This is a genomic window from Stenotrophomonas sp. NPDC077461, from assembly GCF_049545475.1.
GTDB classification, from domain to species: domain Bacteria; phylum Pseudomonadota; class Gammaproteobacteria; order Xanthomonadales; family Xanthomonadaceae; genus Stenotrophomonas; species Stenotrophomonas nematodicola.
On sequence record NZ_JBMWDO010000003.1, the window covers coordinates 209,353 to 267,023 of the forward strand.

Consider the following 57,671-nt stretch of genomic DNA (forward strand, 5'->3'; position numbering starts at 1 on the left):
TCGTAGAGCCGACTTCCAGTCGGCTGCTTTCCGTGCGGCCACCGACCCCCCGCGCTGCGCGCGTCAGCCGGCTGGAAGCCGGCTCTACAAGGGCCCCGCGCGTTGCATCCCGTAGAGCCGACTTCCAGTCGGCTGCTTTCCGTGCGGCCACCGACCCCCTCGCGCTGCGCGCGTCAGCCGGCTGGAAGCCGGCTCTACAAAGGCCCTGCGCGTCGCATCCTCGTAGAGCCGACTTCCAGTCGGCTGCTTTCCGTGCGGCCACCGACCCCCCGCGCTGCGCGCGTCAGCCGGCTGGAAGCCGGCTCTACAAGGGCCCCGCGTCGCATCCTCGTAGAGCCGACTTCCAGTCGGCTGCTTTCCGTGCGGCCACCGCCCCCCCGCGCTGCGCGCGTCAGCCGGCTGGAAGCCGGCTCTACAAGGGCCCGCGCGTCGCATCCTCGTAGAGCCGACTTCCAGTCGGCTGCTTTCCGTGCGGCCACCGAACCCCCGCGCTGCGCGCGTCAGCCGGCTGGAAGCCGGCTCTACAAGGGCCCCGCGCGTCGCATCCTCGTAGAGCCGACTTCCAGTCGGCTGCTTTCCGTGCGGCCACCGCCCCCCCGCGCTGCGCGCGACAGCCGGCTCCACGTGACCAGCCAACCGGCCCCCCCGTTCCGGACCCTGCTAATGTCCGCCTCATGGACACCCCCATGACCGTGGATCGTGATGTGGCCCACCACACGGCGCTCGACGCGCAGCTGGTGGAGGCCGTGGCCGGCATCAAGCTGCTTGGCCTGACCAGTTGGCCGGCGGCGTTGCAGGCGCCGTTCCTGGCCAGCGTGGCACGTGGGCAGCCGGTGCTGCCGCAGGTGGACTACCCCCGCCTGGATTTCGGCGACACTCGACGCGCGCTCGCCGCGATCAGCGCCCAGTGCGATCCCAGCCACCCCATCGGTCTGTACGTGCAGCGCTCGGCGCACAGCTGGGACCAGGCCGCCGGTCTGCTCGAGTCACTGGGTACCGCAGGCGTCGACCGCTACTCCGTCGAACTGTTCGGCGCGCCCGAGCAGCCGCTGCCCGGTCACGGCCCCAGCACCCGCGAGGCAGCCCGCCACTTCATCCAGATCGCCCAGGAACTGGACCACGAACTGCTCGCCCCGGAAGAACAGGTGCCGGTCTCGGCCACCGCGCTGCAACTGCAGCTGCAGAGCGACCTGGATGCCTTCTTCGAATCGCGCATCATCACCGTGCAGCTCGATCCGGAGCTGATTTCCAAGGCGGCCGCCGGCCCCACCCGCATCCGCCTGCGCACCAGTGCGCGCTTCAGCGCCTACGACCGCGCACAGCTGTTCCACCACGAAGCCCTGGTGCACTCGCTCACCGCGCTCAACGGCCGCGAACAGCCGCACCTGCCCAGTCTGGCGCTGTCGTCGCCGCGCGTCACCGCCACCCAGGAAGGCCTGGCCACGTTCGCCGAGCAGATCACCGGCAGCATCGACATCGAACGGCTCAAACGCATCAGCCTGCGCACCGAGGCGATCGCGATGGCGCGCGAGGGCGCCGATTTCATCCAGGTATTCCGCTACTTCTGCGACGCCGGGCAGAACAGCGAAGAGAGCTTCGCCTCGGCCCAGCGCGTGTTCCGCGGCGTGCCGCCCAGCGGCGGTGCGGCGTTCACCAAGGACACCGTGTACCTGCGCGGGCTGGTGTCGGTGCATACCTTCTTCCGCCACATGCTGGCCGAAGACCGCCTGCAGGTGTGCCGCTGGCTGTTCGCCGGCAAGATGTCGCTCACCGACGCCATCGCGTTCGCGCCGTTGTTCGAAGAGGGCATCCTGCGCCCGCCGCGCTGGCTGCCGCACTGGGTCAGCCGCGCCAACGGACTGGCGGGCATGCTGGCTTTCTCGCTGTTCGCCAACCGCATCCGCATGGATCAATTGGCAACCGAATAGCGCGTGCCACGATTTCCCGGATTTCGTCGCACGTCGTCAACCGAGGTGCGCCGCGTAAGAATGCTTTCATCTTCCGCTCGCATGATGGTCGCGCACCTGCACTGCGCAGGTCACCATCCCACATGCTACGGATCACCATGCTTACCCGACCCCTGACGATCGCGGTTGCGATCGCGCTGTGCGCTGCCAATGCCCACGCCGCCGATGTAGACGCCAACACCGACGCCAACGTTGCGCTCAGCGCGCAGACCCTCGACACCGTGTCGGTGATCGGCCAGGGCGAAACCCGCCAGGTGCAGCGCATCACCGCCGTCGACAAGGAAGTGCTGCCGCCGGGCACCAGCGGCCAGAAGATCCTCGACCGCCTGCCCGGCGTATCCGTGCAGTCCAACGATGCCTTCGGCGCCAACGAAGAATCGCAGACGATCAGCCTGCGCGGCTTCGACAAGAGCCGCCTGGGCTACACGCTGGATGGCATTCCGCTGGGCGACAACAGCTACGGCAACTACAACGGCCTGAGCATCGCCCGTGCGCTCATTGCCGAGAACCTGGCCGGCGCCGAGCTGTCGCAGGGCATCGGCTCGCTGGGCGTGGCCTCCACCAGCAACCTGGGCGGCACCATCCAGTACTTCTCGCAGGACCCGTCCACCGAATTCGGCGGCCGCGCCAGCGTGACGGTCGGCGACGACAACCAGCGACGCGGCTACCTGCGCGTGGATACCGGCGACATCAACGGCTTCTCCGCCTACGTGTCCGGCGTCCACCAGGATGCGGACATGTGGGCCGAGCCGAACCAGAACCAGACCACCCGCCAGTTCAATGCCAAGGCGGTGTGGAATGTCGGCGACAACCGCTTCGGCGCCTTCGTCGCCACGTCGCGGGCGAGCCAGGCCAACTACGCCTACCTGTCCAAAAGCATGCTCGCGCGCGGCCTGGGCTGGGACTGGAACATCTACGCACCGGACTGGGACCGCGCGGTGGCCGCAGCGTACTGCGCGCCGGGTACCTACAACGCGCAGAAATGCGCCTTCAGCGGCGGCGTCAACAGCATCGACGACGCGTACTACCAGAGCCGTGCGCTGCGCGATGACAATCTCTACTCGCTTGATGCGGACCTGGCGCTGGGAGACACCGCCCGTCTGAAGCTGCTCGGCTACCACCATGAGAACCGCGGCCAAGGCCACTGGTGGGCACCGGGCCAGCCGTCCAACCCGGGCACACCGCAGGCGCTGCCGATCTCCATCCGCAGCACCAACTACACCATCAACCGCCAGGGCATCACCGCCGCGCTGAGCTGGCAGTGGGGTCTGCACGAACTGGAAGCCGGCCTGTGGTACGAACGCAACGACCACAACGTCGAGCGCAACTTCTACTACATCACCGGCCCGTTCCTGGATGACGGCTACCTCAACCATCCCGACCGTCGCCTGTTCGACCAGGATTTCGACATCCGCACGCGCCAGTTCTACGTGCAGGACCGCATGCGCTTTCTGGACAACCGCCTGACCGTGGACGTGGGCGTCAAGAGCCCGAACACGCGCATGACCGCCAATGCGAAGCCCGGCACCGAGGCCAGCTATGCCTCCGGTACGCTGACCGCCAAGGAATCGGTGCTGCCGCAGGCCGGCATCGGCTTCAAGCTCACGCCCAACCAGGAGCTGTTCGCGTCCTACTCGGAGAACATCGCCGCCTTCGTCGGCGGTGGCAGCGGCGGCCCGCTGCAGGTATCGCCGGAATCCTTCGCGGCCAGCGCCGGGCTGGATCCGGAGAAGTCCAAGACCCTGGAAGCCGGCTTCCGCACCTTCGGCGAGAAGTACCAGGCCTCCATCGCCGCCTACCACGTGATGTTCGACAACCGTCTGCTCTCGCTCAACCCGTGCACCAGCATCGAAGTGGGCACGCGTCCGGAGTGCATCACGCGCTTCATCAACGTCGGGTCGGTCAAGAGCCGTGGCGCCGAGCTGACCTTCATCCTCAAGCCGGTCGATGGCCTGCAGTGGTACAACGCCCTCTCCTGGAACAAGACCACCTACGAAGACAACTACACTTCCGGTGGCGCGATCGTACCGGTGGCCGGCAAGATCACCGTCGATACCCCGCAACGCATGGCGTCCAGTGAGATCAGCTGGAACCGCGACGGCTTCTTCGCCAGCCTGCGCGCCAAGTACACCGGCAAGCGCTACTACACCTACACCAACGACCAGTCGGTGCCGGGCGTGACCACCTTCGATGCCGGCATGGGCTATTCGTTCGGTCCGGGCATGGGCCTGCGCGACGTCAAGGTCTCGCTCAACGCGACCAACCTGACCAACAAGCGCTACGCCGGGCAGCTCAGTTCGTTCGCCCCGGCCGACCCGAACGGCACCCGCTACGCGATCCACGCCAGCGCGCCGCGCCAGGTGTTCCTGACCCTCGGCGCCGAGTTCTGACCGCCGCGCCACCACGATAGCCGCCGCCACCTCGCGAAGGCGGCGGGCACCCCAGGGCCGCACGGCATCCCGCCGTGCGGCCCTGCTGCGTTCAGGCCCGCACGTGCCGCGCATGGCGGGCCACACCGCGGCAGCCGCAGGCGAGCCGGTCACCGTCGCGCACCACCGGCGCCCCGTTCAGCCGCACCCGCGCGCAGCCTTCCACGAAGGCATGCCGGCCCGGGTGCAGCATGCAGGTGGCCAGGTCGCCCATCACTGCGATCGTCGCGCCGTCGATGCGGCCGCTGCCCTGGCACTGCACCACTTCGCCGCCGCCGCTGGTGGGATCCCCCAGGCAGACAGGAGGCCTCATGCTCGCCATCGCCTGTGTCACCAGGAGTGCTTGGGCGGCGTGCGATAGATCAGTGTCGCGGTCACCGTGTCCCCGTGCAGGATGTGCAGCAGGGCGTCGTCCTCGGCCATCCGGTAGCCGGTGGCCCCGCTCAGCGCAGCGGCGAAGCGGTCGCCGATGTCATCGAACCGCTCTTTGTGGCAGCGCGAGCCGATGCGTGCCAGCCCCTCCACCGTCAACCGCGTGCCCTGCTGGCGGTACAGCGCGGTCATCGGCTGGCAGCCGGCATAACCGGTGAGGTGCCGGCCGTCGGCTTCGAGAATGATGAAGCCCACGTGCGAATCCGGCGGCACCACGGTCGCCGCCTTGTCGGCGGTGGCGGGCAGGTCATGCAGCTTCCACACCGTGCCCAGCAGTGGCTGCGGCGGTTCGGGCGTGGTGGGCCAGGCGTCCCAGCTGCTTTTCAGTTCATAGGGCTCCTGGCAGGCTGACAATGCGGCCATCGGGATGAGCAGAAGGGGCAGGGCGAGGCGGCGGATCATGGGCGCTCCAGATCGGGAGGGGGAGACAGGGCGGACGCGGTGTCCGTGGTCGCGGGCTGCGGCGCGGGCACGACGGGTTGCAGCAACAGACTGCCGTCATCGTCGGCGATGATGGCCATACCGGCCTTGCCGCTGGCCAACGCCAACGCCAGGGCGGCGGCGCCACTGCCGCCGCCGAGCGCACCCACGCGCGTGGCCAGGTCGATGCCCACGCGTGGATCGTCCAGATCGAGCGGGTCGGCGAGCCCGCGCATTGCCATGCGCAGCGCGATGGCGGCGTCCACATCCGCACTACTGTCGTACCAGACGCAGCGCAGGCGGGCGGTCTCGGGCAGCGCGGCGTGCAGTGCCTGCCACGCGTCGGCAATGGCGGCCGCCTGCGCGCGCTGCGACAACGCTTCGCCATCCTCATCGCGCAGGGCGACACAGCGGGGCGGGTACAGCGTACCCAGCACGGGCGCGGCCTCCTGAAGGGCGATCTGTTGGCGTGTCCACGGCACCGGATACCACGGATCGTCGCCCAGTCGATGGGCCGGCGCAGCCCCTTCTTCGCGGAGCGCCTGCAACAGCGATGCGGTGAACGCCGCGGCATGCACCTGCGCTTCTGGCTCGTGCGGGGCCAGGGCCGTGTACGCCGCCAGTTCCTCGCGGAACCACGCGTACGGCTGCCGCGCATGCTGCGCCGCCGGCGTGTCCGGTTCCACCGCCTCGCGCCGTATGGCATCGGGTACCCCGGTGCGGGTGATCCACATCAGCACCATGCTCTGGTCCAGCGCGTCCTCGGGCGCGTCATCGCGGGGGCGGTGGTACTGGCCCCGGATCAGCCGGCCCTCGAGGCTCAACAGCACGGCATTGCACAATCGCGGCGACGCCGCGAAGCGGGCGAACAGCGCCTGCAGCACCGGCGCCAGCAACGGGCCATTGACGTCCAGCTCGCGCAGCATCAGCGCGCCGGGGGCGTCGGACTGGCTGGCCATCAGCCCTGGCCACTCCATTGCGGCGTAACGGCTGTGGCGGGTGAGCGTGGGGGCCAGCGTGAACATCGCCACCGGCGCGGCATCGGGCAGGGCGGCGACCAGCATCTCCATTCCCTGCGCCAACTGCACCTGCATCGCCATGCCGCGCTCGGCCAGGCGCGCCGCCGGGTCCTCGGCGTGCGCCGCCAGTACCGGGCGCGCGGCCTGCGGGTTGTCCAGCAGGGCCACCACGGCGTCGGGCGCCTGCCGTGCAAGGCGCGCGTGGCATGCGCGGATCTGAAGCACAGGGGCGGTGGCCGCAGCCGCCAGGCCCGTGGCGGGCAGGGGCAGCACCGGCGATCCCGCGACGCGCACCGGTGTGATGCCACGCGCGCCGACGCGCATCTCCTGAAGCACCTTGATCAGTGCCGCCACCAGCAGGAACAGCGCACCCAGCGCGATGGTGCCCGCGAGCCACGGGCCCAGCGCCTGCGCAGGCGAGGCGAGCTGGTTGTCATCGACGGCATACCAGCCCATCAGCAGCGACCAGAGTGCCCACAGCAGGAAGAAGGCCGGTCGCAGGAGCGAGTGCGGGATCATGTGAGGCCGTCCTCGTAGCGGAGGCGCCGGGACAGATGTTCCGTGCTGATGCCCATCCGTACATGATTGGTGGTGATGAGGTATGGCCGAAATACCTGTCGGCGTCGCAGATAGCTCCAGCGCACTTCGCGACGAGAGACCTTGGCAATGTAATCCAGCACATTCTTCTTGCCATCCATTGCTGATGCGGGTTTGGCATCGGTGAAGATTGGCGTCCCGCCGGCACGAAAGACGGCAAGCGCTTTGCGGTCTTCCGCGTTGAGTGGATCTTCGGGGATCGCACGGACCAGTGGGGGCTTTGGCTTGGGCGGGCGGGTTTCCTGCCAGCCAGTGGGAACAAAGTTCGTGTGGGCCTCGAGGGCGCGCCGATAGGCTTCTTGTCGGTCCTTGGTGTCCGCCGCATGTATGCGAAGGCTCTCTCGATACTGCGCATCACAAGCGTCGAGATGGTCATGCATGTTCTTGTAGTCACGCTCGCATTGCGGGTCTGTCAGTACGAAGCCTGCACGCGAGTCATGGACGTACTGCATGAGAAGATCACGCAAGGCGTCGCTGGGTGCTGGAGCGGCCTCCCAGTAGCGGTCGTACATCTCCATGCAGGCGTGCTCACGGTGAACAAAGCCAGGTAATCCAAGCCCGCGCCTGCCATGAACCTGGGCACGCCTCACCGGATCTTTGAACACATCGAGGTAGACCATAAATTCGACATTTGCTTGGTCAAGATTAATGTGGTCCTGTGTCTGTGTCTGCTTGCAGTGAGTCATGAATGGCTGTGCGATGAACGTATCGCGCGGTAGAACTTGGCGCCGCCAGCCAAGGTAGGCGAGATAGTGCGCATGTAGAAGGCAAAGCAGCGGGACACCTGCGCGGTGCTGCTCCAGGGTTTTCTGGAAGGCGTCGTAGCTGCGTTGCAGCTCCGGTGATACAGCGAAGAATGGGCCGACAGTGGTCCGGGGAAGTTTCGCGGGGGGGATGAGCGGCACTGCAGCGGCTCGGGCACGTTCATACATATCGTTGAGCGGGATCTGCGACAGAAGATCACCCTGCAGCTGGCGGACACTTTGCGCACCTGCTTGGGTACCCTTGCCCTGCGCAGTCGGCCCGTAGCCGCCACCGACATCGGCGTGCACACCGGGGTAGATGATTTCCAGGCGATGGGGAGCCTGCTCGCGTGAAGCGGAAATGGTTGTCAGTGGAAACGAGTTGCGTGCCTCATGCCCTGCAACCATATGGACGCACTGCTCTACAAATGAGGGGACGAGCATGTATTGTGGACTTGCCCAGGCCAGATGGCCGTCGCCCGGGCGCGGCATGGAATCGGCAATCTCGACCGATGCCACCGTGTCGAACAACCCCATGAAACGTACCCTCAACGGGATGCCGCAGACCTGCGGCTTATGGTCGCCAGCCCACTCGATCAGGTGGTTGAGGAACGCGCGAGCCGCGGTGGCCCCCCGCGAGAAGCCAAACAGGTCCAGTGTGATTGTGGAGATTACGGGCGCAGATGGTTTCGGGTCGGCCAGTACCTTGTCGAGCGCTCTCCGCACGCTTCTGATCTGATCGTCGCTCTCAACCGCGTTGATAATGGCGTCGATTCTCTCCGAGACAACGCGATTGCCGTGCATAAGCTCTGCAATCTTGTTTGCCATGAACAGGAATGCATACCGCAGGCGTCGATCGCCATACTCGCCGTCCCGCGCACCATGTTCGTGCGGTTCGGGTTCGCCGATTTCCGGGAAGGGCGTTCCGACACCCTGTACATAAAGCCGAAATTCTCCAAGATCCTCATTCTCCGTGCATGCGTCGTAGAGCCGTGCAACGTTGCTGTGAGAGCCCGAGGGCCGGTCCTCCGTGCTGTGATTCCGTGTTCCGTCGAAGAAGATCGAGAATCGCACAGGGAGCGAACAGGGCGCGTCAACCTTTCCTGCGCCGGTAGTGCACGGATTGAAAGGGCGCGTTGCAGGCGCGCATCCTGGAAGCCAGGCGAATTCAGTCATCGTGGCCGATACCCCGTTGTTCGTAGAAGTTCTTGTAAGGAGGGGGAGCTGCCGGGTAGTCCGCGTGACGCGGACCGAGCATCCCCGGAATCACCAGTACCTGGTCGTCGGCAAACAGGTGGACGATTGTTGATCCGACGTCGGTATAGGGATGGACGGGAACGTCTTTCTCCACCCAACGGCACGCCTGTTCCTCTGTCTGAGGCCTGTCTGCATAGAACGCGTTGCACCGCCGCCACTTGACCCGCACGGTCAGCCCCGGGTGCCAGCGAACCGGCAAGGCAAAGGCACTCAGTACCGTGCTGCCCCCGGTGCCCGCGCTATCGCCCCCACCCCCGTCCACATACACCGGTTGCACGAAGGTGTCCGTGGGCTCGTAGTCCATCGATGTCAGGCTGGTGCTGAACCGCCTTGATGCGACCTTGTCGTCTACAGCAACGGTACTGGGACGGTCGTACATCGCAGTTGCAGCGATAAGGAGCAGTACGACACCTGTCCAGAGGTAGCCTTGAAGGGATGCGCCACGGCCGTTTGACTGGCTCGCACTGGTTGTTTTCTCCGCCGACGAACCGGGTTCCCCGGACGCGTGCGCGTGCAGATCGGTCTCCTGCTGTGCGGGAATATGCTGGATCGAATCCCGACGTCTCGCGCGTCGGGTCAGCGAGTACCGCTGGAAGGATGGACCGGCTGTCATAGATGACGATACGCGCTGCGCTACCGAGGCATGTGGATCGTCAGATGCCTCGACAGCGATCACGGGTGTCATCCTGACGGCGCGCCGCAGCAGTGCGTCAAGCAACGCATAGAGAAGGCCTGTGCATACCGCCAGCGGGTAGGCAGCGACATAGACAAAAATGGGGACGATCGTGGCGCCCCAACCCGTCGAGTCGACACTCCAGGCGAGCAGGTAGAACATCACAGCGACCCAGAGGGCAACGACGCACTGGACCAGGGGAACGCCCTGGAACGTCATGCGATGGTAGTTGCAAACGACGCGTCGGAAGCCATTGACGAAGAGCAGCAGCATCGGGGGCATGACCACCACGAACCAGGATGGTCCCATGCCGTCGTCCCCCTTCGCATAGCTTGCCTGCCACAGCGCAGCAGTGAACAGCACGGTCACCACGCCGTCGACGACGAACCACAGCAGCGCGCGCAGATTGCCGTTCCCGGCTCCACCCGGCCTATCCGGACCGGCGTCATGCGTCATCGCGAGCCTCCTCGGCAGGTGTCGCTGCCGCAGCACGTTCAGTGCCATCCGGCGACGCAGGCCCAGCGTCGTCCGCGTCGCCGGTCAACGCCTCCCACAGCGCTGCTCCGCGCAGTCCCTGCGCGTGCACCGGGTGTGCGGCGATCCCGCCGGAGCAATGGCCGCGCTGTAGCGCCCAGGCGATCCAACTGCTCTGGTCGGTTGCGTCGGTATAGCCCTGCGCGACGGCCAGCGCCAGGGTGTGCGCGGCGAGCACGTGGCGGGCTTCCCGGCCGCGCAGGGTTGGGGCGAGGCGGATCACGCCTTTCAGCGGCTGGATCAGCGCGTCGGCCAGGCCGTGCTGCCGCATCGCGTGATGCTGCGTGACGCTCCAGCCGGGGCGGCCGGCATCGGCGGGTGCCCGTGGCGGCGATGCGGCAGGCAGGTCCAACGCCATCGCACGGCCGTCGCGGTCGGCCAGCCACCAGCCGCGCCACGGGGCGCAGAACGCTGCGCGCTGGTCGGGCGTCCACACGTCCATCGCCGCCCGCAGCACGCGTCCGTCGCCCAGCCGCGTGTAATGCAGGCCACTGCGATCCCCATCACGCATCCAGTAGCACAGGTGCTCGGCAATCGCGTCTGCGGCAGCCTCGCTGGCCAGCCAGTTCACGCCCGGCGCACTGCCGTCGATGCCTTGCGCGCCTGCGTCGCTGGCGGGCAACAGCCACGGGCCCATCGACTGTGCATCGGCCGACAGGTCGGCGAACAGGGCGATGGCCTGCGGCGCGCCCCGTGCCAGGCGCCCGGCAAGACCGCGCTGCACCGCGCCGTCGATCAGGACGTACGCGTGCAGGGAGGGATTCACGACCAGCGCGCGGCAGGCCGGCGGCAGCGGGTTCATGCCGCCTCCGTCAGGTTGACGCGGTAGGTGCCGAGCAGTGCGGCCTGGGCCAGGCAAGGCAGGCAGATCGGGGGCGTTGCCTGGGGCAGGGCGCGCGACCATTGCTCGGTCCGCGGTCCGTCCCAGTCATGACGGGCACCGTGGAGGCGGATGGCCCCATCGCTGCCGCCGGTGACGCCGCCGCCGATGCGCAGGAAGCTGCCGTCGGCGGCGACCAGCCGGATCACCGGCGCGGCAATGACGATCTCGCCGTTCTCGGCGCTGAGCTGCATGCCCTGCAATGCGTGCGCCTGGATCTGGTCGCCGCGTGACTGCAGCTGTACCGGGCCGGCGTTGGCGACGGCGCTGATGCCACCGTCGCCGGCATACAGGGACAAGCCCTGGCCGGCCTGCAGGTGCATGCGTTCGCCACTGGTCTGCTGCAGATGGGTACCGGCCACGACATCGTGCTGGCCACGGCTGACATGCAGCTGCGATGCCGGCGTGGCGGTGACCAGCCCGGCAGCGGCGGACACGGCAACAACCGGGGCGTGGCCGCCGTCTCCCTCGCCGGTCCACGCCTTCAGCGCTTCTGCGAGGGCGTGCTGCGGCGTTGCGCTGGCGGTGCCGGCCTGCTGTTCAGTGGCCAGGGTGGCCAGCTGCGCGAACACCTGGCGGCACTCGTCCAGCAGCCCCAGCAGCTCCTGCTGGTCCAGCTGATGGCCGCGCGCCTGCGTGCGGCCGTGGCTGCTCAGCAGCAGGCCGTGCGCCGAACGCAGGGCCAGCGCGGCATCCGTGCGCAGTTCGGCACCGCTGCCGCGCGGCTGCGCCTGGCCGTCCCGGCGCGGTGTGGTGAGCTGGCCCAGGTGCAGCGCGCTGTCATGCGGGCTGGCGCGCAGATGCGCACCGACCTCACCAGGGCTGTCGTCGAACACGAGCTCGGCATGGGCGTTGCCGCCATGCTCGCGCGACTGGATGCCCGACAGCGCACGGTTGCCCGGCAGCTGGCCGGCACCGGAGAACCGCGGCGGCGCATGCCGGCCGTTGTGCAGCACGCCGACGACCACCGGGCGGTCCATGTCGCCGTGGAGAAAGTCCACCAGCACTTCCTGGCCGATGCGCGGCAGGAACTGGTGGCCGAACCCGTCGCCCGCGCTCGGTAGGGCGACCCGTATCCAGGTGGAGGCATGCGCCAGATCGGCGTCATCGCCATCGGCGCGATCCTCGGCCCGCTGCCAATGGAAGCGGATGCGGATGCGGCCGAGCGGATCGGTATGCACGGTCTCGCCCGGCGGGCCCACCACGGTGGCGCTCTGCGGCCCGTTGGCCGTCGGGCGGTGCAGGCGGTCGGCATACTCGGGCACCAGCGGCTGGTCGTGCGGCAGCGCCCGGAAGCGGGTGCGGCACTGGCCGGGCTGCAGACGGTCGTCGGGCGATGCATCTGAATCAACCTCCACCCGTGCGGGAAGGTTGTTGCAGGCCTGCAGGTGCACGCCGCTGACCAGGAAGCTGCGCGCGTTCACGTCCAGGGTCGCATGCGCGGGATGGCCCTCGATGACCACTGCGTCGCCGGTGGCCAGGCCGCGCAGTCCACCTTCACCACGCCAGGTGCGCGAGCGCAGTTCGCGCGCCTGCATGCGCAACTGGCTGTAGCGCGCCAGTTCCTGCGAGCTGCCGGCGTAGTACAGCGTCTCGGCACGATGGTCTTCCAGACCAGCTGTGGCGGTGCGCGCCGGATCATGGAGCGGCTGTGCGTTGTCGTCACTGCCGTGCAGCGGTTGTGCGCGGGCATAGTCGTAGCTGGACAGGGCCACGGCGGCGGGTGCCAGGCGCTGGCAGGCCTGCCAGTGCTGCAGGGTGTCGCGGTCGTCATCGTGGCGACCGGCCCGGTAGGGCAGGGCGACGGTGCGGTCCGGGTCGAACAGGGGGGTGTCGGTCAGGCACAGTACGTGGCGCGGCTGGCCGTCTGCGATGTCGAACCGGAAGCGATAGCTGATGCCTTCCTCGGCCAGCAGCCGGTCGATGAAGGCGTGGTCGCTCTCGTTGAACTGCACGCAGTACGAACGCACCGGATGCGACCGCAGCAGGTGCTGTACGCAGTCGAAGGCGGTCGCCAGGCAGGCGTTGCGCTGCCGATGCTCATCCAGCAGCGTGGTCACGATCTCCGGTACGCTCAGGTCCTGGAAGATCCGGCAGGCGCGACGTTGCTGGAGCAGCGCCAGCGCCGAGCCGATCTGCAGCACCATGCGGGTGTGGCCCGCGTGCATGCCGGTGCGGCGGACGGCATGGATGATGCCGTTGAGCCAACGCCGTCCGCCACCCGCCGTGGTGACGCCCACACCCACCACCCGACCGGGCAGTGCGCTGATGTCGCTCTCGGGACCAGGCACAAGGCCGTGCACGGTGAGGGAGAAATCGGTATTGAGCGCATCGCGGAAATCGATGCGTTGTGCGAGCAGAGGGAGCGGTGCGCCTGCGGTGCCCCAGTGCAGATCAATCAGACGATGCAGGCACGTCCACTGCGCGGACGGTGCGTTCCATTGCGACATCGGTGACTCGTTGTTACGCCGTTGAAGGCCGTGCAACGAGTCTATGAACGTACCGCCGCCGCCGACAGAGGCAATAGCGTCGATACGCAGGGGAGATTCAAAAGATGGCGTAGATTCCGATAGGTGTGTGCGATCAACACCGATGGGAAACGCACGTGTCACCGTCAGCGGTGTGCATCATTCCGCGTGATGCACTGCCGCAGGGACAACCAACGTCACCGTGCCGCCCACGGTGACGTTCGTGCGGACTCAGAACATGTGCAGGCCGCCGTTGACGGCATAGTCGGCGCCGGTCACATACGCCGCGTCATCCGAGGCCAGCCACGCGCACAGGCTGGCCACTTCCTCCGGCTTGCCGAGGCGGCGGATCGGCACGGACGCCGCCAGCCGGTCCAGCACGTCCGGCGGGAAGCTGCTGATGGCCTGGCTGGCGATGTAGCCCGGCGAAATGGTGTTGACGGTGACGCCGCGGGTAGCCACTTCGTTGGCCAGCGCGCGGCTGAAGCCATGCATGGCGGCCTTGGCGGTAGCGAAGTTGACCTGGCCGATCTGGCCCTTGTGCGCGCTCACCGAGCCGATGTTGACGATGCGTCCCCAGCCCCGCGTGCTCATGCCGTCGATCACCTGCTTGGTGATGTTGAACAGCGCGTGCAGGTTGGAGCCCATCACCGCGTTCCAGTCGTCCTGGGTCATCTGCCGGAACAGGACGTCGCGGCTGCCGCCGGCGTTGTTGACCAGCACATCGATCTCGCCGACTTCGGCTTTGACCTTGGCGAAGGCGGCCACGGTCGACGCCCAGTCGGTGGCGTCGCCCTCGGAGGCGATGAAATCAAAGCCCAGCTCACGCTGCTCGCGCAGCCAGGCCGACTTGCGAGGCGAGTTCGGGGCGCAGCCGGCCACCACGGTGTGGCCGTTGCGGGCAAGCTTCTGGCAGATGGCGGTGCCGACGCTGCCCATGCCACTGGTCACGTACGCGATGCGAAGGGTCATGGCGAATCTCCTGGATGAGGGTCAGGCGGCGAAGGGGTAGAGGGCGCACAGCAGGCTGCCGGCCATCAGCACCAGCGAGACCATCACGGCCCACTTGAGCGTGAACTTCTGGTGGTCGGCGAACTCGACCTTGGCCAGGCCCACCAGCAGATAGGTGGACGGCACCAGCGGACTGAGCAGGTGCACCGGCTGGCCGGCGAGCGAGGCGCGCGCCATTTCCACCGGGGTGATGCCGTAGTTGCCGGCGGCCTCGGAAAGGATCGGCAGCACGCCGAAATAGAACGCGTCGTTGGACATGAAGAAGGTGAACGGCATCGATGCCAGCGCGGTGATCACCGCCAGGTACGGACCCCAGGCATCCGGGATGACCGCCAGGAAGCTGTGCGACATCGCTTCGACCATGCCGGTGTTGTTGAGGATGCCGGTGAAGATGCCGGCGGCGAAGATCAGCGACACCACCGACAGCACGTTGCCGGCATGGTTGACCACGCGGCGGCGCTGCTCGGCCAGGTTCGGGTAGTTGATCACCAGCGCGATGGCGAAGCCGACCATGAACAGCACCGGCATCGGCAGCACGCCCAGCACCAGCGCGGTCATCAGCGCCAGGGTCAGCCCCAGATTCACCCACAGCAGTTTGGGGCGCTTGGTGTCTTCGGCGTCGTCCAGAGTGGGCAGGGCGCCATCGTCGGAAACGCTGGCGTCCATCCACGAGCCGCCCGTGGGCAGGCTGACTACGCCGAGCCGGCGGCGCTCCTTCAGGCCCAGGTACCAGGCCAGCAGCAGCACCGACGCGCACGCCAGCACCATCGCCGGGATCAGCGGCACGAACACATCGGCCGGGTCCACGTGCAGCGCGGTGGCGGCACGCGCGGTAGGGCCGCCCCACGGGGTCAGGTTCATCACGCCACCGGCGAGGATGGTCACGCAGGTCATGTTCAACGCGTTCATGCCCAGCCGCTGGTATAGCGGCAACATTGCCGAGACGGTGATCATGTAGGTGGTGGAGCCATCGCCATCCAGCGAGATCAGCATCGCCAGCGCGGCGGTGCCCAGCACGATCTTCATCGGATCGCCCTTGACCATGCGCAGGATCACCCGCACCAGCGGGTCGAACAGCCCGGCATCGATCATCACCCCGAAGTACAGGATGGCGAACATCAACATCACGCCGGTGGGCGCGATCTTCTTGATGCCTTCCAGCATCATCTCGTCGATGCCCGCCCCGAAGCCGCCGATGATGGCGAACACGATCGGGATGGTGATCAGGGCGACCAGCGGCGACAGTCGTTTGCTCATGATCAGATACATGAACGTAATGACCATGCCAAAGCCGAGGATGCTCAGCATCATCTGCGGACTCCTTGCAACGTGGGGGTGGGGTTAGAAATCGAACTGCAGGCGGCCGGTGACCGCGCGGGTGCGGTCCACGGTGGCGTCGGCGAGGCGGTCACGGTTGCGGCTTTCGATCAGGTTGAGCATGAAGCGCAGGTTCGGGCGCATGTACCAGTTGCCGCCGAGCGTCCAGGCGTCGGTACGCGCATCGATCAGGTCCGGCTGGCCGATCAGGTGCTGGTCGCCGCGCATCTGGTCGTAGCGCAGCGCCAGCTCGAAGGCACCTGCCTTGTGGCGCAGGTCCTTGACCCGTGCGAAGCGACCGGTCTTGCGGTCATACGCCCGCGATTCGCCGGTGACGAACCAGCTCACCAGGCCATAGCCGGCCATCACCGTGGCGCGCTGGCTGCCATCGTCGAAGGTGGCGCCGCTGAATTCGCCCTGCCAGGACAGCGGCCCGCGCACCTGCGCATACTCCATCGACCACTTGTTGACGTCGGTATCGCGGCCGGCCGAGAAGTCGACCAGCGTCAGGCGGCTGTTGTCGGACAGGTGGCCGGCCGGGCGCGGACGGATCTTCAGCCCGGGCACGCCGTTCGCGCCGGGGTTGTCGTAGCGCTCGTGGGCCAGCGACAGGCCCAGGTGCAATACGTCGCCGGCGGTGGCGCCGGGCGCCCACGTGACCCGGCCGCCGGCGGCGCGGCCCTTGACCTGCCAGGTATCGATGCTCTCCAGGCTGTAGGCGCTGGCGGCCCAGGTCATATCGCCTTTGGCGGCCTGCCAGGAAGCACCCAGCCGGTACAGCGGGGCCAAGGTGGTGCCGGCGTTGCCGCGCTCCAGGAAGGAGCCGTAATTGGAACTGGTGCGGTCATCCAGCGAGAAGAACTGCTTGAACTGGCCGACGGTCAGCTTGCCGCCGCTGAAGTCGCGGCTGACATAGACGTCCTTGGCCTCGACACGGTCACCGGAGAAATCCGCTTCCAGTTTGTAGTCCACAGCGAAGAAGCGACCGGACACGTCCATCCACGCGCGGCGGATTTCGGTGTCGTCCTTGTTCGGGGTGCCGCGGCTGTCGTTGTCGAAGTCGGCGAAGTCCAGGTGCAGGCGGCCGCCGACGCTGGCGGTGACCGGGCGGTCGTCGTCACTGCCGTCGGCGGCCCAACCGGGGGCGCCCAGCAACAGCAGGGTGCAGGCAACAGGCGCGCGCCAGCGCAGCGAATTCAGTTCCACGGACCCTCCCAGGTACACGTTGTCGATGGGGTGACGGCAAGCACATCGGCACGGGGCGATGCGAGCGCGCAGCCTAGTGCCGGGAAGCTGTCATCCACCTGTCAGCGCTTGCTGCACCGCAGCGCATCGCACGACGGCGGCCGTACGCGCTAGCATTCGCGCACCGTTCCCGATCCTGACCGATGCGCATCCTGCTGGTGGAAGACAACCCGGACCTGGCCGATGCGATCGTCCGTCGCATGCGCCGCAGCGGCCATGCGGTGGACTGGCAGAACGACGGGCTGGCTGCTGCCAGCGTGCTGCGCTACCAGCGTTTCGATCTGGTGGTGCTGGATATCGGCCTGCCCAAGCTGGACGGTCTGCGGGTGCTGGCGGGCATGCGCGAGCGCGGCGACAGCACCCCGGTGCTGATGCTCACCGCGCGCGACGGCATCGAAGACCGGGTGCAGGCGCTGGACGTAGGCGCCGACGACTACCTGGGCAAGCCGTTTGATTTCCGCGAGTTGGAGGCCCGCTGCCGTGTGCTGCTGCGCCGCGCGCGCGGCCAGGCCAGCGAGGTGGTGCAGGTCGGTGGCTTCCAGTTCGACAACGCCGCGCACCGGGTCAGCCTGGACGGACAGCCGATCGATCTGCCCAACCGCGAGTTCCGCCTGCTGGAGATCCTGATGGGGCGGCTGGGGCAGGTGGTGGGCAAGGACGAGATCGGCAACGGGCTGTTCGGCTTCGATGACGACGCCGGCCCCAACGCCATCGAGCTGTATGTGGGGCGCCTGCGCCGCAAGCTCGCCGGCGCGCCGCTGCGGATCGTGACCGTGCGCGGCAGCGGCTACCTGCTGGAAGTGGTGGACCCCGGGACTGCGGAGCCGGACGATGGCCGCTGAGGCTGCCGCCACGCCACGCTCGATCCGGCACACCCTGTGGCTGTATCTGGGCGGGCTGATGGCGCTGTTCGCGGTGGCGCTGCTGTTCGGCGCGCGTGACTACGGCCAGCGCGCGGCCAACCGCTCCTACGATCACCTGCTGGTGTCCTCGGCGCTGTCGATCATCGATTCGGTGGCGCTGGTGGAGGCGCAATGGCAGGTCGATCTGCCGTACGCGGCGCTGGACCTGCTGGCGATGGCACCGGAGGACCGCGTGTTCTATCGGGTGTCCGATGCCCATGATCGCACCGTTACCGGCTACGACGATCTGCCGGCCCCGCCGCGCACGCCCAGCGACCGGCCACAGTTGTTCGATGCACCCTACAGCGGCGAGACGGTGCGCTTTGTGGTGGTGTCGCGGCGGGTGTCCTCGCCGTCGGCGCAGGGCGAGGTGCGCGTGCAGGTCGGGCAGACCCGCCGCGCCCGTGAAGTGCTGGCCCAGGACATGGTGACCCGCGCGCTGGTGGCGATCGTGGTGCTGTCGCTGATGTCGCTGGCACTGGTGGGCATCGGCGTGCACCGCGCACTGCGTCCGCTGGTGCGGGTGGAGCGTGAACTGGCCCGCCGCGAACCGTCCGACCTGCGGCCGCTGGATGCGGTGGTCCCGCGCGAAATGGACAGGATGGTGGGGGCGTTGAATCACTTCATGGGGCGGCTGTCGAGCAGCAACGAGACCCTGCGCGCCTTCATGGCCGAGGCTGCGCACCAGATGCGCACGCCGCTGGCCGCACTCCGCGCCCAGGCGCAGCTGGCGCTGGACGATGAAGACCCGGACGACATGCGGCGCAGCCTGCAGGCGATCGAGCGCAATGCCACCCACATGAGCCGGCTGCTCAACCAGCTGCTGAGCGACGCCAGCGTGATCCACCGCGCCAATCTGCAACGCTTCGCTGCGGTGGACCTGGCCGAGATCGTGCACCAGGCGCTGCACGAGGCGCTGCCGCAGGCGTTGCCCGCCCCGCGCGTGCAGCTGGCGGCAAGCCCGGCGCCGGCCTGGGTCAACGGCGACGCCCTGCTGCTGCGCGAAGCGATCAAGAACCTGATCGACAACGCGCTCAAGTACGGTGGCGACGGCCCGCTGCAGATCGCGCTCACCGAAGCCGCCGGGTTCTGCGTGCTGACCGTGGCCGACCACGGCCCGGGCATCGCCGCGGCCGATGCCGAGCGTGTGTTCGAGCGTTTCGCCCGCGGCGAGGGCGCGCCCGCAGGGGGCGCCGGCCTGGGGCTGGCCATCGTCAAGCGCGTGGTGGACAGCCACGGCGGACACATCGATCTGTCCAACCGCGTGGGCGGCGGTGGCCTCATCGCCACCATCCGCCTGCCGAGGATGCACCCATGACGCTGCGCTGCCTGCTGCTCCTGCTTTGCCTGGCCTGCGGTCCTGCCGTTGCCGCGCCGGGCGATGTCCAGCGCTTCCCCGCGCAGGGCGTGCCCACGGCCCACCTGCGCATCCACGGCTCGACCGACATTGAAGTGTTCGCCACCGTGATCGCCGATTACCAGCGGCTGCACCCGGGCACGGAGATCGTCTACGAAGACGTGATCACCCAGGACATGTATGCGCGCTACCTGCGCGACCGCACGGGGCCGGCCGCCCCGGACATGCTGATCAGTTCGGGCATGGACCTGCAGACCAAGCTGGTCAATGACGGCCACGCGCTGGCGCACCGCTCGCCGCAGACCGATGTGCTGCCCGGCTGGGCGCAATGGCGGCACGAGGCCTTCGGGATCAGCTACGAGCCCGTGGCGATCGTCTACAACACCCGCGCGCTGCCGGCGGCCCGGGTTCCGCGCACGCGCCGGCAGCTGCTGGAACTGCTGCGCGCGCCGGACGCGCCCCTGTTGCGCCGGGTCGGCACTTACGACGTGGAACGCAGCAGCGTGGGCTACCTGCTTGCCACCCAGGATGGGCAGCGCGGCAGCATGGCCGGCGCGCTGCTGGGCGCGCTGGGCGACAACCAGGTGCAGCTGGAAGAGCGCACCGGCGTGCTGCTGGACAAGGTCAGCCGGGGTGAACTGTCGCTCGTCTACAACGTGCTGGGCTCGTATGCGCAGGCGCGCATCGATGCGGGCGCGCCGCTGGGCATTGTCGAGCCGGAGGACTACACGCTGGTGGTGCTGCGCACGGCGGTGATTCCGCGCAGCGCACGCCACGCCGAAGAGGCGCGCCGCTTCCTCGATTACCTGCTCTCGCCGCGTGGGCAGCAGGTGCTGTCGCGCGAGGCGCGGTTGATGCCGATCCTGCCGGCGCAGGGGCAGCAGCGCGGGCGCTCGCCCGAGCGCAGCTACCGGCCGATCCAGCTGGGGCCGGGGCTGCTGGTGTACCTGGACGGGCTCAAGCGCCGCCAGTTCCTCGACGCCTGGCGTGGCAGCATGCTCCAGCAGGACCGGTAACGCCGGGCGCCACCGCAGTGCCGTCATGCGCCGCTGACCACCGCCGCGAACCGCCAACGTCACTACAATGACCGCATGAGTGCATTGACCGTCCTGATCGCCGACGACCACCCGCTGCTGCGCGCGGCGGTCGTTCATTCCCTGCGCCAGGCGCTGCCGCTGGCGCAGGTGATCGAAGTGGCCAGCGCCGCCACGCTGGAAGCCGCGCTGGACCAGCACCCGGAGATCGAACTGGTGCTGCTGGACCTCACCATGCCCGGCGCACGCGGGTTTTCCTCGCTGTTGCATGTACGCGGTGCGCACCCGGACATCCCGGTCGTGATCGTCTCCTCCAATGACCACCCGCGGGTGATCCGCCGTGCGCAGCAGTTCGGCGCGGCCGGTTTCATTCCCAAGTCGGCGCCCGCCGAGACCGTCGGCCAGGCCGTGTCGGCCGTGCTCGAGGGCGGTGTGTGGTTCCCGGCAATGGCCGCCGAACGTTCCGAATCCGATGCCCTGCTGGCCGCGCGTCTGGCCCAGCTCACGCCGCAGCAGTTCCGTGTGCTGCTGTGCCTGGCCGACGGCCTGCTCAACAAGCAGATCGCCTACGAACTCGGCCTGGCCGAGAACACCGTCAAGGTGCACGTCACCGCGATCCTGAAGAAACTCGAATGCCACAGCCGCACCCAGGCGGCCGTGCTCGTCAAAGCCCTGGAACCGGAAGGCAGCGCCACCGACCTGTAGCGCCGGCCTCTGGCCGGCTGCTTTCCGCTCCGCCACCGACAACCCTGCGCCGCGCGCGATGAGCCGGCTTCCGACCCCTTGAACCCCCGCGCTGCGCGCGATTGCCGACTGGACGTCGGCTCTACAAAGGCGGCGTCCGATACCCGAACATCCGGTGTTGCGCGCGGCAGCCGGCCTCCAATACCCGTAGAGCCGGCCTCTGGCCGGCTGCTTTCCGCTCCGCCACCGACAACCCTGCGCCGCGCGCGATGAGCCGGCTTCCGACCTTTAAACCCCCGCGCTTCGCGCGATAGCCGACTGGAAGTCGGCTCTACAAAGGCGGCGTCCGATACCCGAACATCCGGCTTTGCGCGCGGCAGCCGGCCTCCGATCCCCGTAGAGCCGGCCTCTGGCCGGCTGCTTTCCGCTACGCCACCGACAACCCTGCGCCGCGCGCGACAGGGCGGCTTCCGACCTTTAAACCCCCGCGCTGCGCGCGATAGCCGACTGGACGTCGGCTCTACAACGGCGGCGTCCCATACCCGAACATCCGGCTTTGCGCGCGGCAGCCGGCCTCCGATCCCCGTAGAGCCGGCCTCTGGCCGGCTGCTTTCCGCTCCGCCACCGACAACTCTGCGCCGCGCGCGATGAGCCGGCTTCCGACCCCTTGAACCCCCGCGCTTCGCGCGATAGCCGACTGGAAGTCGGCTCTACAACGGCGGCGTCCGATACCCGAACATCCGGTGTTGCGCGCGGCAGCCGGCCTCCGATCCCCGTAGAGCCGGCCTCTGGCCGGCTGCTTTCCGCTACGCCATCGACAACCCAGCGCCGCGCGCGACAGGGCGGCTTCCGACCTTTAAACCCCCGCGCTGCGCGCGATAGCCGACTGGACGTCGGCTCTACAAAGGCGGCGTCCGATACCCGAACATCCGGCTTTGCGCGCGGCAGCCGGCCTCCAATACCCGTAGAGCCGGTCTCTGGCCGGCTGCTTTCCGCTCCGCCACCGACAACTCTGCACCGCGCGCGATGGGCCGGCTTCCGACCCCTTGAACCCCCGCGCTTCGCGCGATAGCCGACTGGACGTCGGCTCTACAAAAGCAATGGTTCTATCCGCGGTGGCGCACCAGCAGCTGCGTTATCAATGCGCGCAGCGCTGGCGGGCGGACCGGCTTGGCGAGGAACCCCCAGCCCTTGTCAGCGGCGCTGGCCCTGAGTGCCTCATCGTGCTCGGCGGTTACCAGGATCACCGGGGGACGGCTCTTCCAGCGCTCGGCAAGGTCTTCGTACAGTGCCGGGCCGGCGAAGTCGCCCATGCGTACGTCCAGCAGCACCAATTGCGGCACGCTGTCGGGCGTGGCTGCGTCCAGCGCAGCCTGCGGGCCGTCGGCGAGATCAACGCGGCAGCCCCATCGCTCCAGCAGCGTGCGGGTGGCGGTGCAGACGCGCGGGTCGTCGTCGATGCTCCAGACCCGGCAACCGCGCAGCGGGCTGTCGTCGCCGGGGTCGGGCGACGCTGGCGATGCTGCGGCGGACATCGCCGGTCCCACGTCGCTGGCCTCGCCAAGCGGTACCTCCACACTGAACACGCTGCCGCGTCCCAGCGTGGAGCGCAGCGCGATGCGATGGCCGAGCAGGCGCCCGATGCGCTCCACGATGGCCAGTCCCAGGCCCGCCCCGCGCTCCTGGTCCACGCCGTCATCCAACCGGCGGAATTCCTCGAAGATCTCGCCCTGCAGGCTCTCCGGAATGCCCGGGCCCTGGTCGTGCACCTCGATGCGCAGCTGGTCGCCCCCCCTGCGGCACCCGAGCAGCACGCGGCCGCGCGGGGTATAGCGCAGCGCATTGGACAGGAAGTTCTGCAGGATGCGCCGCAGCAGCGCCTCATCGCTGACCACCACCGCGCGTGTATCCACCCAGCGCAGCTGCAGCTCGCGCGCGTCGGCGGCGATACCGAACTCGCGGGCCAGCGTTTCCAGCAGCGGCGACAGCGCGAACGGCTGCACGCGGGTCTGCAGCGTGCCCGATTCCAGCCGCGAAATGTCCAGCAGGCTGTTGAGGATGGCGTCCTGCGCAGCCAGTGCCGCATCGACATGCTCGCTCAGTGCGCGCGGATCGCCCTGCAGCTTGCCGCGCAGCACCGAGACGAACATGCGCGCTGCGTTGAGCGGCTGCAGCAGGTCGTGCACGGCCGAGGCCACGAAACGCGATTTATAGCGGTTGGCGCGCTCGGCCTCACGCCGCGCCTCGTCGAGATCGCGGGTGCGCTCGGCCACGCGATGCTCCAGCGCATCGGCGAGCGAGCGCAGCTCGCGCGCGGTGTTCTTGTAGCTGGTGATGTCCGCATAGCTGGTCACGAAGCCACCATCGGGCAGCGGATTGCCGCGGATCTCCAGCACGGTGCCGTCGTCCTTCTCGCTCTCGCGCATGTGCGGGCGGCCGCTGCGCAGATGGTTGAGGCGACGCTCGATTGCTTCTTCGATCGGCCCCGGGCCGAGCAGGCCGCGGCGTGCGTTGAAGCGGAAAATCTCTTCGATCGGCCGTCCCACCTGGATCAGGCCGGACGGAAACCGGAACAGCTCCAGATAGCGCGCATTCCATGCCACCAGCTTCTGTTCGTTGTCGATCACCACCACGCCCTGCGGCAGGTGCGCCAGGCTGCGGCTGAGACCACTGTCGGCCTGCTGGGCGGCCTGCAGCACCCCGTCCTGCGCGGTACGCAGCTCCTGTGCATGCTGCTTGAGCACGCTCTCCAGCTCGCGCCGGCTGCGCTGGCGATGCGCGGCCAGGCGCCGCCGCTGCTGCACGAACAGCACCAGGAAGCCCAGTGCCAGCCACGCCGCGCCACCGCCGATGGCGGCACTGCGCCCGGCGCTGGTGGCCGCGCCGGCATCGTGCAGCAGGTGCAGGTTCCACTGTTCTTCCGGCAGCGCCAGGGTCTGCCAGAGCATCTCGCCGGGGAGCACGGGGTCGAGCAGGCGCACCATCCGCCCGCCATCGTCCAGCACGCTGCCGGTGCGTGCGCGCAGTGGCTGCAGCGAGCGGTCGGCGTACTGGCGGCTGTCGAGCATCTCGCGCCGCTCGGCCGCGCCCAGCGGGCGCAGCAGGCGATAGCGCCACGCATCGCGGTTGGCCAGGAACACCACGTCGTGTTCGTCGCTGACCAGCACCACGTCGGGGCTGGACAGCCATTCCTGCTCCAGCGCCGCCAGTTCGATCTTGATCACCACCACGCCGATGCGACGACCGTTGTCCTCGATTGCCTGCGACAGGTAGTAGCCGGGTACGCCGGTGGTCATGCCGATGCCGTAGAAACGGCCGTGGCCGGTGGCTAGTGCCTGGCGGTAGTAGGGGCGGTAGCTGTAGTCCTCGCCCACGTTGCTGCTGGCCTGGTCCCAGTTGCTGGCGGCCACGGCCACGCCGTCGTGCCCGACCAGGGTCAGTGTGGAAGCGCGGGTGACCTGGTTGGCCTGCTGCAGCTTGAGGTTGAGGCGCTGCGCGCCGGCGGCATCCGGGCGTTGCAGCAGTGCGCGGCGCAGGTCCGGGTCCAGCGCAAGCACCTGCGGCAGGGTGCCGAAACGGTCGACGCGCTGCTGCAGGCCCTGGCCGTACAGTGCGAGCTGGCGCTGCACCTGGCCGCTTTCATCGTTCAGCGCACGCCGCCAGGCGTAGTGACCGGCCGCGGCCGCGCACAGCAACGTGCCGCCGATCATCAGCAGCAGGGTCAGCAACAGGGTGCGGTGGCGGCCGAGCCAGTACATGGCGGCAGTCTACGGTCGCAGGGCGGGCGCGGCGTGCACGTCCGCCCTGCGCAGGTCGATCAGAAGTGCATCTGTGCGCGCAGCTCGACGATCTCCGGCCGGGTGCGCACGCCGCGACGGCTGGCGTCGGCCTTCACGTAGTTGGCCTGGAACTTGAAGTGACTGGTGAGGTACCAGTTGGCGCCCAGCGTCCAGTCGTGCTGGCGGCCACCGAAGACATCGGCGTCGTCCAGGTCCAGGCGGCTGTAGCGCGCCACCAGTTCGACCGCGCCGTAATTGTGGGCCGGCTTGATGTTGGCCACGGCGCCGGCACTGTACGGGCGGGATTCACCGGTGAGCACCCAGCTGGCCATCGCATACTGGCCGTGGCCGGTGTAGTCCGGCTTGCCCTCACGGGTAACGGTGGTCTGCAGGGCTTCGCCCTGCACCGAGAACGGGCCCCGGATCCAGATGCCTTCCAGGCCGGTGCGGCGGATCTGATCGGCGGTGGTCAGGGCGCCGGAGTCGACCAGGCGGATGTCGGTCAGGCCGGCTTCCGGGCGCGCGCGCAGGCGTGCGCTGGCCGCATGGTGCACGTCGCGGCCATCGCGGTAGCCGCGCGGGTTCTCCTGCGAATACGCCAGGCCCAGGTGGACCACGTCGCCAGCCGCCTTGAACGGGGTCCACACCGCGCGCACTGCCTGGGTGGTGCCGGGGTTGTCGCCCTGCAGGTCCTTGCCGCCGTAGGCGCCGGCCTGGAGCAGGTACTGCGGGCGTTCCAGCACCCATTCGGCACCGGTGCGGCGGCCTTCGTAGAACGCCTGCACGGGCAGAGCGGTCTCCAGGAAGCTGCCGGCGCGCGAGGAGGTGCCCGCATCCAGGCCAACCGGGGTCTTCATGTAGCCGACGCGGAAACGGCCGATGTCGCGGCCGATGAACGCCTTGCTCTCAACGCGCACGAACACGTCCAGCCAGGTATCGGCCTGGAAGTCGTAATAGACCATCGCGTCGTAGACGCCCTTCTTCTTCAGGGTGGCGCCGAACTCCTTGCGCCGCACCGCATCGGCATCCTCGATGCCGCTGCCGTTGGAGAAGTCGTTGAGGTCGTAGGCAATGTTCGCGGTGGCGGCCAGCTCGGTGCCGTCGCTGAAGGCCACTTTGGTCGGCCAGTTGTCCCAGTCCGCCGCAGTGGCGGCCACGGGCGCGGCGGTCAGGCAGGTCAGGGCGAGGAACAGGGGGGTCGGGCGCATGGGCATCGGCAATCTGAAAGGAATGGGGCAGAACAACAACGGCCGCAGACCGGAAAACTGTGGGGGAGGGCCCCGGCCGGTACGGCCACCCGTCGCCGTGGGGGCGCGGTGCCGGTGCAGTGTAGGCAGCGGCGGGAGCTGAACCGGGGGGCTAGTACCAATAGGTTATCTGCGTGGCGCGGACGGCGGCGTAAAAAGGCCACGCCCGATGCCGCCCGCTGCGGCCGGCCTCCTTCGTGATACAGCCGGAGCTTCCCATGCACGTTCCCACTTCCACGCCGCTCGCGGCCAAGCCGTTGCCGTTCTACCGCCAGCTGTACTTCCAGGTGGTGGTGGCGATCGTGCTGGGGGCCATCCTCGGCCACTACGAGCCGGCGTTTGCCGAATCGCTCAAGCCGCTCGGCGATGCCTTCATCAAGCTGGTCAAGATGATCATCGCCCCGGTGATCTTCCTGACCATCGTCACCGGCATCGCCGGCATGACCCACCTGCGCACCGTGGGCCGGGTGTTCGCCAAGTCGATGGCCTACTTCCTGTTCTTCTCCACCCTGGCGCTGGTGGTGGGCATGGTGGTGGCGCACGTGGTGCAGCCCGGTGCCGGCATGAACATCAACCCGGCCGACCTGGACCAGACCGCGGTCCACACCTACGTGGAGAAGTCGCACGAACTGACCCTGGTCGGGTTCGCGATGGACATCATTCCGTCCACCCTGGTCAGCGCCTTCGTCGAGGGCAACATCCTGCAGGTACTGTTCGTGGCCGTACTGTTCGGCATCGCGCTGGCCCTGACCGGCGAGAAGGGCCGCCCCGTACTGACCTTCCTGGAGGCGCTGACCGCCCCGGTGTTCCGCCTGGTCCATATCCTGATGAAGGCCGCCCCGATCGGCGCCTTTGGCGCGATCGCCTTCACCATCGGCAAGTACGGGGTCGGGTCGCTGGTCAACCTGGCCTGGCTGGTGGGGTCGTTCTACCTGACCGCCTTCCTGTTCGTGGCCGTGATCCTGGGCGTGGTCTGCCGCCTGTGCGGGTTCTCGGTGTTCAAGCTGGCCCGCTACCTGAAGGCCGAGCTGCTGCTGGTGCTGGGCACGTCTTCGTCGGAATCGGCACTGCCCTCGCTGATGGAGAAGATGGAGAAGGCCGGCTGCAGCAAGTCCGTGGTGGGCCTGGTGGTCCCGACCGGCTACTCGTTCAACCTGGACGGCACCAACATCTACATGACCCTGGCCGCGCTGTTCATTGCCCAGGCCACCAACACCGAACTGACCCTGGGCCACCAGATCGCCCTGCTGCTGGTGGCGATGCTCAGCTCCAAGGGCGCTGCCGGCGTCACCGGCGCCGGCTTCATCACCCTGGCCGCCACCCTGGCCGTGGTGCCGGAGGTGCCGGTGGCCGGCATGGCGCTGATTCTCGGCGTGGACCGTTTCATGAGCGAATGCCGCTCGCTGACCAACTTCATCGGCAATGCCGTGGCCACTGTGGTGGTCTCGCGCTGGGAGAACGCGCTGGACCGCGACCGTCTGGCGATGGTGCTCGATGGCCGCGAGTCGGAGCTGCCGCCGCTGGTCGTGGACGACCTGCCGGCGCCGCTGCCGGCCGCGGCCCACTGAGCCCGGTGATCTGATTGTGTGGTGCATGGTCGTGTCGTTCCTGCCGGGGCGGCACGGCCATGTTTTGTTCCCAACGTCGGATGCGCGCTGTCATCTGCGCGCGGCAGGCTGGCCTGCATACGCCGGCGAACGGCCGCCGCGCTGCGCTGGATTATGTGCGGTTGCAGCATGACCGCGACAGCGTAGCGACAGGTCCGGCCACGCCAACGGGGGTATGATCCCCTGTTCCTCTCGCCCATTCATCTGCAGAAAGCGATGTCCAACGAAGATTTCAAACAGGCTGCCCTCGATTACCACCGCATGTCGCCGCCGGGCAAAATCCGCGTCGCAGCGACCAAGCCGATGCTGACCCAGCGTGATCTGTCGTTGGCGTACTCGCCGGGCGTGGCACACGCCTGCGAGGCCATCATGGCCGACCCTCAGCAGGCCAGCGAACTCACCGCCCGCGGCAACCTGGTTGCGGTGATCTCCAACGGCACCGCCGTGCTGGGCCTGGGCAACATCGGCCCGCTGGCCGGCAAGCCGGTGATGGAAGGCAAGGGCGTGCTCTTCCAGAAGTTCGCCGGCATCGATGTGTTCGACATCGAGATCGATGAGAACGACCCGGACAAGCTGGTTGACATCATCGCCTCGCTCGAGCCGACCTTCGGGGGCATCAACCTGGAAGACATCAAGGCCCCGGAGTGCTTCATCGTCGAGCGCAAGCTGCGCGAGCGGATGAACATCCCGGTGTTCCATGACGACCAGCACGGCACCGCGATCATCGTCGGCGCCGCAGTGCTCAACGCGATGGTCGTCACCGGCAAGAAGATCGAAGACGTGAAGCTGGCCACCACCGGCATGGGCGCGGCGGGTATTTCCTGCGTCAACATGCTGGTGTCGCTGGGTCTGAAGAAGGAGAACATCCTCGCCTTCGACCGCGACGGCGTGATCCACACCGGCCGCAGCGACCTGGACCCGGAGAAGGCGCGCTACGCGCGCGATACCGACAAGCGCACGCTGGCCGAGATCGTCGACGGTGCGGACATCTTCCTGGGCCTTTCGGCCCCGGGCATCCTGACCGCGGACATGGTCAGGACGATGGCCAAGGACCCGGTGATCTTCGCGCTGGCCAACCCGACCCCGGAAATCATGCCGGAAGTGGCCCGTTCGGTACGCCCGGACGCGATCATCGGCACCGGTCGTTCGGACTACCCGAACCAGATCAACAACGTGCTGTGCTTCCCGTACCTGTTCCGCGGGGCGCTGGACGTGGGCGCCACCGCGATCAACGAAGACATGAAGATCGCCTGCGTGCACGCGATCGCCGCGATGGCACGCCGCGAGGCCAGCGACCTGGGGTCGGCCTATGGCGATGAGACCCCGAGTTTCGGCCGCGACTACCTGATTCCGCGCCCGTTCGATCGCCGCCTGCTGGTCGAGCTGTCGGCCGCCGTGGCACAGGCCGCGATGGATTCGGGCGTGGCGACCCGTCCGGTGGCCGACATGGGCGCCTACCGCGAGAAGCTGGCCCAGTTCGTCTACCGCACCAGCCTGATGATGAAGCCGGTGTACGACCGCGCGCGTTCGGACAAGCAGCGCGTGGTGTATGCCGAGGGCGAAGAGGAAGTGGTGCTGCGTGCGGTGCAGAACGTGGTCGACGAAGGCCTGGCGCAGCCGATCCTGATCGGCCGCCCCGACGTGATCGAATCGCGCATCGAGCGCATGGGCCTGCGCATGAAGGCCGGTGTCGACTTTGACATCACCAACATCAACGACGACCCGCGCTTCAACGATTACTGGCAGTACTACCACAACCTCACCGGCCGTCGCGGTGTGACCGTGGCGGCCGCCAAGAACCTGATGCGGTCGCGCCCGACGCTGATCGCGGCGGTGATGGTCGCGCGCGGCGAAGCCGACGCGATGCTGACCGGCGTGGTCGGCCGCTTCCACAAGAAGCTGGGCTATGTGCGCAGCGTGCTGCCGCTGGAGTCGAAGGTGACGTCGACCTCGGCCATGACCGGTGTGATCAATCAGCAGGGCGTGTTCTTCTTCGTGGACACCCACGTGCAGGAGGATCCGACCGCCGAGCAGATCTGCGAAGCGACCCTGCAGGCGGCCTACCGCATGAAGCTGTTCGGGATCGAACCGAAGGTGGCGCTGCTGTCGCACTCCAACTTCGGCAGCCACGATTCCAGGGATGCGCTGAAGATGCGCACCGTGCGTTCGCTGCTGCTCAAGCGCAATCCGCGCCTGAACGTGGATGGCGAAATGCAGGGCGATACCGCGTGGGACGAGGCGCTGCGCCACAAGCTGTTGCCGGACAGCACGCTGAAGGGCCGTGCCAACCTGTTCGTGCTGCCCAACCTGGAGGCGGCCAACATCGCCTACAACCTGGTGCGCGTGTTCACCGATGGCGTGGCGATCGGCCCGATCCTGATGGGCGTGGCCAAGCCGGTGCACATCCTGACCACCAGCGCGACCTCGCGCCGCGTGCTCAACATGACCGCCATCGCGGCCGTGGATGCGCAGATCCGCAAGCAGCTGGAGGCGGAGAAGAACGCGTAAGGCGTTCTTCCCACGACCGGTTGCCAGCGCGCGCCCTTCGGGGCGCGTTCTGGTTTCGCGCAGTGCCTCTGCCATACGCGCGCCGCACAGGCGTCACCCGCCTGCAACCTCCCAAGGGCCCAATACCCCCACGCGGCCCGGCCGTGGGGACGGTCCACGCGGCCGCCCCCACCCTGGGCCCGACCAGATCATCATTGGCCAGCCTGCGGAGCGGTGTCATGCGTCATCGAGAAACCAAGCGGTACTTCAAACAGCTGTTCGCGCTGTACGCCGGCCTGGTCGGCGCACGCTGACCTGGCAGGGCCGGCCGTTGGTCGGCGGCCCTCCGCACTGCCACCGATACCCTGGCGCGCGGATGCGCCCCGTCGACCGGCGGTGGGCGATGCCATCCCGGCCTCATCTGTCGATCCGGGCGTACTGCGCCCACAGCGCAGGCAACGCCAGGCCGGTCTGCTGCTCCCACAGGGCCGGTGTATACCGCCCGTCGCGCAATGCGCCGTCCAGGGCCTTCACCAGGCCCGGGTGTCGCGCCTCGCCCCACTTCAGAAACGCGCCGGTCACCCGGTAGCCGGTCTCGACGTTCTGCCCATCCTTCACCGTCGTCGGCAGCGCCCAGCCAGCGGCGGCATTGTCGCTGCCATAGCGGTCGCGCGCGTAGTCGGCGATGCCCTCCACCAGCCAGCCCGGCACGCGTTCGTTGGCGTACTCCGGATAGCCCTGCACGATGTGCATCGCCTCATGCGTGACCAGGTCGATGTCGTCGGGGTGTTTGGCCAGCCAGGCCGGGTTGATGGTGATGGTGGCCGCCTTTTCCCTCTCGCCAACGTACGCGATGCCGTCGTAGCCCGGATCGATCACGATGCGCACCTGCGCCGGTGCGCCGGGATGGAAGTCGGCCCGTTCGCGCACGTAGGCCGCGAAGAACGTCTCGATGATGCGTGAGCGCACCGGGGCGGCCAGCGCATCTGATGGATCGCTGTAGGTCAGGGTCACACCCTCCCGGTGCTCGGTGGCGTCGAACGCGGTCGCATCGAACGCCCCCAGCGCCCCCAGCAGCAGGGTCGTGCCGGCCGCGTGCTTCAGAAAACCGGTCATGCCCATGCTCAGTGCTCCCCCATCGGTGCCAGAAGCTCGACCTCGGCCAGCTGCATCCGTCCCGGCGCGGCGATGCGCAGGCGGTACTCGGCGTAGCGGCCGGGTCTGCCGATGGCGAACGGCCGGGTCTGCTGCGCCCAGTCGAAGGCTTCGCCGCGTCGCTCGTCCAGCGTGGTCCAGCGGCCGCCGCTGCGACGCGCTTCCAGCGTCCATGCGCCGCCGCGGATCGGGCCGGTGCCGCTGGTCAGCGTGTACATCGTGGCAGCGCCATCGGCCAGCCCGGTGAGCACGATCGTCCCGGTGCCCACCGGCACGGTGGTGGCGGCATCGTCATCGATCAGGGCCGGCAATGCCGCGCCATCGGCGGTCTGCGCCTGTGCGCCGGCGCCCAGCAGGTCATGCAGCAGGGCAGGGCGCTGGCCACGCGCGGTGAGCGAGCGCGGCGCGTCGTCCGGGCCGGTTCCCCATGTCGACGGCGCCGGGCCCATCACGAAGTCGAGGGTGGCCCCCTTGGCGATCACCTCGTGCGGCACCCAGGTCTTCGTCCACGGCCGACCGTTGATCTTCAGTGACTGCACGTACACGTTGTCGCGCGAATTCTCCGGCGCGTTCACGGTCAGCACCGCGCCGCCCTGCAGCGTCACCTTGGCGTGGCGGAACAGGGGCGAACCGATCACGTACTCCGGCGCGCCCATGCGCAGCGGGTACAGACCCAGCGAGGCCAGCACGTACCACGCCGAGGTTTCACCGTTGTCCTCGTCGCCCGGGTAGCCCTGGCCGATCTCGCTGCCCACGTACAGCCGCGACAGGATCTCGCGCACGTGCTTCTGGGTTTTCCACGGCTGTCCGGCGTACAGGTACATCCACGGAATGTGGTGCGCCGGCTGGTTGCTGTGCGCGTACATGCCCATGCGCACATCGCGCGCCTCGGTCATTTCGTGGATGGTCCCGCCGTAGGAGCCGGCGAAGGCCGGGTCGGCGGTTTCGGGGGTGGCGAAGAAGGCATCCAGTTTGGCGGCGAGCCCGTCGCGCCCGCCGTACAGCGCGGCCAGGCCCTCGCCGTCGTGCGCGGCGGTGAAGGCGAAGGTCCAGCCATTGGATTCGGTGTAGTCGTGGCCCCACACGCGCGGGTCGTAGTCCTTGGCGTCCACGCGCCACGCACCGTCGGCGGTGCGGCCCTGGAAGAAGCCCGCCGCCGGATCGAACAGGGTGGCGTAGGTGCCGGCCCGGTGGCGGAAGTAGTCGGCTTCGGTGGCGTAGCGTTCGCGCGCGGCAGCGCTGCCCGCGCGACGGGACAGTGCCTCGGCCATGTTGGCGATGCCGAAGTCGTTGAGCGCCCCTTCCATCGTCCACGACATGCCCTCGTGCACGTCGGCACTGGCATAGCCGCGGAACGTGGAGCGGTCCATGCCCTTGCGGCCGACATGGCGGTCCGGTGGCACCACGGTGGCGTTCTTCAACGCAGCCGCGTAGGCCTCTTCGGGATCGAAGCCACCGATGCCCTTCAGCCACGCATCGGCAAACGCCACGTCCGAACTGGTGCCCACCATCAGGTCGGCATAGCCGGGCGAAGACCAGCGCGCGACCCAGCCGCCGGCGCGGTACTGCTCCAGGAAGCCCTGCACCAGCGCACCGGCATCGTCGGGGGTGAACAGCGCGTACGCCGGCCAGGTGGTGCGGAAGGTGTCCCAGAAGCCGTTGTTGACGTACACCTTGCCGTCGCGCACCGGCGCGAAGCTGCGCAGAGCGCTGCCGTCGGTGTTGTCGTCGGCGGCGCTGGCCTGGCTGGCATAGCGCCAGTCCGGCGCGGCGGCGGTGCCGGCGTTTTCATGCCCCGAGTTGGGGTACAGATACAGACGATAGAGGCTGGAATACAGCGTGGTCTTCTGGTCGTCGCTGGCATCGCCGATGTCGAAGGGTGCCAGGCGCGCGTCCCAGGCGTCCTGCGCGCGCGCGGCCACCCGCTCCAGGTCGTCGTCGGCGGCCAGCTCCAGCGCAAGATTGTGGTGCGCCTGGTCCAGCGAGATCAGCGAGGTGGCGATGCGCATGGTGACGCGCCGGTCGTGGTCGACGTCGAACTTGATGTAGCCGGTGGGGCGCCCGGTCTCGATGCGGCCGCTGCTGCGCCACGGGCGGTCGAAGCGGGCCACCACATACATGCGGGTGGCACCGTTGGACAGCCCGCTGCGCGTGTCGGTGTAGCCGGACAGGGTCTGGGTGGCGGCGTCCAGCGTCAGACCGCCACGCGCGTCGACATTGTCGAACAGCAGGTTGGCATCGCCCTCGGCCGGGAACTCGAAGCGGAACAGCGCGGCATGGTCGGTCGGCGCGATCGCAGCGGACAGGCCGTTGTCGAAACGCACGTCGTACCGGTACGGCCGCGCGCGCTCGTTGTCGTGGGAGAAGGTCAGCGCCCGTTTGGCGCGGTCGGCGACGGGCACGCCACGCGCGGTGGAGGGCATCACCTGGAAGGTCTGGCGGTCGCCCATCCACGGGCTGGGCTGATGGCTCAGGGCCAGCGCCTGCAACTGCGGGCGGTTGGACGCATCGTTCTGCTCGTTCCAGCGGTACAGCCAGTTCAACGCGCCGGCGTCGGTCACCGGGGTCCAGAAGTTGAAGCCGTGCGGTACCGCCGTGGCCGGGAAATTGTTGCCGCGCGAGAACGTGCCGTTGGCCTGCGTCCCGCGGGTGGTCAGCACCCAGTCCGACGGTCGTTGCGGCACTGTGCGCGGCTGCGCGTCCAGCACGATGTCATCGATCCAGCCCGACACCGGCGCGCCGTCCGCGGCGGCCACCTCCAGCTCCAGCGCCACCACGCGGCGCCCGCGCAATCCGGCCACATCGCCCAGCCGGACCGCCTTGCGCGCCCACTGCTGCGGATACAGGGTCTTCGAGTCGCCCTGCGCGCGGGCGCCCAGCGCCACGCCATGCTGGTCGCGCGCGGCGCTCGCCGAGACGCGTTGGCCATTGTCCAGCACCAGGTCCAACGACACATACGTGGAGGCGACGGTGTCCTTGGCGACGATTTCCGGCAGCACCAGCCACGACAGCGTGGTATCGGCATCGATGGTCAGGTCGGTGGCGAACAGCCGCGTGCGTGCGGTACCGCCCGCACTGGTGTAGTGCAGCGCCCGCAGGCCGCTGTAGCCCACCCCGGCCTTGGCCGCGTACGGCGCGCGTGGTCCGTTGCCCACCGCAACCCGCAGCGTGCCCGCAGCGGCAGTGGCCGTCGGCGACGGCTGCCCGGCTTCGAACGAGGTCTGCAGGCCCTGGCCGGCGGCGGGGAACGCCGCAGCGGCGCAGGCCACGGCGAGGGCCAGGGGGAGGAGGGCGTGGCGGGGGGCGGACAGGGTCATGCAAGGGTCTCCCGAAAGGGCAGGCGGCAGGCAGGGCCCGCATCGGCGACCACGGCAGACAGCATCGCACCGGCCGCCACGGGGGCGGCCGAAGAGGCGATGCATGTCCGGCGGGGGACGGGCCATGCGATCGGGTGGTGGATCGGAACCGGTCCGATGCTGCAACAGGCGGACCCACCCTGACAAGTGAAATTAGTTCGATCTAAATCCGGATTTCGGCCGAAATCGGTGCCTGGTTGACAGTCGATTTGGATCGATTTAAAAAGGTCGGTCGGATGGGTCGGGCCGACATCACCGCCGCGTCACCGGCAGCGGCCCCGCGGCGCTCCAGGTGCTAGAATCGCGGGCCTCGCAATTCCTTTGTGTGTCCACGCCATGAGCCATACCGCCACCGCGCCCGCCAACGCCGAGAAGCGTTACACCGTGCACCGCAGCGACCTGCCGCTGAGCTGCCCGACGCCGGAAATGGCCCTGTGGAACTCGCACCCGCGCGTGTACCTGCCGATCGAAGACGAGCCCAAGGGCGAGGCCGCGTGCCCGTACTGCGGCTCGGTGTTCGTGCTCGCCGACTGACCGGCGCCAGCATCCGTGCGCCCCATGACCGTGGTGCAGCTGCTGCCGGCGCTGCACTCCGGCGGGGTCGAACGCTCCACCCTTGAGATCGCCTCCGCCTTGGTTGCCGCTGGCCACCGGGCCATCGTCGTGTCTGCGGGGGGGCGTCTGGTCGAGCCGCTGCTGGCCAGCGGTGCCGAGCACCTTACGCTGGACATCGGCCGCAAATCGCTGCTGACCCTCCGACACGTCCTGACCCTGCGCAATCTGTTCAACGAGGTCGGCGCGGACATCGTGCACGCGCGCTCCCGCCTGCCTGCCTGGCTGGGCCTGTATGCGGTGCGCAACCTGCCGGCCGCGCGCCGCCCGCACTGGGTCACCACGGTGCATGGGCTCAACTCACCGGGCCGCTACAGCGCGGTGATGACCAGCGGCGAACGGGTGATCTGCGTTTCCCGGTGCGTCCGCGACTTCGTCCGCCAGCATTACCCGGACGTGGACCCGCAGCGCCTGCAGGTGATCCCGCGTGGCGTGGACCCGGCGCAGTTCCCGCGTGTGCCGCGCCAGGACCGCCGCGCGCGGCTGGCCGTGGCGCAGGCACATCCCGCCCTGGCGGGCGAGGCGCCGCTGCTGCTGCTGCCCGGGCGTGGTACCCGTCTCAAGGGGCACCGCCATGCGCTGCAGCTGCTGGCGGGCCTGCACGCCGGCGGCGTACCGGCGCGGCTGTGGATGCCCGGCACCCGCGAACCGGGGCGTGAGGCGTACGTGGCCGAGCTGGAACAGCAGGCGCGCAGCCTCGGCGTGGCCGACGCCGTGCTGATCACCGCGCCCACCGCGAAGATCGCGCAGGCGTATGCGGCCAGCGACCTGGTGCTGCAGCTCTCCGACAAACCCGAAGCGTTCGGCCGCACCGTGGTCGAGGCGTTGTCGGTGGGCCGACCTGTACTGGGCTGGAACCACGGCGGCGTGGGCGAGCTGCTGCAGCACCTGCAACCGTCCGGCGCGGTACCCTTGCACGACAGCGACGCATTGCTGGCGCAGGCCCGCCACCTGTTGGCGCAACCGCCCACGCTGCCGTCGCGCATTCCGTTTACCTTGCAGGCGATGCAGCGTGACACGCTCCAGCTCTATGCCTCCCTCGCCGGTTGAGCCGGCCCTGATGCCCGGTTCGCCGGCCTCCCGCGCAGGCCGTTGGGCGCCGTGGTGGGTGATCGCCTTTGTGGCGATGTGGCCGCTGCCCGGCGTCGCCGAAGGCGTGCTGGTGCTCGGCGCGCTGTATGCAGCCGTGCGCATGGTGCAGCTGCGGCTGGCCGGCAAGCAGCGCCTGCTCAGCAGCCCGGCGTGGGCGCTGACCAGCATCCTGTTCCTGGGGTACTGGCTGCCGCAGGCTTTTTCGGCATTCGATGCCATCGATCCGGGCACGGCCTGGCGCAAAACCGCAGCCGGGCTGCGCTATCTGCCGTTCATGTGGCTCGTCGCGATCGCGGTGGCCTCGCCGCAGCGCCGTGCGCTGACCCTGGGCGGCATCGCCACCATCACGGCGGTGTGGACTGTCGATGCGCTGGCGCAGGCCGCGCTCGGCACCAGTCCGCTGTTCTGGTCGCTGGACCAGCTCAAGTGGGCGGTCAGTGGGCACGGTCTGTGCTCGCCGCAGGAAATGGCGGCGGCGGACCGGCTCAGTGGCGTGCTGGGTCCGTGCAACCTGAAATTCGGCCAGGTACTGGCCAGCCTGTCCCCCTTCCTGCTGTTCTCCGCCGCCCGGCGAGCGGGGGTGTGGGGCTGGGCGCTGGCCGCCGCTGCCGTTGGCGCGGTGCTGGTACTGGCCGGTTCGCGCGCGGCCTGGGTGACCTACGGCCTGGTGCTGGTGTTCTCCGGTTGGCGCCTGCTCGGCGCCCGCGCGCTGGTGGCATGCCTGGCGGTCGGGCTGGTGGCGGCGGTGGCGCTGGGCCTGGGATCGACCCAGGTGCGCGAGCGGGTCGCGCGCACGGCGATGGCCTGGGAAGGCGAGGGCGATGGCATCAACCAGGCGCTGTCCGGCCGCGAACAGATATGGAGCGCCGCCGGCTGCATGATCCAGCAGCATCCCTTCAACGGCGTGGGCGCGCGCGGGTTCCGCGATGCCTATCCGGACTGCAATCCCACCCCGGAGCGACCGGAAGTGTGGGGCGATGGCCCGGCGCTGCACGCGCACCAGATCGTGCTGGAAATCCTCGCCGAAACCGGCGTGCTGGGCCTGCTGCTGTGGCTCGCTGCGGTCGCCCAGGCCTGGCGTGCCTGGCGCTTCGCGCCGCAGGCCGCACGCGAACGCGCGCGCCCGGCCATGCTGGCGCTGGCGGTCACGGTGTTTCCGTTCAACACCCACCTGGCGTTCTATTCCACCTTCTGGGGTGGCCTGACGCTGCTGCTGGCGGCGCTGTACGCCGGAAGCCTGCTCGCGCGGGATGAGACGGACGCCGGATCACGGTAGAGACGACCGTTGGTCGGCTCTACCGGTAGTAGTCGCTGCGGCCGCCCGGCTGGCGCTTGAAGCGGCGGTGGATCCACAGGTACTGGTCCGGTGCCTCGCGCACCATCGCCTCGATGGCCTGGTTCACGCGGGCGGTATCGGCTTCCACGTCGTCGCTGGGGAAGTTCTCCAGCGGTGCGCCGATCTTCAGGAAGTACTTTCCGCCTTCACGGCGATGGAAATACGGAATGACCGCGCAGCCGGTCATCCGCGCCAACTGGTGGGTTGCGGTGATGGTGGACGCGGTGTGGCCGAAGAACGGCACGAACACGGTGTCCTTGCCACGCATGTCCTGGTCGGGCGCGTACCACAGGAAGCCACCCTTCTTCAGGTGACGCACAGTGGCGCGGATGTCTTCGTTGGCATACATCGCCTTGGCGTAGCGCAGGCGGCCGAACTTCACCGCCCATTCGTACACCGGGTTGCGGTGCCTGCGGTACATGCCTGACAGGTCCACGTGGTCGCACAGCAGGCGCCCGCACATCTCCAGGGTCATGAAGTGGCCCGAGACCAGCAGCACGCCACGGCCCTCGGCCTGCATGCGCTGGAGGTGCTCCAGGCCTTCGATCTGCACCTGCGGCCGGATGCTGTCGATGCTGCCCCACCAGGCACGGGCAAACTCGAAGATGCCCACGCCGAGCGCATCGAAGCTGTCGCGCAGCAGGCGTTGGCGCCAGGCGTCGTCCTTTTCGGGGAAGCACAGCTTCAGGTTGACCTCGGCCGCGCGGCGGCGGCTGCCAGCCACCCGGTACGCCACCGTGCCGACGCCGCGGCCCAACGCGCGCTGCAGCCACCACGGCAGCCGCGCGACGGCGAAGGCGCCCAGCATCACGGCAAACATCGGCCAGTGGCGCGGATTGCGCAGGGACGGGCGGGTGGCGGTGGACGCGTTATCGGACATGCACCGATTCTAATGGATACGCCCTGGCGGGTGCGTCCACGCGGCCGCTGCGCGTGTCTTTCGCGGGGGGCTCCCGTATCCTCTGCGCATGCGTAAAAGCCCTGTCGAATGGATCCTGCGCGGCCTGTACTCGGTCGTGCTGTACCTGCTGCTGCCCATCACTGTGTACCACCTGGTGTGGCGCGGCTTCCGGGTGCGTGAGTATTTCCAGCGCTGGGACGAGCGCTACGCGTCCTACCCGCACTCCAGTGGCCAGCCGCGGGTGTGGCTGCACGCGGTCTCGGTGGGCGAGGTGAATGCCGCCGCGCCGCTGGTCAATGCGCTGCGCGCGCAGCGCCCGGACATCCGCTGGGTCATCACCACCATCACCCCGACCGGCTCCGAGCGCGTGCGCGCGCTGTGGGGTGATGCAGTGGACCACGTGTACCTGCCGTACGACGTGCCGGGCAGCGTGGGGCGCTTTCTGGGCCACTTCAAACCCAGCCTGGCGCTGATCCTGGAAACCGAGCTGTGGCCGAACCTGCTGTTCGGCTGCCGTGACCGCCGCATTCCGGTGTACATCCTCAATGCCCGCCTGTCGGCGCGCTCGCTGCGCGGCTATCGCCTGCTGCGGCCGTTGATCGGGCGCGCGCTGCGCACCGTGACCTGCGTGGCCGCGCAGTCGGCCGACGACGCCGAGCGCTTCCTGCAGCTGGGGGCCACGCCGGAGCAGGTGCAGGCGCTGGGCAACCTGAAATTCGACATCGCCACGCCGAACGTGCAGGACTTCATCGCGCGTTTCCACGACCTGGTGCCGGCAGAACGCCCGGTATGGATTGCCGCCAGCACCCATGAGGGCGAAGAACAGGCCACCATCGACCTGCATCGCCGCCTGCGCGAGGCGGTGCCGGGCCTGCTGCTGTTGTGGGCGCCGCGGCATCCGGAGCGTTTTCCACGGGTGGAGGCGCTGGCCCGCGAGCAGGGCTGGAAGGTCGCCACGCGGCGCCAGCAGCAGTGGCCGCAGGCCGACACCGATGTGTTCGTGATCGATACCCTGGGCGAGCTGATGTCGTTCTACGGGTGTGCCCAGGTGGCCTTCGTCGGTGGCAGCCTGCAGGCGATCGGCGGGCACAACCTGCTCGAGCCCGCTGCGATGGGCACGGCCACGGTGACCGGCCCGCACCTGCACAACTTCGCCGAGATTTCCCGGCGCATGCGTGAAGCCGGGGCGGTGGTGATCGCCGAGGATGCGCAGGGCGTCGGCGATGCGCTGCTGACGCTGCTGCGCGATCCGGATGCGCGCGAGGACATGGCGCGGGCCGGGTGTGCGCTGGTCAGCAACGGCCGCGGCGCGTTGAAGCGCACGGTGGCCCTGATCGGGCCGGCACTGCCGCCGCCGCTGGAGTGAACGCGGCGCTGCGGCGGCTGTTCCAGGCCGGTCATTGCCGCTACTTCATGGCTTCGAGCGGCACCAGCGATACCCACACGAGCAGCAGTGCCAGCCACAGCCAGCGCCAGCGACCCATGCCGCGCCACGCCGCGCGCCAGGCGCCGGGCAGTTTTTCCGGGCTCATGTCGGCCGCCTTCTGGCAGCTGATCGCAGAGAATCCACGGTGCGAAGTCCGTAGAGATACACGCCGGTGAAGCACAGCCCTGTCAGCAGCGTGCCGGCCAGCAACCAGAGCAGCCGGATGGGCCAGCCACCGAAGCTGCCGAAGTGCAGGGGATCCGCCATTTCGGCGATGCGCTGATGGACCCCCAGCGCCCGGCCGTCATGCCTGCCGATCACTTGCCCGGTGTGCAGGTCCACGGCGATGTTGTTGGCCCGCTCGCGCACCAGCCAGGCATCGGCCTCCCCCAGGAACAGGATGCTCCCGCCATCGCGCGCGGGGATGGCGCCGAGGATCTCAAGGCGGGGCCAGTGCTGGTGGACGGTCTCCACCGCGGCATCGACGGCGGTTGGGTCGACGGCGGCAAGGCGGTCAACGCCGTTGGCCAGTCGCACGGTCGGCGCGGCCGGCGCATCGCCGCCGAGTGACTCGATCAGATACCACGCTCCGGTCAGACCGATCAGCAGCAGAAACCAGAGTGACCAGACCCCGGCCAATCGATGGACATCGCCCCACAGGCGGCGCGGTCGCGAGGCGTCGGGCCGTTTGAAGAACCCGCGCCACCACTTCTTGTAGATGTACAGGCTGCTCAGCAGCGAGAGCAGCAACGGGATGGACAGCGCCGCCACCAGTGGCACGCCCCACGCCACCGGCAGCATCAGGTGGCGATGGGTGTTGCGCAGCAGCCGTTGTGTATTGAGCCAGCCCGTGTCGCCGGTTACCTGCGCGGTGTAGGGGTTGATCCAGACAAAGCGTCGCCTGCCATCGGGGAGGCGCATCTGCGCCCGCGCAGCGAACAGGCGCGTGTGGCCGGCGGAGATGCTTTCCAGTTCCCAGTCCGGGTGTGCCGTCTGTGCGGCATGGATGATGGGCCCCCATCCAGCTTGCTCACCGCTGTCGGCCACGCGGATGGGCGCGTGCAGCAGCCAGTCGATCTCCTGCGAGAATACCGCCAGCGTGCCGGTGAGGCAGACAAATCCCATGAACAGGCAGAGCTTCAGGCCGAGCCAGCTGTGCAGGTCGAACCACAGTCGGCGCCCGCTGCCACTGCGCGCAGGGCGATCGGGATGCGCTGGCGCAGGCGGAGGCATGGGCAGTCTCAGAAGGCGTAGGCGGCTTGCACGTACACGCGGCGAGGCTCACCCGGGAAGTGGCCGGTGCGCTCGGTGAACCCGCTGGCGGCATAGACCCTGTCGAAGAGGTTCTTGACGTTCGCCTGGTACTGCCACTGCTTCCACGTGGTCTTCCAGCTCATATCGAACACGGTATAGGCCTTTACCGCCTGTCCATCCAGGCTGACGCGCTCGCCCACATGATCGGCACCAAAGCCGATGGCGGAGTTGATCGCCGGCAGGTCGTAGCGGGTCCACAGGCCCAGCTTGTTCTGCGGTGCGTTGGCGAAGCGGTCGCCGGAGGCATTGGTGATGCCGGTCGGGCCCATGTCCTTCACACGCGCGTCGTTGTACGCATAGGTCAGATTCACCACCCAGCGCTCGGTGACGTCGGCCAGCAGGTCCAGCTCCATGCCGGTGCTGCGCACCAGCCCAAGTGCCGCCAGCTGGTTCACCCCGTCCACCACGTCACCGGTGGCCTGCACGATGTTGCTGCGGTCGATGCGGTAAGCGGCCATGTTCAAGGTCACGCGATCGGCCAGCAGGGATTTCATGCCGACCTCCCACTGCCTGCTGCGCTCGGCGTCGAACGGGCCGCCCGCGGCGGGGTTCTGGTTGGCCGCGCTTTGGGGCACGAAACCGCTGGCCACGTTGGCGTAGAAGTTCAGACCTTCGCGGACGGTAACGGTGCTGCCCAGCCGCCAGCTGAGGTCGTTGCCATCGACACGGCTGCCGCCAATGCGGTCGTCATCCTTGAAGCCATCCCAGCGCAACCCGGCCAGCACATGCCAGCGCGCGGTGAGCGCCAGTTCGTCCTGCAGGTAAGCGCCGTAGCGTTTACTGCGGGTCGATGTGCTTCGCCAGGGCAGGGCGGCCAAGTTGTAGTCATGCCAGGTGCTGGCCCCATAGACCGGATTGAACAGATCGATGCCGTGTACCGGCCCGGCACCGCGTGCAAGGTCGGCGCTGTTGGCGGTCTGCGCGGTGAAGTCGGCGTCGAGCTGATACACATCGGCACCGAACAGCATTGTGTGTCCGATGCTGCCGGTGTTGATCCGCCAGACCGCGTTGGCGTTGGCGGTGAACGCCTCGTTGTCGCGGATCTGGTTGCGCAGCTGGCGCGTCATCCACGCGGCCACACCATCGCGGTCACGATCAATCAGTCCCATCGGCTCGTGGTACATCTGGTGTTCGTTGTTGCTGAACCAGCGTGCGGCGACGTCCACGTCCAGGTTGTCGCGCGGCGCGAAACGGTACTGCGCCAGCGCCACCCTGGCACGCATGTCGAGGAAGTCGCTGGCCTCGTTGTGGTTCCAGCGGCGGTCGGTGAGGAAATTCCCGGCATCGTCCACCGGCACGCCGCGCAGGCGGTTGCCGCCCAGGTTCTGGGTGATGTCGGTGAACTGCAGGGTCAGCTCGCCGGTGTCGCCCACGTCGACGGCGAGCGAGGCGTCACCGATCACGCTTTCGCTGTCTGCATTCCACCGCACGCCCTGTTCGGCGTCGCTATACAGCCCGGCGCGATAGCGCACGCTGCCCGCAGCGTTCATTGGCCCGGTGGCGTCGATCGATGCCGCGCTGAAATCGTTGTTGCCGGCCTGCAGTTCGATGCGGCGCTCGGGCGTGGCTTTCGGCTTGCGTGTCACGTAGTTGATGACGCCTCCGGCGTCCCCGCCGCCGTAGAGCGCGCCGGCCGGCCCCTTCAGGACCTCCACGCGCTCGATATTGAACAGCTGCGGGACCGAAAAGCCGGCATAAGGATCGCCGCGCAGACCGTCATACAGCACGTTTTCCTGGCGGAAACCGCGCATGGTCACGCCCGCATAGCTGAAGAAGCTGATGCCGCTGATGCTGCGATACAGGTCGGTGACATAGCGGGCGGCCTGGTCTTCAATCAGCTCTCGCGGTACCACCTGGATGGACTGCGGTACCAGTGCCAGCGGCGTGTCCGTACGCGTCCCCACCGCCGCGTCATCCACCCGGTAAAGGGTCTGGGCGCGGCCGAGCACCTGCACCGTGTCCAGCTGCACCGCATCGGAGGACGGGGGGGCGGCGTGGGCCGGGAGGCTGGCCAGGGTCAGGGCGAGGCCCAGCGTAGAGAAACGAAGCGACGGACGATTCATTGCACGGTGAATGGGGGAATTGGTGCGAATGAGAAAGATTAACATGTAGCGGCCCGTTGTTTGCCGCTCGCGCGTTGATCCGGCGTGCTTCAGCCCGAAGCACGGACTGTCGGCACTGTGTTCCCAAGAAAAAGCGCCGACGTTACCGTCGGCGCTCGGGACGTGCGATGGATTGCCAGGGCGGCCATTCCGGAGCCGCGCCCGCCGTCGATCAGTTGACGGTGGTGCTCGGCGTGGCGGCCTTCAGCGTCAGCAGGCGGTTGATGTCCTGCAGTTCGGCGATGTCCAGCGTGCCGATCGCCTGGCCCAGCTGCAGGCGGTTCTGCAGGAAGGTGTAGCGGGCGTTGGCGTAATCCAGCTGGGCCGAGAACAGGATGCGCTGGTTCTGGATCACGTCCAGCACCGTACGCGTACCCACTTCCAGGCCAACCTGCGAGGCGTCGTACGCGCTCTGTGCCGAGACCACGGCCAGGCGGCGTGCTTCCACTTCGCTGATGCCGGCCACCAGGGTCTGGTACGCGTTGCGGGTGTTGCGGTCCAGGGCGCGCTTCTGCTGCTCGTAGCCATCCTGGGCGATGTCGCGCTGGGCCAGGGCCTGGCGCACGCCGGACTGGGTGGCGCCGCCGGCGAAGATCGGCACGCTCAGGGTCAGGCCGACGCTGTTGGTGCGCAGGTCCGGGTTGTAGGAACTGCCGCTGCCAACGCCGGCATCGCCCCAGGTGGCGCTCTTGCCGTAGTTGCCGCCCAGCGACAGGGTCGGGTAGTGACCGCCGCGTGCGGCCGACACGCCGGATTCGGCGGCGCTGACCTTCAGCTCCTGTGCCTTCAGCGCGGGGTTCTGCGCGACGGCTTCGCTCACCAGCTGGTCCACGGTGGCGTACTTGGCCGGCAGTTCCGGACGGAAGTCGGCCGGCAGCGCGCGCAGGTCGGTGACCGGCTGGCCGGTCAGTTCGGTCAGTGCCTGGTAGGCGTCGGCCAGGGTGTTCTGCGCGATGATCGTGTTGGCGCGGGCCTGGTCGTACTGGGCGCGCGCTTCATGCACGTCGGTGATCGGCGCCAGGCCCACTTCCAGGCGCTTGTCGGCGAAGTCGAACTGCTTCTTGGCGGCCGCTTCGTTGGTCTGTGCAGCCGACAGCGATTCGATGCCCACCAGCACGTTGAAGTACGCCGCCGAGGTGCGCACGATCAGGTCGTCGTTGGCCGAATCCAGGGTGAAATCCGCCGCCTTGCTCAGTTCGCGCTGCGACCGCAGGTTGGCGAACTGCGACCAGTTGAACAGCGTCTGGCTGCCCGTGACGGTGTAAGTGCGGCGCTTGCTGGTGGTGCTGCCGGTATTGAAGCCCTGGTCGTCGGTGCGGGTGCGGTTGAGCGCGGCCTCGCCATTGATCTGCGGCAGCAGTGCCGCGCGCGCCTGCACGGCGCCTTCCTTGTCGTACAGACGGGTCGATTCAGCCGCGGAGAGCTGCGGATCGCCGTTGCGCGCCATTTCGTAGACCTGCAGCAGGTCGGCGGCAGAGGCGGTCATCGGCAGCAGGGCGGCGGCCAGCGCAATAGCGAGGGATCGGCGGATCATTGCGGCTTCCTTGGACTCAGAGTTGGAACTGGGGCGCCGGGGCGGCACCGCGCAGGTAGTCGATATCGGTTTCGAACAGCGAATCAATGCTGCCATCGGACTTGACCAGCACCGCTTCCATGACCGGCGAATGGCCGCGGATCACGAACAGGCGGCCACCGGGGCGCAGCCACTGGGTGAAGCGCGCCGGAACGGTCTCCACCGCGGCGGTGATGCAGATCGCGTCGAAACGGCGCTCGGTCTCCCACGTCAGGGCATCGGCGGTTTCAATACGGACGTTGTTGCCCAGACCGGCGGCATCCAGGCGTGCACGGGCGGTGGCGGCCAGGTCCGGTTCGATTTCCAGGCTCAGCACTTCGCGGGCCAGTTCACCCATGCAGGCGCTCAGGTAGCCGCTGCCGGTGCCGATTTCCAGCACTTCATCGCCCGGCTGCAGATCCAGGGCCTGCAGGGTACGGCCTTCGATGACCGGCTTCATCATCTTCTGCCCGAAACCCAGCGGCAGCTCGATGTCGGCATAGGCCAGGGCTTTGTGCGATTCAGCGACAAACGCCTCCCGCGGCAGACGTGCCAGTACATCGAGCACGCGAATGTCCAGTACGTCCCAGGGACGGATCTGTTGTTCAACCATCAGTTCGCGGGCGTGGGCGTAATCGATCATCATGAGGTTCTAATCCAGCGCAGTGGGCCGGCCATTTTACCGGTGCCGGGAGCCGGCGGCGCGCTGAGAGCATCGCTGCCGTCGCGCCGGGGTCGCAGTGCCGGAAGTCACCGCGACCTCCGGTCCATTCATGTTGTTGTCACCGCCCGTGGCGGGTGGCGTACGCCCTCAGGAAAAAGGCGACACTGGCGTCCACATGGGCGTCGGCGTCGCACTCGGCCGGGGCCGGCCGCAGCCCGCACATCATATGCGTATGCAGCTCGCCTTTGATGAGGGTGAAGAACTGCAGCGCCGCCGTCTGGAAGTCGGTGATCTCCAGTTCGCCCCGTTCGGTGCGGGCGCGTAGGAACTCGGCCAGCGCGTCGCTGGTGCGCTGCGGGCCGGCCAGCCAGAACATCTCGCGGATCCGGTCGTCGGTGTCCGGCGCCATCATCACCCGCTGTACGGCCACGGCAGCCGGCGAGGTGATCATGGTGAAGAAGGCCCGTCCGATGCCCACCAGCTGCTCGCGCAGCGCGCCATCGGCATCGGTGACAAACAGTGCATCGGGCAGCATCTCGTTGCAGGTGGACTTCACAGCTTCGGCGAAAAGCGTTTCTTTATCGCCGAAATGACTGTAAACGGTCAGCTTCGAAACGCCTGCCTGACTGGCGATGCTGTCCATGCTGACGCCGCCGTAGCCCTGCTCGACGAACAATGCCTTGGCCGCATCCAGGATGGCCGCACGCTTGCCCAGATCCTTCGGGCGGCCGGGTCCGGCGGCCTTGGCAGGGAGCTTGGGCGGGGGGGCGGAGGACGTCGGATCGATCATGCAAACAATACTAGACCAATCGGTTCGATATTTATACTATACCGGCTGGTTCACTATTGGCCGTCATGGAATAGAGTGTCTCTTCCGTGCGGCTTCCCCGGTATTCAAGGTCCAGGACCTCATGAACAACTTGCGATGGATGGGCGGTGGGCTGCTGGCGGTGATGCTGGCGGCGTGTGGCAAACAGGATGCCGAGCCGGTGGCACCGATCCCGGTGCTGGTGGTGCATCCGGGCACGGTCGATGGCCAGGGGGTGGCGGCCTATCCGGGCGAGGTGCGTGCGCGCGAGGAAAGCCCGCTGTCGTTCCGGGTCGGCGGCAATCTCATCAAGCGCCATGTCGATGCCGGCCAGCGCGTGCGCAAGGGCGAGGTGCTGGCCGAGCTGGACGCGGCCGACTACGCGTCCCAGGCAGCCGCTTCGCAGGCCCAGCTCGCGGCCGCCGAGGCCGACCTGGTGCGCGCCCGCGACGATCAGAAGCGCTATGCGGCGCTGGCCGAGCAGCAACTGGTCAGCCGCTCCGCATTGGATGCGCAGACCGCTGCTTTCAAGGCCGCGCAGGGCCAGGCCAACGCCGCCCGCGCCAACCTCGCCGTGTCGCGCAATCAGGCCGGCTACGCGCAGCTCCGCGCGCCGGCCGATGGCGTGATCGCCAGCCGCCAGGCCGAGGCAGGGCAGGTCGTCAGCGCGGGGCAGACTGTGTTCACCCTGGCGGCTGACGGTGGCCGTGAGGTACTGATCGCGCTGCCGGAAAGCAGCATCCGCGACTACAAGGTCGGCCAGCCGGTCCAGGTCGAGCTGTGGAACCGCCCGGGTCAACTGCTGCCAGGCACCCTTCGCGAAATCGCCCCGGCCGCCGATGCCCAGGCGCGTACCTATGCCACCCGCGTGAGCCTGGCGCCCGAAGCGCTGGGCGAAGTGGAACTGGGCCAGAGCGCGCGCGTATTTGCCAGCGCCGGTCGCAGCGGCGCCCTGCAGTTGCCGCTGGCGGCCGTGCAGCGCGGTGCCGACGGCAAGGGCAGCGTGTGGGTGGTGGATGCGGCCAAGGGTACGCTGAAGGCGGTGCCGGTGACCGTCGGCGCCTACGGTGCCGAGTCGGTGCCGGTGCTGTCGGGGGTGGGTCCGAACGACTGGGTGGTCGCCGCCGGCGGCCATCTGCTCCGCGAGGGCCAGGCGGTGACGGCGGTCGATCGCCAGAACCGACCGGTGCTGGCGCCGGCCAAGGCCGCCGCGCCGGCCGCCCCGGCCAAGGGGCACTGACCCCGTGCGCCGTTTCAATCTCTCCGAGTGGGCGCTGGGCAACCGCCCGCTGGTGCTGTTTGCCATGCTCGCCTTCGCCGTCATCGGTGCCTGGTCCTACAAGCATCTGGGTCAGTCCGAGGACCCGCCGTTCACCTTCAAGGCAATGGTGGTGCGCACGCTATGGCCCGGCGCCACCGCCGAGCAGGTCTCGCGCCAGGTCACCGAGCCGATCGAGAAGGCGCTGATGAACACCGGCGAGTACGAGTTCATCCGGTCGTACTCGCGTCCGGGCGAATCGCAGGTGATCTTCATGGCCCGCGACAGCCTGCGCTCCAAGCAGATTCCGGACCTGTGGTACCAGGTGCGCAAGCGCGTGGGCGATGTCCGCGCCACGCTGCCGCAGGAGATCGTCGGGCCTTTCTACAACGATGAGTTCGGCGACACCTTCGGCAACATCTACGCGCTGACGGGCGAAGGCTTCGACTATGCGGTGATGCGCGATTACGCCGACCGCATCCAGCTCGAACTGCAGCGGGTACCGGACGTGGGCAAGGTCGATCTGGTCGGCCTGCAGGACGAGAAGGTCTGGATCGAACTGTCCAACACCAAGCTGGCCACGCTGGGCGTGTCGCTGCAGCAGGTGCAGCAGGCGCTCGCCGACCAGAACGCGGTGACCGGGACCAGCTTCTTCGAAACCCCGACCGACCGCGTGCAGCTGCGCGTGACCGGGCAGTTCAACAGCATCGAGGACATCCGCCAGTTCCCGATCCAGGCCGGCGACCGCACGCTGCACCTGGGCGACATCGCCGAGGTCAAGCGCGGCTTCGCCGACCCGGCGTCGCCCAAAATGCGCTTCATGGGCGAGGATGCGATCGGCCTGGCGGTGGCGATGAAGGACGGCGGCGACATCCTCAAGCTCGGCGGTACGCTCGATGCCGAGTTCGAGCGCCTGCAGAAGACGCTGCCGGCCGGCATGCAGCTGCGCAAGGTCTCCGACCAGCCGCACGCGGTGGAGGAATCGGTCGGCGAGTTCGTGCAGGTGCTCACCGAAGCGGTGGTCATCGTGCTGCTGGTGAGCTTCTTCTCGCTGGGCCTGCGCACCGGCCTGGTGGTCGGCGTGACCATCCCGCTGGTCCTGGCGATGACATTCTTCGTCATGCATTACTTCGGCATCGGCCTGCACAAGATCTCGCTCGGCGCGCTGGTGCTGGCGCTGGGCCTGCTGGTGGACGATGCGATCATCGCGGTGGAGATGATGGCCACCAAGATGGAGCAGGGCTACGACCGCCTGCGCGCGGCCAGTTTCGCCTGGGAATCGACCGCTTTCCCGATGCTGACCGGTACGCTGATCACCGCCGCCGGCTTCCTGCCGATCGCCACGGCCGCCTCCAGTACCGGCGAGTACACCCGCTCGCTGTTCCAGGTGGTGACCATCGCGCTGGTGGTGTCGTGGATCGCCGCGGTGCTGTTCATTCCCTATCTCGGCGACAAGATGCTGCCGGACCTGTTCAACCCGCAGCCGCCCAAGCCGACCAGCCTGGCCGGACGCTGGCGCGCGCGGCGCGTGCAGTGGGCGGACCGCCACCCTGCCTTCGCGCGCTGGATCGCGCCGAAAGAGCACGCGCACGACCACGACCCGTACCAGCGCCCGTTCTACACGCGCTTCCGCCGCTTCCTGGATGCCTGCCTGCGTCATCGCTGGTGGGTGATTGCGGCGACCATCGCGCTGTTCCTGTCCTCGCTGATGCTGTTCCGCTTCGTGCCGCAGCAGTTCTTCCCGGATTCGACCCGGCCCGAACTGATGGTGGACATCGAACTGGCCGAAGGCGCGTCGCTGGCCGCCACCCAGGCACAGGCGACCAAGCTGGAGAAACTGCTGAAGGGCCGCGATGGCATCACCAACTACGTCGCCTATGTCGGTACCGGTTCGCCGCGCTTCTACCTGCCGCTGGATCAGCAGTTGCCGGCCACCAACTTCTCGCAGTTCGTGGTGCTCACTGCCGATGCCAAGGCCCGTGAGGCGACCCGTGACTGGTTGATCAAGGACGTGATCAAGCAGTTCCCGGACGTGCAGATGCGCGTGACCCGCCTGGAGAACGGCCCCCCGGTCGGCTACCCGGTGCAGATGCGCGTCTCGGGCGAGCACATCGCACAGGTGCAGGCGATCGCACGGCAGGTCGAAGCCAAGGTCCGCGAAAACCCGCACGTGATCAATGTCAATCTGGACTGGAGCGAACCGAGCAAGGTGGTGCGGCTGGTGATCGACCAGGACCGCGCACGCGCGCTGGGCGTGAGCAGCGCCCAGGTGGGCCAGTTCCTGAGCAGCTCGTTGTCGGGCATGCGGGTGAGCACGTATCGCGAAGGCAATCGCCAGATCGAGATGCTGCTGCGCGGGCCGGACAATGAACGCGCCCAGCTGGACCTGCTGGCCAGCCTGGCCATTCCGACCAGCAGCGGCACGCCGGTGACGCTGTCGCAGGTGGCCCGCCTGGAGTACGCCTTCGAGGACGGCATCATCTGGCACCGCAACCGTCTGCCGACGGTGACCGTGCGCGCCGACATCGGCGATGGCATGCAGGCACTGGACGTGGTGCAGCAGATCCTGCCGACGCTGGACGGCATCCGTGCGGATCTGCCCAGCGGCTATCTGCTGGAAACCGGCGGCACCGTGGAGGACTCGGCACGTGGGCAGGACTCGATCAAGGCCGGCATGCCGCTGTTCCTGATCGTGGTGGCCACATTGCTGATGCTGCAGCTGCGCAGCTTCTCGCGTGCGGCGATGGTGCTGGTCACCGCGCCGCTGGGCATCATCGGCGCCACCTTGTTCCTGCTGCTGTTCCGTGCGCCGTTCGGCTTTGTCGCCCTGCTCGGCACCATCGCCCTGGCCGGCATGATCATGCGCAACTCGGTGATCCTGATCGACCAGATCCAGCAGGACATCGACGCCGGCCACGATCGCTGGCACGCCATCATCGACGCCACCGTGCGCCGCTTCCGCCCGATCGTCCTGACCGCGCTGGCCGCGGTGCTGGCGATGATTCCGCTGTCGCGCAGCGCGTTCTACGGCTCGATGGCAATCTCGATCATGGGCGGCCTGATCGTCGGCACCGTGCTGACCCTGGTGTTCCTGCCGGCGCTGTATGCCGCGTGGTTCCGGGTGAAGCCGGATGAGGCGAAGAGCACCGGGGAGTAACAGGCGGCGGCGCGCAACCGAACCGGTGGGAGCCTCAGAACGCCTTCACCGGCATCAATAGAGCCGACCGTGGGTCGGCTGCTCTCCGGACCGGCACCTTGCCAGACACGGCTGGCAAGGAAGGGGGACGGAATCAGGTGCGCAGGTGCGCCAGCACCGCCTCGGTGGCCTGGGGGGTGCTCACCGCCGCGCCCCCGGCCGCCAGGTCGGCGGTGAACACGCCGGCATCCAGCGCCGCATGCACGGCCGCTTCCACGGCCGCTGCTTCCGCTTCCAGCCCCAGTGAATGGCGCAGCAGCATCGCCGCGCTGAAGATCGTGGCGTAAGGATTGGCGATGCCCTTGCCGGCGATGTCCGGGGCCGAGCCGTGGATGGGCTCGTAGATGCCTACCGCGCCGGGTTCACCCAGTGACGCCGACGGCAACAGGCCGAGTGAACCGGCCAGCATCGAGGCTTCGTCGGTGAGGATGTCGCCGAACATGTTCTCGGTCACGATCACGTCGTACTCGCGCGGCTTGGCCAGCAGGTGCATGGCCATCGAATCGACCAGCTGGTGTTCCAGCGCCACGTCCGGGAATTCCTCGCGGCCGATCCGCGCGGCTACATCGCGCCACAGACGTGAGGTTTCCAGCACGTTGGCCTTGTCCACCGAGGTGACCTTGCCGCGACGGGTCCGCGCCAGCCGGAAGGCGGTGCGCAGCACGCGCTCGATCTCGCCCACGCTGTAGCTGCACAGGTCGCTGGCGCTGTCGGCAGTGCGGGTCTTCTCGCCGAAGTAGATGCCCCCGGTCAGCTCGCGCACCACCACGACGTCCACCCCCTCGAGCAGCTCGGCCTTGATCGGCGAAGCACCGAGCGCGGCCGGATGGGGGCGCACCGGGCGCAGGTTGGCGTACAGCTCCAGCGCCTTGCGGATCGCCAGCAGGCCCTGCTCCGGGCGTACCGTGGCATTCGGGTCGGACCACTTCGGGCCGCCCACGGCGCCAAGCAGAATCGCGTGGGCGGTGCGGCAGGCCTCCAGCGTGACGGCCGGCAACGGCTCGCCATGACGGTCGATGGCGATGCCGCCGATGTCGTGTTCGGTGAAACGGAAGGTGTGGCCAAAGCGTTCGGCTACCGCGTCCAGCACCGCCAGGGCGGCAGCGGCGACTTCCGGACCAATGCCGTCACCCGGCAGTACGACAATCTCAGCGTGCATGTTCACTCTCGTAACGTTCGATTTCAGAGGTACGGCCCAACAGATACCCCAACTGGTCCACGCCTTCCAGCAGGCAGGTCTGCGAGAAGCCGTCCAGCGGGAAGGGGTAGACGCGACCATCGGGCGTGCGCAGCTCGCGCGCGGCGATGTCGATGGTCAGGGTGTCGTCAGGACGCTGCATCAGCGTCTGCACGTCGGCCTCGTCCAGCACGATCGGCAGCAGCCCGTTCTTCAGCGCATTGCCGCGGAAGATGTCGGCGATCTCGCTGCTGACGATGGCGCGCAGGCCCAGGTCGGTCAGCGCCCACGGCGCATGCTCGCGCGAGGAACCGCAGCCGAAGTTGCGGCCGGCCAGCAGGAGGCTGCGCCCGGCGTTGTGCGCCTGATTGAATGCAAAGTCCGGATTGGGTGTGCCATCGGCCCGCCAGCGCCAGTCGTTGAAGGCATGCTTGCCCAGGCCGGCGCGTTCGGTGGTGGACAGGAACCGCGCCGGGATGATCTGGTCGGTGTCGATGTTGGTTTCGCGCAGCACCACGCTGGTCGAGGTCAGGGTACGGAAGCCGCTCATCAGGCCACCTCCTGGGCGGCATACAGGTCGCGCGGGTCGGACACCCGTCCGTTCACCGCAGCCCAGGCCGCGGTCATCGGCGAGGCCAGCAGCGTGCGCGAGCCCGGGCCCTGGCGGCCTTCGAAGTTGCGGTTGCTGGTGCTCACCGCCAGCTGGCCGGGGGCGACGAGATCGCCGTTCATGGCGATGCACATCGAGCAGCCCGGCTCGCGCCACTCGGCACCCGCGCCGCGCACAACCTCGTGGATGCCTTCTGCCTCGGCCTGGCGCTTGACGATCTCCGAACCGGGCACCACCAGCATGCGTACGCCTGCCGCGACACGGCGGCCACGCAGCACGTGCGCCACCTCGCGCATGTCGCTCAGGCGCCCGTTGGTGCACGAGCCGACGAACACCACGTCCACCGGCGTGCCGACCAGCGTCTGGCCTGCCTGGAACTGCATGTAGTCCAGTCCCTTCTGGTCGGCGGCGTCGTTGGCGGCCGGGATGGGCCGGTCCACCGCGATGGCCGTGCCAGGGTGGGTGCCCCAGGTCAGGGTCGGACGGATGTCGCCGGCATCGATATGCACCTCCGCGTCGAAGCGCGCGCCCGGATCGCTGCGCAGCTGCGTCCAGGCGGCCACGGCGGCATCGAACGCCGCCCCCTTGGGGCCGCGCGGGGTGTTGGCGACCCAGTCGAACGTGACCTGGTCGGGCGCGACCATGCCGGCGCGGGCGCCGGCCTCGATGGACATGTTGCACAACGTCATGCGCTGTTCCATGTCCATTGCCTCGATGGCGCTGCCACGGAATTCCAGTACATGGCCGGTGCCACCGTTGACCCCGATCACGCCGATGATGTGCAGCACCACGTCCTTGGCGCCCACGCCCTGCGGCAGGATGCCATCGACGGTGATCGCCATCGTCCTGGCCTTGCGCTGCAGCAGGCACTGGGTCGCCAGCACATGGCCGACTTCGCTGGTGCCGATGCCGAAGGCCAGCGCGCCGAACGCACCGTGGGTGGAGGTGTGGCTGTCGCCGCAGACGATGGTCATGCCCGGCTGGGTGAACCCCTGTTCCGGAGCGATCACGTGCACGATGCCGCGGTTGGCCGACTGCATGTCGAACAGTTCGATGCCGTGCTCGCCGCAGTTGCGCGCCAGCATCGCCACCTGGGCTTCGGAGGCGGCGCTGGCGTAGGGCAGCCTGCCATCCGGGCTGGCCGGCAGGGTCGGGGTGGAGTGGTCCATTGTCGCCTTGGTCCGGTCCGGCCGGCGCGGCGACAGGCCGCGCTCGCGCAGTTCGGTGAACGCCTGTGGCGAGGTGACTTCGTGGATCAGGTGCAGGTCGATGTACAGCACGGCAGGCGCGCTGTCCGATTCGGGTACGACGACGTGGGCGTCCCACAGTTTGTCGTACAGGGTGCGGGGAGCTGGGGTCATGGAATGGCCTTGCTGTGGTTCGTGATACGGAAATTCATCGGATCGGCAGGCGCGCGTCGAAGCGCAGGCGCACATAGTCTGCGCTCCACTGGCCGCGCGCATCGCGCCGGGTGGGCGCCAGCAGCGCCACGGCATCGTCGAGCACGCGCTGTCGCTGGTCGGCTGCCAACCCGACCAGGAAGGGGGAGGCGAAGGTGCGCAGCCAGCCCTGCATGCCGGTCGGCAGGACGGTCGGGCGTGGCAGGCACTCGATGTAGCGCACCCGGAAGCCGTGCGCGCGCAGGCGGTCCGCGTATGCATCGGCGGTCGGGAAATACCAGGGGAACGCCGGTACGACGTGGCCGTTGCTGGCCAGCGCGGCCTGCAGGGCGCTGGTGATGGCGGCCACATTGCCGTGTCCGCCCATCTCGGCGACGAAGCGGCCGCCGGGTGCCAGCGCGCGGCGCACGCCCTCGATGACGCGGTCCGGCTCGCGCATCCAGTGCAGGGCGGCATTGCTGAACACCGCATCGAACTGGCGGTCGAAGGTCAGGGCATGGGCATCCATGATCTGCGCGGCGACGCCGCGCGCGCGGGCGGCGCCGACCAGCTCCGGCGCGGCATCCACGCCGGTGACATGCGCACCGCTCAGGGCCAGGTCGAAGCTCAACACCCCGTCGCCGCAGCCCAGATCGAGGATGCGCTCACCGCGTTGCGGATCAAGCAGCCGCGCCACCGCGCCGCCGAGAAGCGGTACGAAGCCGGCGTCGATGGCGTAGTCGTGGGCGTTCCAGCACTGGCCGGCGGCGGGGATGTCGTAGCTGTCGAAGGCACTCATGGCAACTCCTTCAGGCGGCGGCGCTGGCCGCGGGATGTTCGGTGACGGCATTGCGCTGGCGCAGCAGGCGGTTGGCCACATCCAGCCAGGCCAGTGCGGACGCCTCGATGATGTCGCGACTGGTGCCGGTGCCTTCGTACTCCACGCCGTCGTGGCGCACGCTCAGGTTGGCTTCGCCGCGGGCATCGGCACCGATGCCCACGCTGTGGACGTGGTAGCTGTCCAGCATCAGCTGCACGCCGGTGGCCGAGGACAGCGCGCCGAACAGCGCGTCGACCGGACCATCGCCCTGCGCGGTCTCGGCCACACGGTTGCCGTCCGGGTCGGACAGTTCGACCAGTGCGTTGGCGCGGCTGCCGACGTCGCTGATGGTCATCGAGGCCAGGCGGTAGCCGTTCTGGGTGGAGCTGCCCTGCATCAGCACCTGCAGGTCGGCGTCGGTGACCACGCGCTGCTGCTCGCACAGCGCCTTGAACTGCTCGAATACCAGCTTCAGTTCTTCCTCCTCCAGCCAGAAGCCCAGCGCACGCAGGCGGGCCTCGACGGCGGCACGACCGCTGTGGCGGCCCAGCACCATCTGCGAGTTCTCCCAGCCGACGTCTTCAGGACGCATGATTTCGTAGGTGCCGCGATGGCGCAGCATGCCGTGCTGGTGGATGCCCGACTCATGCGCGAACGCATTGGCACCCACGATGGCCTTGTTGCGCTGGACCGGCATGCCGACCAGGCGCTGCAGCAGCTGCGAGGTGGCCACGATGCGCGGTGTGTTGATGCGGGTGTCTTCCTCATAGAACGCGTTGCGTACCTTCAGCACCATCGCCAGTTCCTCCAGCGAGCAGTTGCCGGCGCGTTCGCCGATGCCGTTGATGGTGCACTCCACCTGGCGCGCGCCGCCCTCGATGGCGGCCAGCGAGTTGGCCACGGCCAGGCCCAGGTCGTTGTGGCAGTGGGTACTGAAGACGATGCGGTCGCTGTCGGGAACACCGGCGATGACCCGCTGGAACATGCCGCGGATTTCTTCGGGCGTGGTGAAGCCCACGGTGTCGGGCAGGTTGATGGTGGTCGCACCAGCCGCTACGGCCACGCGCGTCACCTCGATCAGGAAGTCTTCCTCGGTGCGCGTGGCGTCCTCGGCGGAGAACTCCACATCATCCACGTAGCTGCGGGCCAGGCTGACATGCCTGTGGACCGATTCCAGCACCTGCTCGCGGCTCATCCGCAGCTTGTGCTCGCGGTGCAGCGGGCTGGTCGACAGGAACACGTGCAGGCGCGCGTTGGCGGCCGCGTCCAGCGCCTTGGCGGAGGTTTCGATATCGGCGGCCAGGCAGCGCGACAGCACCGCCAGGGTCGGGCGGCGGACTTCGCGGGCGATCATCGCCATCGCCTCACGGTCGGACTGCGAGCTGGCCGGGAAGCCGGTCTCGATGATGTCCACGCCCAGCTCGTCGAGTGCGCGGGCCATCACCAGCTTCTGCTGCGGGCTCATGCTGCAGCCCGGCGACTGCTCGCCGTCACGCAGGGTGGTGTCGAAAATTCGGATGCGGGGGGAGTCGGGCGTGGTCACCAGGAGGTCTCCTCGACAACAAGGTCGGATGGGGTGGCAAAGGAAGGGGAAGCGGGGGATGTCGGGGGCGGTGCGAGCACGGTCGGCAGCGGTGGACGCGTGCGCTCGCTGGCGCGGCGGCGGGGTTTGCGCGGCGGGCGCGGGCGGATGTCGGCGAGCAGCTGGGCCAGGACCAGCGCATCGATGTTGCCGCCGGAGACCACCGCGCACTTGCGCTTGCCGGCTACGCGCCGGCCTGCCGCCAGGGCCAGCGCACCGGCGCCTTCGGCGATCACGTGTTCCTCCAGCGCCAGCCGCACCAGGGTTTCGCGCAGCTCGGCTTCGCGCACGATCACCACATCGTCGAGCAATGCAGCGCACAGGCGCCGGGTCAGCAGGCCGGGAATCTTGACCTTGACGCCGTCGGCGAGCGTGGCGACCGGGGTGATCTCGCGGACGTCGCCGCGGATGGCACGCGCCATCGAATCGACGCCTTCCACCTGCGCGCCGACGATGCGCACGCCCTGCGACTTCAGCGCCAGCGCCACGCCGGAGGCCAGGCCGCCGCCGCCGATCGGCACGATCACCACATCCGGTGCATGCGGGGCCAGTTCGATGCCCAACGTGCCCTGGCCGGCGATCACGTCCGGATCGTCGAACGCGGACAGGAACCGGTAGCCATGCTGGTCGGCCAGTGCGCGGGCAAAGGCGTAGGCCTCGTCGTAGCTGCTGCCGTGCTGGCGCACGGTGGCGCCCCAGTGGGCGACGCCGGCGATCTTGGTGGCCGGTGCACCGTGCGGCATCACGGTGATGGCCGGGATGTTCAGGCGGTAGGCGGACCACGCCACGCCCTGGGCGTGGTTGCCGGCCGACGCGCAGATCACCGGGCGCTCGTCGCCACGCTCGCGTCCGGCCAGCAAAGCATTCAACGCGCCGCGCACTTTGTAGGACCCGGTGCGCTGCAGGTTTTCCAGCTTCAGCCAGGTGCCGAAGCGCTCGGCGTAATGCAGCGGGGTGGGCGGCAGGAAGCGGCGCAGCCGCGCCTGCGCGGCCAGCACGTCGGCGACGCTTACATCGCCTACATCCGGTTCCTGCGGGGCGCGGCTAGCGGGCATGCCGGCTCCGGCTGCGCCCCATGACAGGCGGGCGCGCGCAGGGGGAACGCATCGCCCGGCGTGCAGCGCCTGCCGCCGGGGCGTGGCGGGCTGCCGGCGTGGCGGCGCGGCTCTGCAGGCACCCTGCGAGAAGACGCCTCCGTACCGGCACCGGCATGGCGGTGCGGGCAGTCATGCGGATACTCCC

The 57,671-nt window shown here is 68.4% G+C and carries 42 protein-coding genes (1 of these 42 running past the window's edge); 14 read left to right on the top strand and 28 right to left on the bottom strand.

Features of this window, described 5'->3' with window-relative positions; translation table 11 throughout:
- Positions 1-686 precede the first annotated feature (686 nt).
- Both ACPEH8_RS07590 and ACPEH8_RS07595 read left to right on the top strand, forming a co-directional pair.
- Positions 687-1,928 (top strand): flavohemoglobin expression-modulating QEGLA motif protein, encoded by a 1,242-nt coding sequence (locus tag ACPEH8_RS07590; RefSeq protein WP_017357324.1) that lies wholly within the window; start codon positions 687-689, stop codon positions 1,926-1,928.
- A gap of 137 nt (positions 1,929-2,065) precedes the next feature.
- A complete protein-coding gene (locus ACPEH8_RS07595) occupies positions 2,066-4,357 on the top strand; it encodes a TonB-dependent receptor (protein WP_136007177.1) in 2,292 nt (763 codons plus the stop codon).
- A gap of 91 nt (positions 4,358-4,448) precedes the next feature.
- On the opposite strand, the gene ACPEH8_RS07600 is transcribed toward ACPEH8_RS07595, so the two are convergent.
- From ACPEH8_RS07600 to ACPEH8_RS07645, 10 genes are all read right to left on the bottom strand, one after another.
- Positions 4,449-4,709 carry a PAAR domain-containing protein gene (locus tag ACPEH8_RS07600; RefSeq protein ID WP_136007175.1) on the bottom strand — a complete coding sequence of 87 codons (261 nt, stop codon included), beginning with the start codon at positions 4,707-4,709 and terminating at the stop codon, positions 4,449-4,451.
- Between the two features lie 17 nt (positions 4,710-4,726).
- Positions 4,727-5,230 carry an META domain-containing protein gene (locus ACPEH8_RS07605; protein WP_166473433.1) on the bottom strand — a complete coding sequence of 168 codons (504 nt, stop codon included), beginning with the start codon at positions 5,228-5,230 and terminating at the stop codon, positions 4,727-4,729.
- Positions 5,227-6,786 carry a hypothetical protein gene (locus ACPEH8_RS07610; protein WP_423666430.1) on the bottom strand — a complete coding sequence of 520 codons (1,560 nt, stop codon included), beginning with the start codon at positions 6,784-6,786 and terminating at the stop codon, positions 5,227-5,229. The genes ACPEH8_RS07605 and ACPEH8_RS07610 overlap by 4 nt, the downstream gene beginning before the upstream one ends.
- Positions 6,783-8,681 carry a T6SS phospholipase effector Tle1-like catalytic domain-containing protein gene (locus ACPEH8_RS07615; protein WP_423666432.1) on the bottom strand — a complete coding sequence of 633 codons (1,899 nt, stop codon included), beginning with the start codon at positions 8,679-8,681 and terminating at the stop codon, positions 6,783-6,785. Before ACPEH8_RS07615 ends, ACPEH8_RS07610 begins: the two co-directional genes overlap by 4 nt.
- Before the next feature lie 94 nt (positions 8,682-8,775).
- Positions 8,776-9,993, bottom strand: a complete 1,218-nt coding sequence (locus tag ACPEH8_RS07620; protein WP_423666434.1) for a DUF3304 domain-containing protein — start codon at positions 9,991-9,993, stop codon at positions 8,776-8,778.
- Positions 9,983-10,873: a DUF4123 domain-containing protein gene (locus ACPEH8_RS07625; protein ID WP_423666436.1), complete on the bottom strand. Its 891-nt coding sequence runs from the start codon at positions 10,871-10,873 to the stop codon at positions 9,983-9,985. The genes ACPEH8_RS07620 and ACPEH8_RS07625 overlap by 11 nt, the downstream gene beginning before the upstream one ends.
- Complete coding sequence (locus ACPEH8_RS07630) at positions 10,870-13,401, bottom strand: type VI secretion system Vgr family protein (protein WP_423666438.1); 2,532 nt, start codon at positions 13,399-13,401, stop codon at positions 10,870-10,872. The genes ACPEH8_RS07625 and ACPEH8_RS07630 overlap by 4 nt, the downstream gene beginning before the upstream one ends.
- 249 nt (positions 13,402-13,650) lie before the next feature.
- Positions 13,651-14,391: an acetoacetyl-CoA reductase gene (phbB, locus tag ACPEH8_RS07635; RefSeq protein ID WP_017357352.1), complete on the bottom strand. Its 741-nt coding sequence runs from the start codon at positions 14,389-14,391 to the stop codon at positions 13,651-13,653.
- Between the two features lie 21 nt (positions 14,392-14,412).
- Positions 14,413-15,738 (bottom strand): CitMHS family transporter, encoded by a 1,326-nt coding sequence (locus ACPEH8_RS07640; protein ID WP_026070985.1) that lies wholly within the window; start codon positions 15,736-15,738, stop codon positions 14,413-14,415.
- 33 nt (positions 15,739-15,771) lie between these two features.
- Positions 15,772-16,953 carry an OprO/OprP family phosphate-selective porin gene (locus ACPEH8_RS07645; RefSeq protein WP_166473427.1) on the bottom strand — a complete coding sequence of 394 codons (1,182 nt, stop codon included), beginning with the start codon at positions 16,951-16,953 and terminating at the stop codon, positions 15,772-15,774.
- A gap of 182 nt (positions 16,954-17,135) precedes the next feature.
- Here ACPEH8_RS07645 and ACPEH8_RS07650 point away from each other — a divergent pair, with 182 nt between their 5' ends.
- The 4 genes from ACPEH8_RS07650 (at position 17,136) to ACPEH8_RS07665 (ending at position 20,990) form a co-directional block, all read left to right on the top strand.
- Positions 17,136-17,834: a response regulator transcription factor gene (locus ACPEH8_RS07650; RefSeq protein WP_017357355.1), complete on the top strand. Its 699-nt coding sequence runs from the start codon at positions 17,136-17,138 to the stop codon at positions 17,832-17,834.
- Complete coding sequence (locus tag ACPEH8_RS07655) at positions 17,824-19,212, top strand: sensor histidine kinase (protein ID WP_287256123.1); 1,389 nt, start codon at positions 17,824-17,826, stop codon at positions 19,210-19,212. The genes ACPEH8_RS07650 and ACPEH8_RS07655 overlap by 11 nt, the downstream gene beginning before the upstream one ends.
- On the top strand, positions 19,209-20,267 hold the full coding sequence (locus ACPEH8_RS07660; protein ID WP_313275411.1) for an ABC transporter substrate-binding protein: 1,059 nt from the start codon (positions 19,209-19,211) through the stop codon (positions 20,265-20,267). Before ACPEH8_RS07655 ends, ACPEH8_RS07660 begins: the two co-directional genes overlap by 4 nt.
- A 75-nt stretch (positions 20,268-20,342) precedes the next feature.
- Positions 20,343-20,990, top strand: a complete 648-nt coding sequence (locus ACPEH8_RS07665) for a LuxR C-terminal-related transcriptional regulator (RefSeq protein ID WP_017357358.1) — start codon at positions 20,343-20,345, stop codon at positions 20,988-20,990.
- Positions 20,991-22,075: 1,085 nt separating this feature from the next.
- Here the strand turns inward: ACPEH8_RS07665 and ACPEH8_RS07670 are convergent.
- A complete protein-coding gene (locus ACPEH8_RS07670) occupies positions 22,076-24,727 on the bottom strand; it encodes a hybrid sensor histidine kinase/response regulator (RefSeq protein ID WP_423666440.1) in 2,652 nt (883 codons plus the stop codon).
- Positions 24,728-24,786: 59 nt separating this feature from the next.
- Complete coding sequence (locus ACPEH8_RS07675; protein ID WP_017357311.1) at positions 24,787-25,956, bottom strand: OprO/OprP family phosphate-selective porin; 1,170 nt, start codon at positions 25,954-25,956, stop codon at positions 24,787-24,789.
- 257 nt (positions 25,957-26,213) lie between these two features.
- Here ACPEH8_RS07675 and ACPEH8_RS07680 point away from each other — a divergent pair, with 257 nt between their 5' ends.
- On the top strand, positions 26,214-27,563 hold the full coding sequence (locus ACPEH8_RS07680; protein WP_017357310.1) for a dicarboxylate/amino acid:cation symporter: 1,350 nt from the start codon (positions 26,214-26,216) through the stop codon (positions 27,561-27,563).
- Between the two features lie 255 nt (positions 27,564-27,818).
- Positions 27,819-30,110: an NADP-dependent malic enzyme gene (locus ACPEH8_RS07685; RefSeq protein ID WP_136002927.1), complete on the top strand. Its 2,292-nt coding sequence runs from the start codon at positions 27,819-27,821 to the stop codon at positions 30,108-30,110.
- 396 nt (positions 30,111-30,506) lie between these two features.
- Here ACPEH8_RS07685 and ACPEH8_RS07690 read toward each other — a convergent pair whose 3' ends face one another.
- A complete protein-coding gene (locus ACPEH8_RS07690) occupies positions 30,507-31,211 on the bottom strand; it encodes a basic secretory family protein (protein WP_262071232.1) in 705 nt (234 codons plus the stop codon).
- Positions 31,212-31,213: 2 nt separating this feature from the next.
- Positions 31,214-34,561, bottom strand: a complete 3,348-nt coding sequence (locus tag ACPEH8_RS07695; protein ID WP_423666442.1) for a GH92 family glycosyl hydrolase — start codon at positions 34,559-34,561, stop codon at positions 31,214-31,216.
- A 375-nt stretch (positions 34,562-34,936) separates the two neighbouring features.
- Between ACPEH8_RS07695 and ACPEH8_RS07700 the strand changes: the two genes are divergently transcribed.
- From ACPEH8_RS07700 to ACPEH8_RS07710, 3 genes are read left to right on the top strand one after another with little or no spacing between them, the layout of a single operon-like run.
- Positions 34,937-35,134 (top strand): zinc-finger domain-containing protein, encoded by a 198-nt coding sequence (locus tag ACPEH8_RS07700; protein ID WP_136002930.1) that lies wholly within the window; start codon positions 34,937-34,939, stop codon positions 35,132-35,134.
- 24 nt (positions 35,135-35,158) lie between these two features.
- Positions 35,159-36,262 carry a glycosyltransferase gene (locus ACPEH8_RS07705; RefSeq protein ID WP_423666444.1) on the top strand — a complete coding sequence of 368 codons (1,104 nt, stop codon included), beginning with the start codon at positions 35,159-35,161 and terminating at the stop codon, positions 36,260-36,262.
- Positions 36,243-37,580 carry an O-antigen ligase family protein gene (locus ACPEH8_RS07710; RefSeq protein WP_153164868.1) on the top strand — a complete coding sequence of 446 codons (1,338 nt, stop codon included), beginning with the start codon at positions 36,243-36,245 and terminating at the stop codon, positions 37,578-37,580. Before ACPEH8_RS07705 ends, ACPEH8_RS07710 begins: the two co-directional genes overlap by 20 nt.
- Positions 37,581-37,599: 19 nt before the next feature.
- Here the strand turns inward: ACPEH8_RS07710 and ACPEH8_RS07715 are convergent, their stop codons facing one another.
- The gene (locus ACPEH8_RS07715) at positions 37,600-38,520 is read right to left on the bottom strand and encodes an LpxL/LpxP family Kdo(2)-lipid IV(A) lauroyl/palmitoleoyl acyltransferase (protein WP_017355402.1); all 921 of its coding nucleotides are present in this window, start codon (positions 38,518-38,520) and stop codon (positions 37,600-37,602) included.
- 88 nt (positions 38,521-38,608) lie between these two features.
- Here ACPEH8_RS07715 and waaA point away from each other — a divergent pair, with 88 nt between their 5' ends.
- Positions 38,609-39,907: a lipid IV(A) 3-deoxy-D-manno-octulosonic acid transferase gene (gene waaA, locus ACPEH8_RS07720; protein WP_017355401.1), complete on the top strand. Its 1,299-nt coding sequence runs from the start codon at positions 38,609-38,611 to the stop codon at positions 39,905-39,907.
- Positions 39,908-39,947: 40 nt separating this feature from the next.
- Here waaA and ACPEH8_RS07725 read toward each other — a convergent pair whose 3' ends face one another.
- The 6 genes from ACPEH8_RS07725 to ACPEH8_RS07750 form a co-directional block, all read right to left on the bottom strand.
- On the bottom strand, positions 39,948-40,073 hold the full coding sequence (locus ACPEH8_RS07725; RefSeq protein ID WP_262071234.1) for a hypothetical protein: 126 nt from the start codon (positions 40,071-40,073) through the stop codon (positions 39,948-39,950).
- Positions 40,070-41,200, bottom strand: coding sequence for a PepSY-associated TM helix domain-containing protein (locus ACPEH8_RS07730; protein WP_423666446.1), 1,131 nt, complete (start codon positions 41,198-41,200; stop codon positions 40,070-40,072). The genes ACPEH8_RS07725 and ACPEH8_RS07730 overlap by 4 nt, the downstream gene beginning before the upstream one ends.
- Positions 41,201-41,208: 8 nt before the next feature.
- Entirely contained in the window at positions 41,209-43,344 is a 2,136-nt protein-coding gene (locus tag ACPEH8_RS07735; protein WP_262071235.1) for a TonB-dependent siderophore receptor, read from the bottom strand.
- A gap of 211 nt (positions 43,345-43,555) precedes the next feature.
- Positions 43,556-44,917 carry a TolC family outer membrane protein gene (locus ACPEH8_RS07740; RefSeq protein WP_017355397.1) on the bottom strand — a complete coding sequence of 454 codons (1,362 nt, stop codon included), beginning with the start codon at positions 44,915-44,917 and terminating at the stop codon, positions 43,556-43,558.
- A 16-nt stretch (positions 44,918-44,933) separates the two neighbouring features.
- Positions 44,934-45,581 carry a protein-L-isoaspartate O-methyltransferase family protein gene (locus ACPEH8_RS07745; protein WP_423666448.1) on the bottom strand — a complete coding sequence of 216 codons (648 nt, stop codon included), beginning with the start codon at positions 45,579-45,581 and terminating at the stop codon, positions 44,934-44,936.
- A 136-nt stretch (positions 45,582-45,717) separates the two neighbouring features.
- Positions 45,718-46,389 carry a TetR/AcrR family transcriptional regulator gene (locus tag ACPEH8_RS07750; RefSeq protein WP_017355395.1) on the bottom strand — a complete coding sequence of 224 codons (672 nt, stop codon included), beginning with the start codon at positions 46,387-46,389 and terminating at the stop codon, positions 45,718-45,720.
- 121 nt (positions 46,390-46,510) lie between these two features.
- Here ACPEH8_RS07750 and ACPEH8_RS07755 point away from each other — a divergent pair, with 121 nt between their 5' ends.
- The gene (locus ACPEH8_RS07755; RefSeq protein WP_017355394.1) at positions 46,511-47,647 is read left to right on the top strand and encodes an efflux RND transporter periplasmic adaptor subunit; all 1,137 of its coding nucleotides are present in this window, start codon (positions 46,511-46,513) and stop codon (positions 47,645-47,647) included.
- A 4-nt stretch (positions 47,648-47,651) separates the two neighbouring features.
- Positions 47,652-50,822, top strand: coding sequence for an efflux RND transporter permease subunit (locus tag ACPEH8_RS07760; protein ID WP_423666450.1), 3,171 nt, complete (start codon positions 47,652-47,654; stop codon positions 50,820-50,822).
- Positions 50,823-50,955: 133 nt separating this feature from the next.
- Here ACPEH8_RS07760 and leuB read toward each other — a convergent pair whose 3' ends face one another.
- From leuB to ACPEH8_RS07795, 7 genes are all read right to left on the bottom strand, one after another.
- Positions 50,956-52,020, bottom strand: coding sequence for a 3-isopropylmalate dehydrogenase (gene leuB, locus ACPEH8_RS07765; protein ID WP_423666452.1), 1,065 nt, complete (start codon positions 52,018-52,020; stop codon positions 50,956-50,958).
- Entirely contained in the window at positions 52,010-52,588 is a 579-nt protein-coding gene (gene leuD, locus ACPEH8_RS07770; protein ID WP_136002936.1) for a 3-isopropylmalate dehydratase small subunit, read from the bottom strand. The genes leuB and leuD overlap by 11 nt, the downstream gene beginning before the upstream one ends.
- Positions 52,588-54,009: a 3-isopropylmalate dehydratase large subunit gene (leuC, locus tag ACPEH8_RS07775; protein WP_423666454.1), complete on the bottom strand. Its 1,422-nt coding sequence runs from the start codon at positions 54,007-54,009 to the stop codon at positions 52,588-52,590. Before leuC ends, leuD begins: the two co-directional genes overlap by 1 nt.
- A 34-nt stretch (positions 54,010-54,043) precedes the next feature.
- Positions 54,044-54,826, bottom strand: a complete 783-nt coding sequence (locus ACPEH8_RS07780) for a class I SAM-dependent methyltransferase (RefSeq protein WP_017355389.1) — start codon at positions 54,824-54,826, stop codon at positions 54,044-54,046.
- 10 nt (positions 54,827-54,836) lie between these two features.
- Positions 54,837-56,390 (bottom strand): 2-isopropylmalate synthase, encoded by a 1,554-nt coding sequence (locus tag ACPEH8_RS07785; protein ID WP_017355388.1) that lies wholly within the window; start codon positions 56,388-56,390, stop codon positions 54,837-54,839.
- Entirely contained in the window at positions 56,387-57,484 is a 1,098-nt protein-coding gene (locus tag ACPEH8_RS07790) for a threonine dehydratase (protein WP_423666456.1), read from the bottom strand. Before ACPEH8_RS07790 ends, ACPEH8_RS07785 begins: the two co-directional genes overlap by 4 nt.
- Positions 57,485-57,655: 171 nt before the next feature.
- Positions 57,656-57,671, bottom strand: partial view of an ACT domain-containing protein gene (locus ACPEH8_RS07795; protein WP_153164740.1) — the end only. Its footprint extends 245 nt past the window's final position; only the last 16 of its 261 coding nucleotides appear in the window; its start codon lies beyond the right edge, outside the window; the stop codon is at positions 57,656-57,658.

Coding starts and splice junctions, on each gene's coding strand:
- ACPEH8_RS07590 (WP_017357324.1), top strand. CDS start 687: ATGACCGTGGATCGTGATGTGGCCCACCACACGGCGCTCGACGCGCAG.
- ACPEH8_RS07595 (WP_136007177.1), top strand. CDS start 2,066: ATGCTTACCCGACCCCTGACGATCGCGGTTGCGATCGCGCTGTGCGCT.
- ACPEH8_RS07600 (WP_136007175.1), bottom strand. CDS start 4,709: ATGAGGCCTCCTGTCTGCCTGGGGGATCCCACCAGCGGCGGCGGCGAA.
- ACPEH8_RS07605 (WP_166473433.1), bottom strand. CDS start 5,230: ATGATCCGCCGCCTCGCCCTGCCCCTTCTGCTCATCCCGATGGCCGCA.
- ACPEH8_RS07610 (WP_423666430.1), bottom strand. CDS start 6,786: ATGATCCCGCACTCGCTCCTGCGACCGGCCTTCTTCCTGCTGTGGGCA.
- ACPEH8_RS07620 (WP_423666434.1), bottom strand. CDS start 9,993: ATGACGCATGACGCCGGTCCGGATAGGCCGGGTGGAGCCGGGAACGGC.
- ACPEH8_RS07625 (WP_423666436.1), bottom strand. CDS start 10,873: ATGAACCCGCTGCCGCCGGCCTGCCGCGCGCTGGTCGTGAATCCCTCC.
- ACPEH8_RS07630 (WP_423666438.1), bottom strand. CDS start 13,401: ATGTCGCAATGGAACGCACCGTCCGCGCAGTGGACGTGCCTGCATCGT.
- phbB (WP_017357352.1), bottom strand. CDS start 14,391: ATGACCCTTCGCATCGCGTACGTGACCAGTGGCATGGGCAGCGTCGGC.
- ACPEH8_RS07640 (WP_026070985.1), bottom strand. CDS start 15,738: ATGCTGAGCATCCTCGGCTTTGGCATGGTCATTACGTTCATGTATCTG.
- ACPEH8_RS07650 (WP_017357355.1), top strand. CDS start 17,136: ATGCGCATCCTGCTGGTGGAAGACAACCCGGACCTGGCCGATGCGATC.
- ACPEH8_RS07655 (WP_287256123.1), top strand. CDS start 17,824: ATGGCCGCTGAGGCTGCCGCCACGCCACGCTCGATCCGGCACACCCTG.
- ACPEH8_RS07660 (WP_313275411.1), top strand. CDS start 19,209: ATGACGCTGCGCTGCCTGCTGCTCCTGCTTTGCCTGGCCTGCGGTCCT.
- ACPEH8_RS07665 (WP_017357358.1), top strand. CDS start 20,343: ATGAGTGCATTGACCGTCCTGATCGCCGACGACCACCCGCTGCTGCGC.
- ACPEH8_RS07670 (WP_423666440.1), bottom strand. CDS start 24,727: ATGTACTGGCTCGGCCGCCACCGCACCCTGTTGCTGACCCTGCTGCTG.
- ACPEH8_RS07675 (WP_017357311.1), bottom strand. CDS start 25,956: ATGCGCCCGACCCCCCTGTTCCTCGCCCTGACCTGCCTGACCGCCGCG.
- ACPEH8_RS07680 (WP_017357310.1), top strand. CDS start 26,214: ATGCACGTTCCCACTTCCACGCCGCTCGCGGCCAAGCCGTTGCCGTTC.
- ACPEH8_RS07685 (WP_136002927.1), top strand. CDS start 27,819: ATGTCCAACGAAGATTTCAAACAGGCTGCCCTCGATTACCACCGCATG.
- ACPEH8_RS07690 (WP_262071232.1), bottom strand. CDS start 31,211: ATGGGCATGACCGGTTTTCTGAAGCACGCGGCCGGCACGACCCTGCTG.
- ACPEH8_RS07695 (WP_423666442.1), bottom strand. CDS start 34,561: ATGACCCTGTCCGCCCCCCGCCACGCCCTCCTCCCCCTGGCCCTCGCC.
- ACPEH8_RS07700 (WP_136002930.1), top strand. CDS start 34,937: ATGAGCCATACCGCCACCGCGCCCGCCAACGCCGAGAAGCGTTACACC.
- ACPEH8_RS07705 (WP_423666444.1), top strand. CDS start 35,159: ATGACCGTGGTGCAGCTGCTGCCGGCGCTGCACTCCGGCGGGGTCGAA.
- ACPEH8_RS07710 (WP_153164868.1), top strand. CDS start 36,243: ATGCCTCCCTCGCCGGTTGAGCCGGCCCTGATGCCCGGTTCGCCGGCC.
- ACPEH8_RS07715 (WP_017355402.1), bottom strand. CDS start 38,520: ATGTCCGATAACGCGTCCACCGCCACCCGCCCGTCCCTGCGCAATCCG.
- waaA (WP_017355401.1), top strand. CDS start 38,609: ATGCGTAAAAGCCCTGTCGAATGGATCCTGCGCGGCCTGTACTCGGTC.
- ACPEH8_RS07725 (WP_262071234.1), bottom strand. CDS start 40,073: ATGAGCCCGGAAAAACTGCCCGGCGCCTGGCGCGCGGCGTGGCGCGGC.
- ACPEH8_RS07730 (WP_423666446.1), bottom strand. CDS start 41,200: ATGCCTCCGCCTGCGCCAGCGCATCCCGATCGCCCTGCGCGCAGTGGC.
- ACPEH8_RS07735 (WP_262071235.1), bottom strand. CDS start 43,344: ATGAATCGTCCGTCGCTTCGTTTCTCTACGCTGGGCCTCGCCCTGACC.
- ACPEH8_RS07740 (WP_017355397.1), bottom strand. CDS start 44,917: ATGATCCGCCGATCCCTCGCTATTGCGCTGGCCGCCGCCCTGCTGCCG.
- ACPEH8_RS07745 (WP_423666448.1), bottom strand. CDS start 45,581: ATGATGATCGATTACGCCCACGCCCGCGAACTGATGGTTGAACAACAG.
- ACPEH8_RS07750 (WP_017355395.1), bottom strand. CDS start 46,389: ATGATCGATCCGACGTCCTCCGCCCCCCCGCCCAAGCTCCCTGCCAAG.
- ACPEH8_RS07755 (WP_017355394.1), top strand. CDS start 46,511: ATGAACAACTTGCGATGGATGGGCGGTGGGCTGCTGGCGGTGATGCTG.
- leuB (WP_423666452.1), bottom strand. CDS start 52,020: ATGCACGCTGAGATTGTCGTACTGCCGGGTGACGGCATTGGTCCGGAA.
- leuD (WP_136002936.1), bottom strand. CDS start 52,588: ATGAGCGGCTTCCGTACCCTGACCTCGACCAGCGTGGTGCTGCGCGAA.
- leuC (WP_423666454.1), bottom strand. CDS start 54,009: ATGACCCCAGCTCCCCGCACCCTGTACGACAAACTGTGGGACGCCCAC.
- ACPEH8_RS07780 (WP_017355389.1), bottom strand. CDS start 54,826: ATGAGTGCCTTCGACAGCTACGACATCCCCGCCGCCGGCCAGTGCTGG.
- ACPEH8_RS07790 (WP_423666456.1), bottom strand. CDS start 57,484: ATGCCCGCTAGCCGCGCCCCGCAGGAACCGGATGTAGGCGATGTAAGC.